General features: G+C 53.8%; 49 protein-coding genes (1 of these 49 running past the window's edge). 25 read left to right on the forward strand and 24 right to left on the reverse strand.

Translation table 11 applies throughout. The features are described 5' to 3' along the window. Nucleotides 1-161: 161 nt before the first annotated feature. Nucleotides 162-911 (reverse strand): 3-oxoacyl-ACP reductase family protein, encoded by a 750-nt coding sequence (locus ACMV5I_RS17915; RefSeq protein ID WP_261170148.1) that lies wholly within the window; start codon nucleotides 909-911, stop codon nucleotides 162-164. Nucleotides 912-1,117: 206 nt separating this feature from the next. Beyond that, entirely contained in the window at nucleotides 1,118-1,378 is a 261-nt protein-coding gene (gene bhsA / locus ACMV5I_RS17920) for a multiple stress resistance protein BhsA (protein WP_024483968.1), read from the reverse strand. Between the two features lie 363 nt (nucleotides 1,379-1,741). On the opposite strand from bhsA, the gene ACMV5I_RS17925 reads away from it, so the two are divergent. Beyond that, complete coding sequence (locus tag ACMV5I_RS17925) at nucleotides 1,742-2,665, forward strand: LysR family transcriptional regulator (RefSeq protein ID WP_024483967.1); 924 nt, start codon at nucleotides 1,742-1,744, stop codon at nucleotides 2,663-2,665. A 68-nt stretch (nucleotides 2,666-2,733) separates the two neighbouring features. Here the strand turns inward: ACMV5I_RS17925 and ACMV5I_RS17930 are convergent, their stop codons facing one another. Continuing rightward, entirely contained in the window at nucleotides 2,734-4,080 is a 1,347-nt protein-coding gene (locus ACMV5I_RS17930; RefSeq protein WP_121607989.1) for an adenylosuccinate lyase family protein, read from the reverse strand. 204 nt (nucleotides 4,081-4,284) lie between these two features. Between ACMV5I_RS17930 and dcuC the strand changes: the two genes are divergently transcribed. The 6 genes from dcuC (at nucleotide 4,285) to ACMV5I_RS17960 (ending at nucleotide 11,019) form a co-directional block, all read left to right on the forward strand. Beyond that, complete coding sequence (dcuC, locus tag ACMV5I_RS17935; RefSeq protein WP_121607988.1) at nucleotides 4,285-5,757, forward strand: C4-dicarboxylate transporter DcuC; 1,473 nt, start codon at nucleotides 4,285-4,287, stop codon at nucleotides 5,755-5,757. 104 nt (nucleotides 5,758-5,861) lie between these two features. Next, on the forward strand, nucleotides 5,862-6,338 hold the full coding sequence (locus tag ACMV5I_RS17940; RefSeq protein WP_121607987.1) for a lipocalin-like domain-containing protein: 477 nt from the start codon (nucleotides 5,862-5,864) through the stop codon (nucleotides 6,336-6,338). Next, nucleotides 6,313-6,981 (forward strand): glutathione S-transferase family protein, encoded by a 669-nt coding sequence (locus ACMV5I_RS17945; protein ID WP_202672003.1) that lies wholly within the window; start codon nucleotides 6,313-6,315, stop codon nucleotides 6,979-6,981. Before ACMV5I_RS17940 ends, ACMV5I_RS17945 begins: the two co-directional genes overlap by 26 nt. Nucleotides 6,982-7,027: 46 nt before the next feature. Continuing rightward, nucleotides 7,028-7,435: a VOC family protein gene (locus ACMV5I_RS17950; protein ID WP_202672002.1), complete on the forward strand. Its 408-nt coding sequence runs from the start codon at nucleotides 7,028-7,030 to the stop codon at nucleotides 7,433-7,435. Nucleotides 7,436-7,823: 388 nt separating this feature from the next. Next, nucleotides 7,824-9,185 (forward strand): NCS2 family permease, encoded by a 1,362-nt coding sequence (locus tag ACMV5I_RS17955; protein ID WP_039995975.1) that lies wholly within the window; start codon nucleotides 7,824-7,826, stop codon nucleotides 9,183-9,185. A gap of 184 nt (nucleotides 9,186-9,369) precedes the next feature. After that, nucleotides 9,370-11,019: a Na+/H+ antiporter gene (locus tag ACMV5I_RS17960; protein ID WP_024483960.1), complete on the forward strand. Its 1,650-nt coding sequence runs from the start codon at nucleotides 9,370-9,372 to the stop codon at nucleotides 11,017-11,019. A 36-nt stretch (nucleotides 11,020-11,055) separates the two neighbouring features. On the opposite strand, the gene ACMV5I_RS17965 is transcribed toward ACMV5I_RS17960, so the two are convergent. Then, nucleotides 11,056-12,783 carry a SulP family inorganic anion transporter gene (locus ACMV5I_RS17965; protein WP_414824977.1) on the reverse strand — a complete coding sequence of 576 codons (1,728 nt, stop codon included), beginning with the start codon at nucleotides 12,781-12,783 and terminating at the stop codon, nucleotides 11,056-11,058. Between the two features lie 252 nt (nucleotides 12,784-13,035). Further along, nucleotides 13,036-13,920, reverse strand: coding sequence for a LysR substrate-binding domain-containing protein (locus ACMV5I_RS17970; protein WP_202672000.1), 885 nt, complete (start codon nucleotides 13,918-13,920; stop codon nucleotides 13,036-13,038). A gap of 134 nt (nucleotides 13,921-14,054) precedes the next feature. Here ACMV5I_RS17970 and ACMV5I_RS17975 point away from each other — a divergent pair, with 134 nt between their 5' ends. Next, on the forward strand, nucleotides 14,055-14,477 hold the full coding sequence (locus ACMV5I_RS17975; protein ID WP_024483957.1) for a CidA/LrgA family protein: 423 nt from the start codon (nucleotides 14,055-14,057) through the stop codon (nucleotides 14,475-14,477). Further along, a complete protein-coding gene (locus tag ACMV5I_RS17980; RefSeq protein ID WP_414824978.1) occupies nucleotides 14,470-15,159 on the forward strand; it encodes an LrgB family protein in 690 nt (229 codons plus the stop codon). Before ACMV5I_RS17975 ends, ACMV5I_RS17980 begins: the two co-directional genes overlap by 8 nt. 22 nt (nucleotides 15,160-15,181) lie before the next feature. Here the strand turns inward: ACMV5I_RS17980 and ACMV5I_RS17985 are convergent, their stop codons facing one another. Both ACMV5I_RS17985 and lpxP read right to left on the reverse strand, forming a co-directional pair. Further along, nucleotides 15,182-15,871 (reverse strand): CTP synthase, encoded by a 690-nt coding sequence (locus ACMV5I_RS17985; RefSeq protein ID WP_414824979.1) that lies wholly within the window; start codon nucleotides 15,869-15,871, stop codon nucleotides 15,182-15,184. Nucleotides 15,872-16,265: 394 nt separating this feature from the next. Continuing rightward, nucleotides 16,266-17,186, reverse strand: coding sequence for a kdo(2)-lipid IV(A) palmitoleoyltransferase (gene lpxP / locus ACMV5I_RS17990; RefSeq protein ID WP_414824980.1), 921 nt, complete (start codon nucleotides 17,184-17,186; stop codon nucleotides 16,266-16,268). A 363-nt stretch (nucleotides 17,187-17,549) separates the two neighbouring features. Between lpxP and ACMV5I_RS17995 the strand changes: the two genes are divergently transcribed. Further along, on the forward strand, nucleotides 17,550-20,867 hold the full coding sequence (locus ACMV5I_RS17995; protein WP_414824981.1) for an autotransporter domain-containing protein: 3,318 nt from the start codon (nucleotides 17,550-17,552) through the stop codon (nucleotides 20,865-20,867). Between the two features lie 79 nt (nucleotides 20,868-20,946). Here the strand turns inward: ACMV5I_RS17995 and fis are convergent, their stop codons facing one another. From fis to ACMV5I_RS18035, 8 genes are all read right to left on the reverse strand, one after another. Further along, nucleotides 20,947-21,243 (reverse strand): DNA-binding transcriptional regulator Fis, encoded by a 297-nt coding sequence (gene fis / locus ACMV5I_RS18000; protein ID WP_000462905.1) that lies wholly within the window; start codon nucleotides 21,241-21,243, stop codon nucleotides 20,947-20,949. A 21-nt stretch (nucleotides 21,244-21,264) separates the two neighbouring features. Further along, on the reverse strand, nucleotides 21,265-22,230 hold the full coding sequence (dusB, locus tag ACMV5I_RS18005) for a tRNA dihydrouridine synthase DusB (RefSeq protein ID WP_037411678.1): 966 nt from the start codon (nucleotides 22,228-22,230) through the stop codon (nucleotides 21,265-21,267). A gap of 355 nt (nucleotides 22,231-22,585) precedes the next feature. Continuing rightward, nucleotides 22,586-23,320: a carbonic anhydrase gene (locus ACMV5I_RS18010; protein ID WP_024483951.1), complete on the reverse strand. Its 735-nt coding sequence runs from the start codon at nucleotides 23,318-23,320 to the stop codon at nucleotides 22,586-22,588. Nucleotides 23,321-23,511: 191 nt separating this feature from the next. Beyond that, complete coding sequence (gene prmA, locus ACMV5I_RS18015) at nucleotides 23,512-24,393, reverse strand: 50S ribosomal protein L11 methyltransferase (protein WP_021180783.1); 882 nt, start codon at nucleotides 24,391-24,393, stop codon at nucleotides 23,512-23,514. A 10-nt stretch (nucleotides 24,394-24,403) separates the two neighbouring features. Continuing rightward, the gene (gene panF, locus ACMV5I_RS18020) at nucleotides 24,404-25,849 is read right to left on the reverse strand and encodes a sodium/pantothenate symporter (protein ID WP_024486309.1); all 1,446 of its coding nucleotides are present in this window, start codon (nucleotides 25,847-25,849) and stop codon (nucleotides 24,404-24,406) included. Then, nucleotides 25,839-26,081 carry a YhdT family protein gene (locus tag ACMV5I_RS18025; RefSeq protein WP_024486310.1) on the reverse strand — a complete coding sequence of 81 codons (243 nt, stop codon included), beginning with the start codon at nucleotides 26,079-26,081 and terminating at the stop codon, nucleotides 25,839-25,841. Before ACMV5I_RS18025 ends, panF begins: the two co-directional genes overlap by 11 nt. A gap of 132 nt (nucleotides 26,082-26,213) precedes the next feature. Then, nucleotides 26,214-27,173, reverse strand: a complete 960-nt coding sequence (locus ACMV5I_RS18030; protein ID WP_414824982.1) for a sugar kinase — start codon at nucleotides 27,171-27,173, stop codon at nucleotides 26,214-26,216. A 10-nt stretch (nucleotides 27,174-27,183) separates the two neighbouring features. Beyond that, nucleotides 27,184-28,014 carry a DeoR/GlpR family DNA-binding transcription regulator gene (locus tag ACMV5I_RS18035; protein WP_024486312.1) on the reverse strand — a complete coding sequence of 277 codons (831 nt, stop codon included), beginning with the start codon at nucleotides 28,012-28,014 and terminating at the stop codon, nucleotides 27,184-27,186. 402 nt (nucleotides 28,015-28,416) lie between these two features. Between ACMV5I_RS18035 and ACMV5I_RS18040 the strand changes: the two genes are divergently transcribed. The 6 genes from ACMV5I_RS18040 (at nucleotide 28,417) to gatZ (ending at nucleotide 35,310) form a co-directional block, all read left to right on the forward strand. Continuing rightward, complete coding sequence (locus ACMV5I_RS18040; protein WP_121607977.1) at nucleotides 28,417-29,271, forward strand: tagatose bisphosphate family class II aldolase; 855 nt, start codon at nucleotides 28,417-28,419, stop codon at nucleotides 29,269-29,271. A 68-nt stretch (nucleotides 29,272-29,339) separates the two neighbouring features. Beyond that, nucleotides 29,340-30,230 (forward strand): substrate-binding domain-containing protein, encoded by an 891-nt coding sequence (locus ACMV5I_RS18045; RefSeq protein WP_414824983.1) that lies wholly within the window; start codon nucleotides 29,340-29,342, stop codon nucleotides 30,228-30,230. Between the two features lie 227 nt (nucleotides 30,231-30,457). Continuing rightward, nucleotides 30,458-31,951, forward strand: coding sequence for a sugar ABC transporter ATP-binding protein (locus ACMV5I_RS18050; protein ID WP_414824984.1), 1,494 nt, complete (start codon nucleotides 30,458-30,460; stop codon nucleotides 31,949-31,951). Then, nucleotides 31,951-32,940: an ABC transporter permease gene (locus tag ACMV5I_RS18055; protein ID WP_121607974.1), complete on the forward strand. Its 990-nt coding sequence runs from the start codon at nucleotides 31,951-31,953 to the stop codon at nucleotides 32,938-32,940. The genes ACMV5I_RS18050 and ACMV5I_RS18055 overlap by 1 nt, the downstream gene beginning before the upstream one ends. Before the next feature lie 34 nt (nucleotides 32,941-32,974). Then, the gene (locus ACMV5I_RS18060) at nucleotides 32,975-33,934 is read left to right on the forward strand and encodes a sugar kinase (protein ID WP_202671992.1); all 960 of its coding nucleotides are present in this window, start codon (nucleotides 32,975-32,977) and stop codon (nucleotides 33,932-33,934) included. 86 nt (nucleotides 33,935-34,020) lie between these two features. Continuing rightward, nucleotides 34,021-35,310 (forward strand): tagatose-bisphosphate aldolase subunit GatZ, encoded by a 1,290-nt coding sequence (gene gatZ, locus ACMV5I_RS18065; protein WP_414824985.1) that lies wholly within the window; start codon nucleotides 34,021-34,023, stop codon nucleotides 35,308-35,310. Nucleotides 35,311-35,396: 86 nt separating this feature from the next. Here gatZ and accC read toward each other — a convergent pair whose 3' ends face one another. The 6 genes from accC to ACMV5I_RS18095 all read right to left on the reverse strand — a co-directional run bounded on the left by accC (nucleotide 35,397) and on the right by ACMV5I_RS18095 (nucleotide 40,710). Next, a complete protein-coding gene (gene accC / locus ACMV5I_RS18070; RefSeq protein ID WP_024483779.1) occupies nucleotides 35,397-36,746 on the reverse strand; it encodes an acetyl-CoA carboxylase biotin carboxylase subunit in 1,350 nt (449 codons plus the stop codon). 11 nt (nucleotides 36,747-36,757) lie between these two features. After that, nucleotides 36,758-37,222, reverse strand: a complete 465-nt coding sequence (accB, locus tag ACMV5I_RS18075) for an acetyl-CoA carboxylase biotin carboxyl carrier protein (protein WP_024483778.1) — start codon at nucleotides 37,220-37,222, stop codon at nucleotides 36,758-36,760. Between the two features lie 32 nt (nucleotides 37,223-37,254). Then, nucleotides 37,255-37,707, reverse strand: coding sequence for a type II 3-dehydroquinate dehydratase (gene aroQ / locus ACMV5I_RS18080; protein ID WP_024483777.1), 453 nt, complete (start codon nucleotides 37,705-37,707; stop codon nucleotides 37,255-37,257). A gap of 276 nt (nucleotides 37,708-37,983) precedes the next feature. Further along, entirely contained in the window at nucleotides 37,984-38,592 is a 609-nt protein-coding gene (gene msrQ / locus ACMV5I_RS18085; RefSeq protein WP_174333702.1) for a protein-methionine-sulfoxide reductase heme-binding subunit MsrQ, read from the reverse strand. Continuing rightward, nucleotides 38,593-39,594: a protein-methionine-sulfoxide reductase catalytic subunit MsrP gene (gene msrP / locus ACMV5I_RS18090; RefSeq protein ID WP_414824986.1), complete on the reverse strand. Its 1,002-nt coding sequence runs from the start codon at nucleotides 39,592-39,594 to the stop codon at nucleotides 38,593-38,595. Nucleotides 39,595-39,729: 135 nt separating this feature from the next. Continuing rightward, entirely contained in the window at nucleotides 39,730-40,710 is a 981-nt protein-coding gene (locus ACMV5I_RS18095) for an MDR family oxidoreductase (RefSeq protein ID WP_121607970.1), read from the reverse strand. 295 nt (nucleotides 40,711-41,005) lie between these two features. Here ACMV5I_RS18095 and csrD point away from each other — a divergent pair, with 295 nt between their 5' ends. The 9 genes from csrD (at nucleotide 41,006) to tldD (ending at nucleotide 54,361) form a co-directional block, all read left to right on the forward strand. Next, nucleotides 41,006-42,937: an RNase E specificity factor CsrD gene (csrD, locus tag ACMV5I_RS18100; RefSeq protein ID WP_261289060.1), complete on the forward strand. Its 1,932-nt coding sequence runs from the start codon at nucleotides 41,006-41,008 to the stop codon at nucleotides 42,935-42,937. A gap of 322 nt (nucleotides 42,938-43,259) precedes the next feature. Continuing rightward, nucleotides 43,260-44,303, forward strand: a complete 1,044-nt coding sequence (gene mreB / locus ACMV5I_RS18105; protein ID WP_021180765.1) for a rod shape-determining protein MreB — start codon at nucleotides 43,260-43,262, stop codon at nucleotides 44,301-44,303. A 96-nt stretch (nucleotides 44,304-44,399) separates the two neighbouring features. Next, complete coding sequence (gene mreC / locus ACMV5I_RS18110) at nucleotides 44,400-45,392, forward strand: rod shape-determining protein MreC (RefSeq protein ID WP_024527964.1); 993 nt, start codon at nucleotides 44,400-44,402, stop codon at nucleotides 45,390-45,392. Further along, complete coding sequence (gene mreD / locus ACMV5I_RS18115; protein ID WP_024483772.1) at nucleotides 45,389-45,877, forward strand: rod shape-determining protein MreD; 489 nt, start codon at nucleotides 45,389-45,391, stop codon at nucleotides 45,875-45,877. The genes mreC and mreD overlap by 4 nt, the downstream gene beginning before the upstream one ends. A gap of 10 nt (nucleotides 45,878-45,887) precedes the next feature. Beyond that, nucleotides 45,888-46,472, forward strand: coding sequence for a Maf family protein (locus ACMV5I_RS18120; RefSeq protein WP_024483771.1), 585 nt, complete (start codon nucleotides 45,888-45,890; stop codon nucleotides 46,470-46,472). A gap of 86 nt (nucleotides 46,473-46,558) precedes the next feature. Next, nucleotides 46,559-48,028 (forward strand): ribonuclease G, encoded by a 1,470-nt coding sequence (gene rng / locus ACMV5I_RS18125; RefSeq protein ID WP_021180761.1) that lies wholly within the window; start codon nucleotides 46,559-46,561, stop codon nucleotides 48,026-48,028. Between the two features lie 213 nt (nucleotides 48,029-48,241). Next, complete coding sequence (gene yhdP, locus ACMV5I_RS18130; RefSeq protein WP_414824987.1) at nucleotides 48,242-52,054, forward strand: AsmA2 domain-containing protein YhdP; 3,813 nt, start codon at nucleotides 48,242-48,244, stop codon at nucleotides 52,052-52,054. Beyond that, nucleotides 52,051-52,908, forward strand: coding sequence for a deaminated glutathione amidase (gene nit1, locus ACMV5I_RS18135; protein ID WP_024483769.1), 858 nt, complete (start codon nucleotides 52,051-52,053; stop codon nucleotides 52,906-52,908). Before yhdP ends, nit1 begins: the two co-directional genes overlap by 4 nt. Nucleotides 52,909-52,915: 7 nt before the next feature. Beyond that, nucleotides 52,916-54,361: a metalloprotease TldD gene (gene tldD / locus ACMV5I_RS18140; RefSeq protein WP_021807011.1), complete on the forward strand. Its 1,446-nt coding sequence runs from the start codon at nucleotides 52,916-52,918 to the stop codon at nucleotides 54,359-54,361. 84 nt (nucleotides 54,362-54,445) lie between these two features. Here the strand turns inward: tldD and ACMV5I_RS18145 are convergent, their stop codons facing one another. From ACMV5I_RS18145 to ACMV5I_RS18155, 3 genes are all read right to left on the reverse strand, one after another. Further along, a complete protein-coding gene (locus ACMV5I_RS18145; RefSeq protein ID WP_414824988.1) occupies nucleotides 54,446-54,904 on the reverse strand; it encodes a GNAT family N-acetyltransferase in 459 nt (152 codons plus the stop codon). Between the two features lie 207 nt (nucleotides 54,905-55,111). Beyond that, nucleotides 55,112-56,272: a CdaR family transcriptional regulator gene (locus ACMV5I_RS18150; protein WP_414824989.1), complete on the reverse strand. Its 1,161-nt coding sequence runs from the start codon at nucleotides 56,270-56,272 to the stop codon at nucleotides 55,112-55,114. Nucleotides 56,273-56,490: 218 nt separating this feature from the next. Then, nucleotides 56,491-57,671 carry the 3' portion of a thiolase family protein gene (locus ACMV5I_RS18155; RefSeq protein ID WP_414824990.1) on the reverse strand. The gene runs 4 nt beyond the window's last position, so only the last 1,181 of its 1,185 coding nucleotides appear in the window; its start codon lies beyond the right edge, outside the window — the gene reads right to left on this strand; the stop codon is at nucleotides 56,491-56,493.

Raw genomic sequence — 57,671 nt, forward strand, 5'->3', positions numbered from 1 at the left:
AGGAGCCCCATAGAGGCCCTCAGAAAAAGCAAAAAGCAGTGTGGTGGGAAAATATCGCGATCGCGACCTACGGTCGCTAAAAACAACGAACCCCATCAAAATAATGGGGTTCGTCATCAGTCTGAAAGCCCCTTTTTGGGGCTTTTTTGCTTTAGAGCGCATTACGCCGAGAAGCCACCGTCAATCGTCAGGCTGGCGCCGGTAATATATCCTGCCTCTGGCCCCGCCAGATAAGCCACAAAGCTGGCGATCTCTTCATCCTTGCCATAGCGGCCAATGGCCATCATGGTTTTCATCAGTTCGGCAAAGTCGCCATCTGCCGGGTTCATATCGGTATCTACCGGGCCGGGCTGGACGTTATTGACGGTAATGCCGCGTGAGCCCAGATCGCGAGCCATACCCTTGGTTAAACCGACCAGCGCCGACTTGCTCATGGCGTAGATCGCTCCACCGGCAAACGGCATGCGCTCGGCGTTGGTGCTGCCGATATTGATAATACGACCATTATCGTTCATATGGCGTGCGGCTTCCTGGCTGGCGACAAATACGCTGCGGACGTTAACGGCCAGCGTGCGATCCAGATCTGCTAACGACAATTCCTCCAGGCTACCCATTGCCAGCACGCCCGCGTTATTCACCAGAATATCCAGCTTGCCGAAGCTGTTTACCGTCTGGCGTATCGCCAGTTGCAGAGCCTCAGCGTCGGCACTGTCTGCACGGATGGCAATGGCTTGACCGCCAGCCGCCGTAATGGCTTCAACCACCTCATCGGCTTTATCAGGGGAGGTGACGTAGGTGAAAGCGACGGTTGCGCCTTCACGTGCCAGGCGTTTAACGATGGCGGCACCGATACCGCGTGAACCACCCTGGACAAAAGCCACTCTACCTGACAGAAATTGCGTTACTGACATGATATTTCTCCAGAAGTCGTGAAGGTTATTGAATCGCAAAAGCAGTATCGGGAAAGAACGGGCTGGGAATTGCCAGAGTGTGCCGTGAGCAGGGCTCTGTCTGGAAAGTACCGGTTGGCTGGTAAATTATAGAGCAGTTTGGTGAGTCTGGGTTTTGCCGCCCGCTAAAACGCGAAAAGCCCCTTGCGGGGCTCGTAATCTGACGATTAGTTAAAGATTTCTGCTGTGCCGTACAGTTTGTTCTGGCCACCGGCGGAAACGATGCGGTAAGAGTTGGCACCGGATGCGGCAGCTTTGCTTGCCAGTTCGGCTTCCAGAGCGCTCAGGTTGCTGGCACCGCTTACGGAAACCACCCCGATTTTTTGTGAGTCGGCAGCTGGTTGGCTGGTGACCTGGTCAGCGGCAACGCTGGCGAAAGAAGCGGAAGTTAACAGTACAGCGGTAGCAAAAATTTTGATGCTTTTCATGATTCAATCCTCAGGGGTTTTGTTAGGTGAGAGGCTGTTTTCTCTCGATGTGTTGAATGATAGGCCACTTGGCGGGAATGGAAAATCGGAGAGTTTTGAGTATCTACATCAAATAAACTGAATTATTGAAAGGGAGGACGAAAGTTGAAAGGGCAGCTATCTACTAACTGGCCGCTTGAGAAGTGTCTTTCATGAAAGCAGCACGATTTATTGGGTATCTAAAGGGGAGGGGGCAACGCAATACCCTTTGGGCGAACAAGTGCTGGGGCTTGTTTCTTCTTCAGTTTTACTCATTTTCCTTGTTACAATGACCAACCAGTTAGGTCAGCCCACTAACGTTAAGCTATGTATCGGGAAGCAGGCATGAAGAATAATCTATCGATAAGATCGGCCTCTTTGAGAGATTTTGAAATTATCAAGGCTATTATTGAGAAAGGTTCTGCGACCCAGGCTGCCGAGTCCCTTGGAATAAGTCAACCTGCAGTCAGTAAGGCGGTTGCCAGTATTGAAGAAAAGTTGGGTAAGACACTATTTACCCGTGAGAAAGGGCGCCTGAACCCCACCAAAGATGCTCTGTTTTTTTATGAGGAAATCGTTAATATCTTTAACTCCCTCGAGAGAATCGATGATAACAATTGGGCCAGTAAGTCCAGCAAGACGTTAAAAGTGATCACAACCCCAACCATTGCGTATTCCTATCTCGCCCCCCTGACAGCTCGCTATGCTAAAGAAAGGAGTAATGTCAAAGTCTCATTTAGTGTGGTGAACTCTGTCGATATGATGAATTTGCTCAGAGAAGGGCGGGCCGATATTGCACTGGCTAACGCAGATATAAATAACAACCTGGCAGAGTTAACGATAGAGCCAATATTTAAATCCAAAATTGTGTGTATGATGCACAAAAATCATGAATTGGCAAAGAAAGAAAAACTGGTGCTTTCAGATTTTAATTTCAGAAATATTATTATGTATACCACAAGGAATATTTTGTTTTCCAAAGTTATGAAAGCATTTAGTGGTTCTGGTGTCGAAACCAACGTTATAGCAGAGGTGTCGGATTCGCTGGTGGCTCTGAATTTTGTCAATGAAAATCTGGGGTTATGTTTGGTGCCGAATTTCCCAGTCATCCATCAGTCCAACGATAACATCATTATCAAAGACATTGATGTGGAGATTTACGATGAAATGGCCTTTTTCTATCTGCCCAATATCTTAAACCCCTACTGCAGTGATTACGTAGAGTATGTGACTGATGATTTGCAGTCTGTACAACATTTTTCAAAATGAAGAAAGAGCTCATTGATGTATAAATGAGCCCTTCGGATATACCAGAGGCAGCATGGGTAAAGAGCTGTTTATCTTTTTACATTCTGCAAGACAAAATCAACACAGCTCTCGGCTTCCCCGATATAGCTTGCCTCATCAAGTAATTTATCGATATCTATTGTTGCAACGACATCTTCCTTGATGAGTTGAGCACGAATGCAATCGGAAAACGCTGCGCCAGTTAACACCGACTCCATGGCGGCTTCGTACAATATATGGTGTGCTTCGGCACGGCCGATGTCTTTGGCAAGAGCCATCATGATAGATTCTGAGAGAATAAGGCCTTTGGTCAGCTTGATGTTTTCCAGCATTTTTTCCGGATAAACCTGTAATCCGTCGATCAGTTTAAACAGATTTTCACTGATCGAGACTGCCAGAATAGCCACTTCGGGAAGAGTGACATCCATCACATTACTTTCCGCAGCGTCACCTTCATTCATTTTGAGCATCGCCATGTATGATAAGGGAACACGGGCGCGTAGCAATTGTGAAAGGCCAACCAGGTTTTGCGCATTTTGCGGATTACGCTTCTGGGCCATCGTGGAGCTGCCAACCTTGCCATGATGGAAACTTTCTTCCAGTTCGGCCAGTTCCGTTCTTTGCAAGAAAATGATTTCCTGAGCGACTTTTTCAGTAAAGCTCGCCAATTGCCCAAGAATGGCGACGTAATGTGTTTGTGAGTCGCTGGAGGTGCGTACCGGGATCGTGTTGGATGTCAGATTAAGTAAGGCAGCCATGCCCTCCTGAATCTCCCGGCCTTTGCCTTCCATGGCAGAGAAGGTTCCTACGGCCCCTCCCAGGCTGACAGTAAAAGCCTCTGACGTGGCATTGGAGAGCCTGTTTTTGATGCGCTGAAGTTCAGCAAACCATGACGCGACCTTAAAGCCAAAAGTGATTGGCAGGGCGTGCTGCCCATGAGTTCTTCCCGCCTGAGTGTAGCTCTTTGATTTTAAAGCCAGTGCGGAAAAAGAGAGCAATGCCTTTTCCAGATAACCGGTGATGAGGTTATGGCTGGCACGAAGCTGTAAAGACGCAGCCGTATCAAAGATGTTTTGAGTGGTGGCCCCCCAGTGAATATAGCCCGCAGCTTGTTTGCCGCAGACACGTTCAAACTCTCTTAAGACCGGTACGAACGGGTGACAAGTTTCCCGGATCCCTTGCTTGATAGCGTCAATGTTCAGCAAATCTGCGTTAGCGGATTGAGTTATTTTTTGCGCACACTCTTCGGGGATGACCCCCAATTTTGCCTGTGCTTGAGCAAGAGCCGCTTCGACGTCTAGCCATGCTTGTATAGTTTTAACATCAGACCAGAGTTCAACCGCTTGGGGATTGAACCAGTGGCCGGTAATGCATGATTCGAACATACCCGTATTCATAACATACCTCTCATTACATTTTGGTTATGTATGTATTCCTTTTTTGATTATTGGTGTGAAAAAGCAGCGTAGTCAACCGTGATCTGCCGTTTTATTGCGTTTTATTGCTTTTGAGATCGTTATCACATGTTTTATTGGTTATGTGATCATATCATAAAGGTAATGATAGTTGTCGGGTGCTACTTCATGCAAAGGTGAGTCATCATGCAAAGGGTAATGTTGAATCAAGCTAAAAAGATATTGTTTATTATCATGGGGTTAATGGCGCTTGGCGCGTTGAAGCACCTGTTTGGTGACAAACCCTTTATTCTTGCTATCACCTTTCTGGTGATTGTGTTGGTTTGCGCCGGCATCGCAAAGAAATACTATGCTCAAGCTGTGATTTTAACCGGGGGCATTATTCTCTTGATTGCAACGGTTATTGCCTTTCCTGATGTCAGTATTACCAAGGCAGCGTCTGGTTCCAAATTTATTGATATCTTCATTGAAATCAAAGTGCTTTTTTCCGATAGCATTTCCAAGCTTGGCTTGATTATTATGGTTATTGCCGGCTTTTCAAGATACATGAACGATATTGGTGCTTCGGCAAAACTGGTCGGGGTTTGTATTAAGCCCCTCAAGAGAATCAATGCGAAGTACGTACTTTTAGGCTGTTGTTATATCCTGATGCAGGTTTTAGCCTTGTTTATTTCAAGCCCTTCAGGGTTGGCTCTTTTGATGCTCACAACGCTATATCCGGTTTTACGTTCTATTGGATGTTCAAAAGCGGCTGTAGCCTCAGTGATTGCCTCTGGCATATGTATTGACTATGGGCCATCCGCTACCGGGAGTGTGCTGATTTCCGAACTCACTGGATATGACCTGTTTTCATTCTTTGTGGATAAGCAGGTCCCTATTGTTGCCATCCTCTTCGTTGTCATCGGGATATCTCATATGGTGATGCAGGCATACTGGGACAGGAAAGAAGCTGTAAATGAAGATGATAGCGAAAACCAGGCCAAGAACGCTGACATTTCGAGGGATGTTCCGACATATTATGCTCTGCTGCCTGTCGTTCCAATGATCATTCTCTTCGTTTTCTCCAGCCTGGTGGAGGAGTACCTCCCCTCTTATTTGCAAATTAAAATTGATGTGGTTTCGGCGATTATTTTATCGTTCTTTATTGCTTTCCTGATTGATTCAATCAGAACCTTCGACCTCAAGAAATCAACCGATAAGGTGCTTGGGCTATTCGATCAGATGGGGCAGTCTTTTATTACCGTGGTCTCTATTCTGCTTTGTGCTCAGGTTTTGGTGGCGGGGATTATAAAAATTGGCTTTATTGATACGTTGTTTGGCTTTATTCCTAATGAGGGTCACTATGCCACGGTCATCGTCGTTCTGTTTAGTTTACTGATTTTCTGTGGCTCAGTGATCATGGGGACCGGTACGGTGTTTAATGCCTTTGCACCTCTTAGTGCTGAAGTGGCGAAAGGTGCGGGCATTTCGGTGTTTAAGATGTTGGTACCGTTGCATTTTTCAGCCAGTTTAGGGCGGAGCTTTTCGCCAATTTCAGGTGTTATTATCGCCGTGTCTGGCTTTGTAGGGGTGACGCCGTTCCAGATAATCAAAAGAAACTGTGTGCAATTAACCATTGCCTATGTCCTGATGATGGTGCTTTCTCTGTCCTATTTGTGAGTGAATAAGGCCAAAGTCAGAGCATTAAACTCATTCATAGGCATCATTGGCGATAGTTGAAATCACAACTACCTTTTAACCAGGGCGTTTAAGGAGTGTATGTGATGATGGCAGACCGGTTCATTGGCAGTTGGGCGCTGGTTTCTTCCGTATTCAAAGGGGAGGATGGGGCAATACATCACCCTTTGGGCGAGCAGGTGTTGGGACGGCTCAACTATGAGGCCAACGGCACCATGGCAGCGCAGCTCTATAGCGCAACGCGGCCAAGGTTTGCCTCGGAGGATTTGGCGCAGGGCAGCGATCGAGAGATCCGCACCGCCTTTGTGAATATGCTCTGTTATTTTGGCCGCTATCGGATTGATGAAGATAAACAGTGCGTCATTCATCGGGTCGAGGGCTGTTCGTTCCCCAACTGGCTAGGTAGCCAGCAGATCCGCTTCTACAGTTTCACTGGCGAGACACTCACATTACGCACCGTACCGTTGCAGCTGGATAACAGCGTGCAGATTGGCGAATTGGTGTGGCAACGGCTCCAGGCCGTCGAGGGAGAAAACCATGATTATCGTGCATCATCTGAATAACTCGCGTTCGCAGCGCATCTTGTGGTTCTTGGAGGAGCTCGGTGTTCCTTATCAGGTTCTACGTTATCAACGCGATAAAACCACCATGTTGGCACCGCCCGAGTTGAAAAAGATCCACCCGTTGGGTAAATCGCCGGTAGTGGTAGACGGCGATCTGACGCTGGCCGAGTCGGGCGCCATTATTGAATATTTGCAGGAAGCCTATGACGCGCAAGGGTTATTCACGCCCACGGATTTCCACGCTCGCCAGGAGTATCGCTATTGGCTGCACTATGCAGAAGGGTCGTTGATGCCGCTGCTGGTAATGAAACTGGTGTTTAGCCGTTTAGGACACCCGCCAATCCCATGGGTGATACGCCCGGTTGCCGGGGCGATCGGTAAAGGGGTACAGAAAGAGTATCTGGATAAGCAGATTGCGACGCATCGCGATTATCTGGAGCAACATCTGAATAAAAGCACCTGGTTTGTAGGCAATGAATTCAGCGCTGCGGATATCCAGATGAGTTTCCCGGTGGAGGCGTTAGCTGGGCGAGGCGGGCTGGAGGGGTGCCCGAAACTGCAAAACTATCTGCAACGCATTCACGCGCGTCCTGCGTATCAGCGTGCTCTGGAACAGGGGGGGCCGTTTAGCGTGCTGGGTTGAAGGCTTGAACTATACTCGATAGGGTCACTTTCATAGGAGGTAGCCCATGGCTACGCAAATTTTTGTTAACCTGCCCGTCCGCAATTTGCCCGCTTCTATCGAGTTCTTCCGCCAACTGGGGTTTATCTTCAACCCGCAGTTTACCGATGACACTGCCGCCTGCATGGTCGTGAGTGAGAGTATTTACGTGATGTTGCTGACTCACGAGAAATTCCTACTGTTTACCCCCAATCCCATCAGCGATGCCAACAAAGCGACGGAAGTGCTGATTTGCCTGTCGCAACCCAGTCGTGCAGCGGTAGATGCGTTGGTACGCAAAGCCATTGCTGCCGGTGGCAATACTTATAATCAGCCGCAGGATTACGGCACTATGTATGGCCATGGCTTCCAGGATTTGGATGGTCATATCTGGGAATTGATGTACATGGATGAGCAGGCGATGCAATCGCAATAATCTTTTCCGCCCCAAGCTGTCGGGGCGATCTCCCCTCTTCAAGTCGTAATGTGATAAACCTCACATCTTCAACAATGAGCGTTGCCAATGCGTTTTCGCATAAATTGTCGCGATCTTTAGTTGATCAGACGGCATAGAAGGCTAGATAATCGTTTGCCTTGAAAATCCCTCCCAGTAGCGTTTGGGATTTTTGGGGATAAGACCACCATAAATCACCCGCTGCATGCGATGAGAGTTAAACGTTTGCCTTTTACACGGCGTCTGTTGCCGCGTTCCTGAAGGGTAAGGAAGCGAACGTGACGGAAACGGTTTCGTAATGACCATGCATCAGTGGGATAACAAGCCATTTCATCCAGGCTGGCAGCAATGAAAAACAGGGGACAGCAACATGTCGAATTCTCAAGCAAATAACGCCGTGACACCTAAAGGCGGGCTTGATGCGTATTTTAAACTTACAGCACGGGGTACCAACGTGCGTCAGGAAGTGGTGGCAGGATTAACCACCTTCCTGGCGATGGTCTACTCGGTGATCGTGGTTCCCAGCATGCTGGGTAAAGCCGGTTTCCCACCGACTGCGGTATTCGTTGCCACCTGCCTGGTTGCCGGTTTGGGGTCGTTGCTGATGGGCTTGTGGGCCAACCTGCCGATGGCGATTGGTTGTGCCATTTCACTGACGGCGTTCACCGCCTTTAGTCTGGTGCTGGGTCAGCAGATCAGCATTCCCGTGGCGTTGGGCGCCGTATTCCTGATGGGGATCCTGTTTACCATCATCTCGATTACCGGTATCCGTTCCTGGATCCTGCGTAACCTGCCAATGGGAGTGGCGCACGGCACCGGTATTGGTATCGGCCTGTTCCTGCTGTTGATCGCGGCTAACGGTGTCGGCCTGGTGGTGAAAAATCCGCTGGATGGCTTGCCGGTAGCGCTGGGAGCATTTACCTCGTTTCCAGTGGTGATGACGTTAATCGGCTTGGCGGTGATCTTCGGCCTGGAAAAACTGCGTGTACCTGGCGGCATCTTGCTGGTCATTATTGCCATCTCGGTTATCGGCCTGATTTTCGACCCGGCGGTGAAGTACCAAGGGTTGTTCGCCATGCCTAGCCTGGCGGGGCCGGATGGTAAATCGCTGATCTTCAGCCTGGATATCATGGGGGCGTTACAACCGGTGGTGTTGCCAAGCGTGTTGGCATTGGTAATGACTGCGGTGTTCGACGCCACGGGGACCATCCGTGCGGTCGCCGGGCAGGCCAATCTGCTGGATAAAGATGGCCAGATCATTAACGGTGGCAAAGCGCTGACTTCTGATTCCCTGAGCAGCATTTTCTCCGGGCTGGTTGGGGCTGCACCTGCCGCGGTTTATATCGAATCTGCCGCGGGTACGGCGGCGGGCGGTAAAACCGGCCTGACGGCCACCGTGGTCGGTCTGTTGTTCCTGCTGATCCTGTTCCTGTCGCCGCTGTCCTATCTGGTGCCAGTGTACGCCACCGCTCCTGCGCTGATGTACGTTGGCCTGCTGATGTTGAGCAACGTCACCAAGCTGGATTTCGACGACTTTGTCGACGCCATGGCCGGTTTGCTGTGCGCGGTGTTTATCGTGCTGACCTGTAACATCGTGACTGGCATCATGCTGGGCTTCAGCTCGCTGGTGATTGGCCGCGTGTTCTCTGGTGAATGGCGCAGGCTGAACATCGGTACCGTGTTAATCGCGGTGGCGCTGGTGGCATTCTATGCGGGTGGTTGGGCAATTTAAGCCTTTCTTCTACGGGGCCATCCTCCGGCCCCGTTGTTCATTTCCTTCAGACTATTCTCCCTCTTTGCTGCGACGTGTTTTGAAAGGCACAACAAGCTTTATAACTGAGAAAAAAAGTGATCTACTATTCGGACACTATTACCCGCGCGCTTTGGTGATCTGAACTTAAGAGTCTAAGGAAAGCATGGAAATATTTTTTACAATCCTCATTTTGATCCTGGTGGTCTCCCTGTCTGGGGTGGTAACACGCATGTTGCCGTTCCAGATCCCGTTACCCTTGATGCAAATTGCCATTGGGGCCCTGTTAGCTTGGCCGAATTTCGGGCTGCACGTTGATTTTGACCCCGAACTGTTTTTAGTGCTGTTTATTCCGCCATTGCTGTTTGCCGACGGTTGGAAAACACCGACACGCGAATTCCTGCACCACGGACGTGAAATCCTGGGGCTGGCATTGGTGCTGGTGTTGATCACCGTTGTTGGAGTTGGGTATCTCATTTACATGATGGTACCGGGTATTCCGTTGGTTGCTGCGTTTGCGCTGGCGGCGGTGCTGTCACCTACCGATGCCGTTGCTCTGGGTGGTATTGTTGGCAAAGGGCGCATCCCCAGAAGCATCATGAGTGTGCTGGAAGGCGAGGCGTTGATGAATGACGCTTCCGGCCTGGTATCGTTAAAATTTGCCATCGCGGTGGCGATGGGCACCATGGTGTTCACCGTCGGTGGTGCCTCCATGGAGTTTCTGAAGGTGGCGATCGGGGGTCTGCTCGCCGGTGTAGCGGTGACCTGGACCTACAGTAAATCGCTGCGCGTGATGAGCCGTTGGAGCGGAGACGATCCGGCCACGCAGATTGTGTTGCTGCTGCTGTTGCCTTTTGCCTCCTATCTGATTGCCGAACATATCGGCGTGTCCGGCATTCTGGCTGCCGTCGCGGCGGGGATGACCATCAGCCAGTCTGGCGTGATCCGTAACGCACCACTGGCTATGCGTTTGCGCGCTAACAGCGTCTGGGCGATGCTGGAGTTCGTGTTCAACGGCATGGTGTTCATCATGTTGGGGCTGCAGCTGCCGGGGATCCTGGAAACCTCGATTGTGCAGGCTGAACTGGATCCGACTATCGAGACCTGGTATCTGTTCACCGACGTGGCGATTATTTACGCCGCGCTGCTGGTGCTGCGTTTCAGTTGGCTGTGGGTGATGAAAAAGGCCAGTAATCGCTTTATGAAAAAGCGCCCTCTACAGTTTGGCGATTACAGCATACGTGAGCTGTGGGTCGCTTCTTTCGCTGGCGTGCGTGGGGCGATTACGCTGGCCGGTGTGCTCTCTATCCCGCTGTTACTTAGCGATGGTACTGCCTTCCCGGCGCGCTATCAACTGGTGTTTATCGCCGCCGGGGTGATCTTGCTGTCACTGATCGTTGGCGTACTGGCGTTGCCGTTATTGCTGCGCGGGGTGCATGTCGCAGACAAGAGCGCCAGCAAGACCGAAGAGCGCATGGCGATTGCCATGGCTGCCGAGGTGGCGATTGAGAGTATCAACAAGATGGAAGAGCGGCTGGTGGCAGACACCGAGGAAAACCTCGATCCGCAGGTGCTCAAAGAGGTCAGTTCCAGGGTGACCGGAATGTTGCGGCGGCGTATTGCCAGTAAAGACGATATCGAAAATGCGCTGGCGTTGGAAAATCTCGAGCGGCGTTTCCGTTTGACCGCCTTGCGGGCGGAGCGTGGTGAGCTTTATCACCTGCGCGCCACGCAAAAAATCAGCAACGAGACGCTGCAAAAACTGCTGCACGATCTCGATCTGCTGGAAGCCTTGCTGGTTGAGCGAGAAGGCTAGCCACATCTGTACGGGGGCCGCTATGCGGCCCCTATCTTACTCAGCCAAGGCTTCGGCATCTCGCTCCCCTTGCGCTTTACTCTCCTTGCTTTGGATCAGCTTCAACGCCAGATACAGGTCGGGAACCAGGATCAGTTTATTCTCCTTGCTGCCGGAGCGATCCAGGCGAAACCAGCGTGTCAATTCGGTACGGCGGCCTGCAAGTACCAGGCCGATCCCACGCAGTTGTAAATCCCGCTTCAATTCTTCGACAGCCGCGAGCACGCTGATATCCGCATGGGTGAAGCTGGCCACCGCGTCAATCACCACCCAACGTGGCTGGTCCTGCGATCCATCTACCAGAGTGGTGATCCGTCGCTTGAAATAGGCGACGTTAAAGTAGGTCAACGGCGAATTAAAGCGGTACATAATGACGCCATCGACCGGCTGGATGCCGTTGCTCTTACCTAGCGAATGGATCATACCGTCTGCATTGACCCCCAGCAGCTGCTCGGTAGGCCGGAAAACCGTCTGTAGAAACTGTAACAGGCCCAGCAGCACCGCCAGCCCAATACCGGGAATGATCCCTACCAGCAGCACGCTCAAGAATGTAAACAGCGCCAGATAGAACGCGGGGCGATTGCGTTTGCGCAGCCGGAAAATGCTGCGCATATCCAGCAGCGACCAAGAGGCGTAAATCAGCACCACGCCGAGTACCGGGATGGGGATAAACTGCAGCGGCTCGCTAAAAAATGCCACTACCAAAGCGATCGCCAGCGCGGCAATCACCGAGACCACCTGGCTTTTGCCGCCGTTGGCATCGTTAACGGCGGTACGGGAGTTGGCACCGCTGATGGCGAATCCCTGCGAAAGCCCGGAGACGATATTCACCAGCCCCAGTGCGCGAAACTCGCTGTCGGCGTCAACTTCGTAGCCATTTTTTGCCGCAAAGCTCCTGGTGGTCAGCATCATGCTGACAAAGCTGACGACGGCCAGGTTGAGCGCCGGGATCACCAGATCGCGCAGTAGCCCGGGTTTAAAATCCGGCCATGACACCATGGGCAAACCGCCACCGGTATAGCCCCCAACCGTTTCAATGCCAAAATGCGGCAAATTCGCCGCCCAGGTCAACGCCGTCGTCAGCACCACGGCGAACAGCGGGGCGGGCCAGTTAGGCCGGGCATAGTGGACGCCAAGCAGGATCAACAGCGTCAGTAGTGACATAAGCACCGTGGGCCAATGGCTGTTGAGTAAGTTAACCGGCAGTGCGTAAATGCGTTCAATCAGCTCGCTGGAGGGTGAGGAAAAACCGAATATCTTGCTGATCTGATTGACGATAATCGTCAGCGCCACGCCGTTGAGCAACCCATTGAGGATCGGGCGTGACAGCAGGTCAGCAATGGCTCCCAGCTTGAAGCGGCTGGCAATCAGGCACCAGGTTCCCATCATCAGGGTCATCACGATGGTCAATTGCCAGTGCAGCTCGGTATGGCCAGCCGCTAGCGGAGTGACTACTGCGGCGATGACCGCGCAGGTGGCTGCATCAGGTCCGACGATCAACTGACGCGATGAGCCAAAAATGGCGTAGGCGATCATCGGTAGAATACAGGAGTAAAGCCCGACGATGGCGCTCACGCCAGCCAGCTCGGCGTAGGCAATCGCCACCGGTAATGCCACTGCCGCCACCGAGAGGCCAGCTCGGATATCAGGTTTCAACCAGCTACGCTCGTAAGCGAGCAGGTTCATCAGGCCAGGAGCGATACTCTGGAGGGATTTCCGCTGCATATCTTTTCCATCCGGCTGAATAAAGGGGCATGCTGTCTCTTTCGTTGGCCGGAAGAGTAAATCAGCGGTTTTTTAGTGATTTTGGCGAGCATTAGCCGAAGTATAGCAGGGGATTATGACGTGAATTTGCTGCTGTTATGGAATGAGAGGGACTTTACGGGCCACAGATTGATCACGCTACTTGATAGGCGCTCTGAATCGGCTCCCTCGCCCTTTGGGGAGAGGGTTGGGGTGAGGGGAAAAAGAAGACTATTAAGGCTGAGGCCAATACTCGCGGCAGCAGGCAATCCAGGCCTGGGCGCTGTGCGAAAGGTAGCTGCCCTGGCGCCAGATCAGCCCCACTTGCCACTCCATTCGTGGCTCCAGCGGCAGCCAGATCAGGTTTTCTTTATCCAGCCATTGGCAGACTGGCTCCGGTAAGGTGGCAATTCCCACTCCGGCCTGCACCATCGCTGCCAGAAAATCCCACTGGCCGCTGCGTACGGCAATCTTGGGTTCGAAGCCCGCCTGCTGAAAAGCGGCCATCAGCATTTTATACAGTGTGAAGTCTTCGTTATAAATCAGGATTGGCCACTCGGCCAGCTCATTGATCGCGATGCTGGTGCGGTTGAGCCAGTGTGTCGTCTTTGGTACAACCACGCACATCGGGTGGCTTAGCAGGGGCAAAAAGGTCAACGGCTGGTCAGATACTGCGGGCAGTATCGTCATCGCCAGGTCCAACTCTCCGGTTAACACCGCCTGTTCAACCGAAAGGCCGCCCAGCTCGGAGATCTTCAATTCGATACCCGGATAGGTCTGGCGGAACTGACGGATCAAACCGGCAATCTGCCTGCCGACCATGGGGGGAATACCCAGCCGCAGCACACCCTTTTTCACCGAGCTGATGTCATCCAGTTCGGCCTCTAACTGACGGAACTCATCCAGGATCGCCAGGCCGCGCTGATAGACCGCTTGCCCGCTGTCGGTGAGATGCAGCTTGCGCCCTTCGCGTACCAGCAGTGTGCACTCCAACTCATCTTCCAGATGGCGCAACATTTTGCTAATGGTGGGTTGGGTAACAAACAGCTTCTCGGCCGCGCGGGTGAAACTTTGCTGGCGGACCACTTCCACAAAATAACGCAGGGTGCGGACATCCACTTTGGGCTCTCCTGAAGGCGGTGCCGCCGGGAAACTATTCCCTTATGGCATGATGTTGATGATTTTAATTCATTTCAGGCAGGGTTTCCCGGCTGCGTATACTGTAAGCCTTGATTTTTTCTGAGGTTGCTTTCATGTCTCTGGCTTTACGCCGTGCTGCGCCTGCTTTCCTGGTCCGCCTACAGGTGCCGATTCAAGTGGTGCTGTATGCCTTGTTATTCCTGCTTGCCGATCGGCTGGTGCAACAGTTTCATCTGCCTTTGCCCGCCAACATCGTGGGCATGTTGATGATGTTGGCGCTGATCCTGCTGCGCATTTTGCCGCTTAACTGGGTAAAAGCGGGGTCGCGTTGGCTACTGGCCGAAATGCTGCTGTTTTTTGTGCCAGCGGTGGTGGCGGTGGTGAACTATGCCCAACTGTTGATGGTGGAGGGCTGGAAGATTTTTCTGGTGATTGCCATCAGCACCATGCTGACGCTGGGAGCGACCGGGCTGGTGGTGGATCGCGTTTATCGTTTCGAGATCTGGCTGCAACGGCGGAAAATGCGTAATGAATGAAGTGATCCTCAGCATCACCTGCTTGGTGGTGACATTGGTACTCTACTTTGCCAATAAAAGGCTCTACCGCCGCCGCCGTAGCCTGCTGTTGATGCCGTTGGTGCTGACGCCGATGGTATTGGTGCTATTGCTGGTGGTGACGCATATCTCGTATCAGAGCTATATCGGCGAAACGCACTGGCTCCTGTGGTTGCTTGGCCCGGCAACTATCGCCTTTGCCGTGCCGGTATATGAAAACCTGCATATTATTCGCCGCCATTGGCTTTCTCTCAGCGCCGGGGTATTTACCGCGGTGGTGGTAGCCGTTTACAGCTCGGTGTGGTTGGCCCGTTGGTTGACGTTACCGGATGAGGTGCAGCGCAGCCTGGCGGTGCGTTCCATCACTACGCCGTTCGCGCTGGAAGCGGCGAAACAGATGGGCGGCCAACCCGACTTGGTGGCACTGTTTGTGGTGATCACCGGTGTGTTTGGCATGGCGGTAGGCGATATTCTGTTCCTGCGCTTGTCGGTGCGCAGCGGTCTGGCGAAAGGGGCGGGGTTTGGCGCCTCTTCCCACGGTGCCGGTACCGCCAGAGCCTATGAAATAGGCCAGCAGGAAGGCGTAGTGTCTAGCCTGGTGATGATGTTGGCGGGGATTATCACGGTGATCGGGGCGCCCTTGATCGGGCGCTTGATGTGGTAATCAGGGGGCTGGGGCTAAAGGCTTAACGAGCGGCCTGGATCAGGGCCACAATCAGTGGGGAAAGCTCCCCACGTAACGCCGCACGTTCTGACTGGAATAGGGTCGCGGCATAAAAACGGTGCCCTGGCAGTTCCACCGAGCGCACATCGCCTTCAATGTCATGCCCACTAATGATCAGTGGGTGTTGCTCCAAATCCGCCACAAATTCAGGGTTAACACCAAAGTTACAGTGATAGCCTTCGTGAGTCTCCAGCTTGTCATAGGCGCGGGCGATCAGCGTGTTTGGCTGAAACAGGATGGTGCCGGTTTTCTCAACCAGTGAACAGCTCAGCGGTGCGATCACCAAGCGGCCCGCGCTATCGGTCTCCGCGTGACCAGCATCGTGCCAACCCATCACATTGCGCGCATATTCCACCACCGCATATTGAAACCCACCGCAAGACCCTAGAAAAGGGATGTTCTGCTCGCGGGCATGGCGGATCGTCATAAAGACGCCGTCATCGTTGCGATAGGGGCTGCCAGGGACCACCCAGATAGCATCATAATTCTGCAGGACAGAGACATCGGTCAGGGTTTCTGTGGGGAGCCACTGGGATTGGATATCAATATCGAGGTGTGAGGCGGTAAGTTGGAGAGCGACGGGGATGGCTTGGTGGGCAACGGCTTCGCTGCGGTAATCACCAATCAGAGCAAGACGAACCTGCGTTTTCATCGTTTATTTTCCTGAGCGGGTAAAAAAGGATGTTACAGCAGAGTTAAAAACGGGTCTGTGAATTTTTCAAAGGAGAGCACAAAATGCGCGAGGGATTGATAGGGGGCTACAGATGGGTTGCCGTACCTGATTTCGGCTCCATACGGCTCCCTCTCCCTGTGGGCTGTCTCTTATACACATCTCAAATTGCGGTCAAATGGCCGTAATTTGAGAAACATAGCAGGCTGATTTTAAAGAGAATTTTTCCGAGTGCCCTATTGATTCGCTTGAAATAATTCCCATAAAAAACAGTAAGATGCCGAGTTGTGTATAAGAGACAGCCCTGTGGGAGAGGGTTGGGGTGAGGGGGGATTGCCGACCACGACTGATCAACATCACCTTCCAGAAAGCGAATTTAATACAGTGAAGGCGAACCTGTCGGGCGCGTTTTGAAACGGCGGTGCAGCCACAGATATTGCTCTGGAGCGCGCATGATCTCTTTTTCTACCACTTTATTCATGTAGGCGGCGGCGGCCACTTCATCGTCGATTGGGTAGTCTTCTAACGCCGGTTGGATCAGCAGATCGTAGCCACAGCCTTTCGGGCGGCGGATGAGCACGACCGGTACCAGCGCCGGTTTGGCCATGCGGGCCAGCATAAAGGTCCCACTGGTGGTGGCGGCCTGATCGACGGCAAACAGCGGGGCAAACACGCTGCCACGTGGGCCGTAATCCTGATCGGGAGCGAACCATACGGCTTCGCCGCGCTTCAGGGCTTGCACCATGCCGCGCAGATCTTTGCGATCCAGCATGGCTTTGTTGGAGCGCATGCGGCCTTTGGTCTGCGCCCATTCCATCGCCTTGTTATTGTGTGGGCGATACATGGCCATCATCGGCTGACACAGGCCCATCGCCCGGCCGCCCAACTCCAGCGACATGAAATGCACCCCAATCACCAGCACACCTCGGCCATTTTGCTGGGCCTGTTTCAGGTGGTTGATGCCGCTCACGTTGAACCAGCGCTTCACGCGTTTATCTGACCAGAACCAGGCCATGCCGGTTTCCAGCAGACCCATGCCGAGGGATTCGAAATTACCGATAATTTGACGTTCGCGCTGTGCTTCGTCCATCTCCGGGAAGCACAGTTCAAGATTGCGGCGGGTGATCGACACGCGGCGTTTCAGGAAGCGCATAGAGGTGCGGCCCATCCAGCCACCGAGCTTGTGCAGCACGGGATAGGGTAGTTGAACCAGCAGGAACAGGATCGCCAGGCCAAACCAGGTCAGCCAGTAGCGAGGGTGCAGTAACGCACGTTTAAAAGTTTGTGGACGCTTCATATCAACTCTGTATGCGAAATGGGGTAGAAACCTGTAGCGCATAAAGAAGCGACTCAATAGCGATACCATACTCTGACACCCAGTCATAACGATCGTTTAGCCATTGACTAAACCTTTACATTCGAAGGGCGGTTCGCATTGCTATTAGCCTTCGGAAGGACGGCTGCTCGCCAGCGAAGGGGGCTCTCGTATTCACGATTATACCACACAAAACGTGGGTGTGAGAGTGGGGGGGGGATACGTCCACAAAGGGGTATCCGAGGGCTATTGGGGTATTTCTTGTTAGTTATGTTGATTCTTTGTTTAAACGAGGTATGTCCTTCTATACTTGAAGGAAATTTTTCCTTTCATTTGTACACAAGGATGGTTGATTTGAAAAAGCTATTCATCACGGCGGCGTTAACCAGTTTTTTCCCCAGTTACAATAGTTACGCTGCAGACAGTTACCTGGTCTATAACACGAATAATATTGCTGTCTTCCAAGTCCGCTTTTTTGATGTGGGTGATGGCCCTTTTATACCGAATTCACCGCAGCCAGCTGAGTCGACCTGGGATCTGAATCAACAGCAGAAAGAAAAAATACTGGATGCCATGCGGTACTGGGCTGAAGTCATTACCCCCAGACCCGATCAACTGCCTGCCATCATCAACGTAGGCACTTTTGATGATGTGAACGCTGCAGGCTCCAGCGAATCGGTCACCGATGGTGTAATCACCATTACACAATTGCAGGGGGCTCTGAACGGTATTGATACCGGCGAGTTAACCTTCGGTTCTCATGGCCAATTTATCATGGGAAAAATGGATTTTGATCATATTCCCTATGTCCCAGCGCAATTACCCCGCTCCGGAAAAACGGATCTGGTCAGTGTTGCCGTTCATGAACTGGCTCATGGGCTGGGTATTTCTAATATGGCCACCGATTGGGCTGGGGAAGGGACATTTACCCCAGCTTTTGACACCGATATGCCTTTCGGCTCCTGGACTGCGCATCTGCGTGACGATAATGGAAACCCAGCTCGGCCAGGTCAGACAATATTATGCGAGGGATGTAATAACACTTGGGATCCGCAAGGCTTTGATGTGCGCCTCGATAAGGGGTATTTCACGGGCAAACACGTGGATGAAGTGCTGGCGGGGGCGATGCCCGGCGTTCCGGTAAGAATGTTGGCTGACGATGGCTCGGTTGACGATAACTATATGAGCCATATCGAGCTGAAAAACAGCATGATGAGCCATCAGGATTACCGCAACTACACCACGTTTATGGAAGCCGAGTTGGCGTTATTGCAGGACATGGATTATCAGATCGATCGGCGTAATTTCTTCGGCTTTTCGCTCTACGGTGATGGGCAGACGCTGGTTAATCGACATGGTTACTTTTTACGTAACAAGCAGGGCGATGGCTACATCGTGGGGCAGTATAATACCGCGACATTGGGCGTTGGCTTGCATGTTTACGGCAGCAATAACCACATCTTCCAGCAAGCGGATCTGTTAACACAGGGCGCCGGTGGGGCAGGTATTCGTATCGATGGGCAAAACAACACGCTGAACGTTGAGCCAGGCACTCGCGTATACGCCGACGGGGCCAATGGCCGCGGCGTGATGTTTGCTTATGGCAAGAACCATAATCTAATTCAGCGTGGCGATGTTCAAGCGCTAGGCGCTAATGGCGTTGCTCTCAGTTTTGATTTTGGCAATAACCTGCTGGGCAACGATGTGGATTACCGGGGATCCTGGATACATTATGTTGGTGGGCAGGCTGCAACATTATTGCCGGAACTACAGGGGGCGCTGGTCAATAATGCGGATATTAGCGGCCGGGTTGCCGCTAAAGGTGCGGCGATTTATATCTCGCCAAACGCGCTGGTCAACCATATCAATCTATTAAATGGTGCCCAGCTGGAAGGGAACATCTACTCGGATTATAACCAGTTGGATGAGCATGGCCAGCAGCGCCTGACCCAGTTTACCTTTGGGCGCCTGGCCAATTTGCAAGGGCAGGCCACCGATCAGGCAGACCCCAATTTCCGGTTCAACTATCGTGGAAATATTGAAGGTATCGACAATCTGGCGCTGAGCACTCGCGGGGGGATCACTTCGCTTAATGGCCACCACCAGATTTACAGCATGTCTATCGCACCAGGCTCCACGCTGGCTGGCAACAGCGATTATACCTTGAACCCGGCGGGCCGCTTTGTGAATGACGGTATCCTCGCGCCAGGTAATTCGTTGGGGCAAATCGAGGTCACCGGCCTCTATCAACAGGGCGAGAATGGGCAGTTGTTGTTGGAGGTTGATGGCCGTGGTGGACACGATACCTTGCAGGTCAATGGTCATGCTGAATTCAACGGTCAACTGACGTTCGCACCGCAGCCAGACTGGTATGCAACAGACTGGCGGCTGGATTCGGGCGAGATGCTGAAAGCTACCTCGCATAGCGGAGAATTCCGCACGGTGAACGGTTTACTCAGTTCGCCTACGCTGGCCTTGCAGGCAACGCCGCAGGGTGAGGATCGTTGGCAACTCGCGATGCTGCGTGCTGACAACGCCTACAGCCAGTATGCGCAGGACAACAATGCGCGGCAGGTCGGCCAGGCGCTGGACCACATTGTGTCGGTTGCAGGTGCAGACATCCAGCCGCTGTACCGCACGCTGGACTTTTCTGCCGCCGACGGTGGGAGTATCAGCAGTGCTTTGCCGCAGCTCTCCCCTGCTGCGTACAGTGCGATGTTCGCCAGCTCTCTCAATCGTGAACAGCAGATTACGCGGATTGTCAGCGGATCTCATCCCACCACGCCAGAGCAGCAGGTTGCAGGCGAATGGCATAGTTTTGCCATACCCTTTGGTGGCGGTTTTTGGCAGCAGCGCCAAGGCGATCGGGTTGGCTATGATGCCAGCAGCTACGGCATAATCTTTGGTGCTGAAAAGCGCAGCGAACAGAATAGCGACTGGGTTTATGGCTTCCATGGTGCGGTCAGTGGGCAATCGGTAACGGCAAAAGCACCAGAAAACGCCACCGGTAAAACCACGGCTTTCGATCTGGGCATCCAGGCTCGTTATGCCGCCGATCGGCAAGCAGGGATGTATTTATTCGGCAATGGCCGGTTTGGCATTGAAGATAGCCGCTTGGATCGCAGCATTAGCGTCGAGACCTATCAGGCGAACCAACACGCCAGTTGGACCGGATTGGCAGGTTCTGTTGCTGCTGGTGGCGGTTATCGCTGGGCGTTGAATGATCAATGGAGCGCTGGACCGGTGGCCGCATTGAATTACACTACCCTGCATCGCCCAAGCGTGACGGAAACGGGCAACGACAGTAGCCGCCTGGCGCTAGGTTCGAGCACTTTTGATTCTCTGCGCTCCAGTATTGGGGTCAACAGCAGTTGGGATCTTCCGCTCTCTTCGGGCGCTGCTATTGCTGCCGATCTGCAACTGACCTGGGATCATGAGTTGCTGGATAGCGACGTATCGCAAGAAGCCTCTTTCGCCAACTACCGCGCGGCGAGCTTCAGCAACAAGAATCAGGTGACTGGGCGTGACTCCATGGGGGTGAAAGCCGGGGTTCGTTACCAAATCAATAGGGATGTGGAGCTGGGCTTGGGGGTAGAGAGCGATCTGTTCCGTTCTGGTTATGACTCGGTAGCGGGCAACCTTTCGGCCACCTGGCGTTTCTGACAGGCCGGTATGATAAAAGAAAAAGGCGCTTATCAAATGAGATAAAAGCGCCTTTTTTCAACAGCTTGACTGACTAGTATCAGTTCATGCCGTATTTTTTCAATTTCTTACGCAGTGTACCGCGGTTGATCCCCATCATCAGGGCAGCACGGGTCTGGTTGCCACGGGTGTACTGCATCACCATGTCCAACAGTGGCTGTTCAACTTCAGCCAGTACCAGCTCATACAGATCGTTAACGTCTTGACCGTTCAGTTGAGCAAAATAGTTCTTCAGTGCTTGCTTAACCGAGTCACGCAGAGGCTTTTGAGTCACTTGGTCCTGTGAGTTCACGGTTGAAACGGTCAGTACGTCAGAATTTACGCGTTGTTCGAACATAGTTCTGTCAGCTCTTTTTTGTTACGCAAGATTTTCGAAATATGCCTCCAACGCCTCCAGCTGTTCGCTGGCATCCTCTATGGCGTTGAATGTGCGCCGAAACTGGTCATTAGGGGCATGCTCCTGTAAGTACCAAGAGACGTGCTTTCGAGCAATCCGGAATCCCTTGCCTTGGCCGTAAAAGCCGTGCAATTCCCGAATATGCCCTATTAACAAGCGCTTCACTTCGCCAAGTGGCATCGGTGGCAGCAGCTCCCCAGTGTCCAGATAATGCTGGATTTCCCGGAAGATCCAGGGTCTCCCCTGAGCAGCACGGCCTATCATCAGGGCATCAGCCCCAGTGTAGTCGAGCACTGCTCTGGCTTTATGCGGGTCAGTAATGTCGCCATTCGCGATGATCGGAATAGAGACATTCTGCTTAACTGCCCGAATGCTGTCGTACTCCGCGTTGCCGTTGAACAGGCAGGCACGGGTTCGGCCATGAATCGTCAGGGCCTGTATACCACAATCTTCGGCCAGTTGGGCAATTTCTACACAGTTACGGTTCTCTGGTTCCCAGCCGGTTCGGATCTTAAGTGTTACCGGCACATCCACCGCGTTAACCACCGCGAGGAGGATCTGTCTAACCAGATCCGGGTACTGCAGTAACGCAGACCCTGCAAGCTTCCGGTTCACTTTCTTGGCTGGGCACCCCATATTGATGTCGATGATCTGTGCACCGCTGGCCACATTAATGCGCGCCGCGGCGGCCATATCATCAGGATCACATCCGGCTATTTGCACGGAACGGATCCCTGGTTCATCGCTATGTACCATACGCAGACGTGACTTATCCGTGCGCCACACCTCCGGGTTGGAGGAGAGCATTTCGGATACAGCCATCCCAGCACCCATTGCATGACATAAGGTTCTGAATGGGCGATCTGTGATGCCGGCCATCGGGGCCGCAATCAGGCAATTTGTTAACTGGTGGTGTCCAATGCGCATAGACAAAGACTGACCATACTGTGTCCGCAAGGGCGCGTATATTACGCATTTTTTCATTCAGATGAAAGGCCAAACTTTGACCAATCGACAGTTATTGGGCAATAAAAGTGCGTTTATGCACCCTTGATGAAAATATTATGGTTATTTAACAATGTCTTGTATGATTGTGCTTAATTTGCGTACGCTAAAATATTCCATTAACGGCAGGATTTTATCTTTACGCGCCGGTAATAACAGATCGTAACATCAGGTTATTTGTAACATTCTCAGCTTAATACTTTGACAAATCGGCAAGAATGGTGCTGGGAATTACCGCCACCCCAGTGAGGGCAGCGGCAGATGTAGCAGGCAGAAATCAATCGACGATGACGCGGCCGTTGAGCGGCTGTACCGGACGATTGTTGTTATGGTGCACTACCGAGTGGAATTGACTGATTTGTTCGGCAGAAGCGCTTACAGGCTGATCTAGCACCAACCAACTGACCCCTTCAGAGCAGGGTGGCGTCGTCAGTGAACCGCTGAAGCGGTAGAAGTTAAACTGTTTCGGCAGCAGCGCTTTGATATCCAGCGGCTTGTTCAGCACGGCGGTCTGATCGACGGCGGCAGGCATTTGTTGCCAGGCCTGTGCCAGTTGCGGATTGGCTTTACCTGGTTGGAACATCAGGGCCAGCACCGCCAGGGCACCGTCTTTGTCCTTGTAGACAAAGTGCGCTTCCAGTGGGAACTGCTTGCCGTCGATCTCGTTTTCGCTCGGGGCGTGGAAATGGAACTGCTGCAGCGTGAAGGTGTCGTTATCCAACCGCAGGGTGTTACCTTCGCTGACGTTGACTTGAATGGTGTGCCCGTTGTTGACGATTTGCTGTTTGCCCGGCTGGAAAGCCAGCTCAAGCTTGCCGTGCTGGGTTTTCAGTGCGCCCTGGATGTTGACCGGGGACTGGTTTTTACCGGTTTCACACAGTGAAAAATCGGGTGAAAGCTTACCCCAATGTGCCGGGTCTTCCTGGCCTTCATAGCCCCAATGAGCATGTTCTGCGGCACCGATCGAGAAGCTGGCGGCCAACAGGGCGGCAAGCAACATTTTTCCTTTCATTTCCTAATCCTTGTCCAATGAAAACACCAATTATCCTGGGTGGGAGGCTCATATGCTGCGGGCTGCCTTCACTCCGAGCAGGAGAATACGCCCAGCAAGTGTCGGGATAAACTGGCGGATTCTTAGGAAAAGAAAAAACCATCGGAACTGTTTAAATTTCCGATGGTTTTTGGCAAGCGGGGAAAATGTAACTAGTTGCGTTGGCCGGTAATGCGGCACCACTCTTCGCGCTCGGCCACCGGGTCGAGGTTGAACTTATCCTGGTAGGCTTCGGCTACGCTGGCGGCTTGAGTCGCCAGTACACCTGACAGGCCCAGATAGCCGCCGGATTTTGGCAGGTCGCTGATTAACGGTGCCAGTTCACGCAGCGGGCCAGCGAGAATGTTCGCCACCACCACATCGGCCAACAGATCGGCGGGTTGGTCTTTTGGCAGATACAGCTCCAGACGCTCTGAAACACCGTTACGCTGCGCGTTATCGCGGCTGGCCTGAATGGCCTGGGGATCGATGTCGATGCCAATAGCGCGGGCAGCACCGAGTTTTAACGCGGCAATCGCCAGGATGCCGGAGCCACAGCCGAAGTCGATAACGGTTTTGCCAGCCAGATCCAATCCATCCAGCCATTGCAGGCAAAGCGCGGTGGTCGGGTGTGTGCCGGTGCCAAACGCCAGGCCTGGGTCGAGCATGACGTTTACCGCGTCCGGATCGGGCACGTCACGCCAGCTTGGGCAAATCCACAGGCGCTCGCCAAAACGCATCGGGTGGAAGTTATCCATCCACTCACGTTCCCAGTCTTTATCTTCCAACTGCTCGATTTTGTGGCGGAAACCGTTGCCCAGCAACGGGTGCTGTTCCAGTATGGCGACCACTTCGGCCATATCGGTTTCGGCATCATACAGGCCGATCACATCGGTATCGCCCCACAGCAGGGTTTCGCCCGGCAGCGGTTCAAACACCGGGTTGTCGTGGGTGTCCTGAAAGGTGACCGACACCGCGCCGCTTTCAACCAACGCATCGCTCAGGTCTTCTGCCTGGCTGCCGGTGGTGTTCAGTTTTAGTTGGATCCAAGGCATAACAATTCTCTCAAGAGGGTAAGGACGACGCCAACTGGCGCTTTTCGCCGTAGACGTTACCGAGATAAAACGCCAACAGGCTGAGTAACAGCGAAGGCACAATAGGGTGCAATCCGGCCAGTTGCAGGCCGAAGCTGGCTAATAGCGTATAGCATAACGCACCGGTGACCATTGAGCTAAGGGCTCCCTGCGCGTTGGCGCGTTCCCAATACAGGCCCAACACCAACGGCCACAGGAATACGGCCTCCAGCCCGCCGAACGCCAGCAGGTTCAGCCAGATGATCATTTCAGGCGGACGCCAGGCGGCCAGTAGCACCAGTAATCCGAGGATCAGCGTAGTCAGACTGGAGAAGCGTTTGATCATCTTCTCATTGTTCATCTGCAGTGGGCGTACGCCCAGATAGAGGTCTTTGATGATGGTGGCAGAGGATTGCAGCAGCTGCGCATTGATGGTCGACATGATCGCCGCCATCGGGGCGGCCAGGAAGATCCCTGCGGCGTAAGGGGGCAGCACGGTGATCATCAACGTTGGGATCACCTGATCGGGGATCTTCAGATCCGGCAGCACCGCACGGCCCAGGGCACCAGCCAGATGCATACCAAACATCAGAATAGCCACCACGATGGTGCCGAGGATAATGCCACGGTGCACGGCTTTGCTGTCTTTATACGAGATACAGCGCACGGCGGTGTGGGGCAGGCCAATCACGCCAAAGCACACCAGGATCCAGAACGAAGCCATAAACGGCAGGCTGAGGATCTGATCGCCACCTTGCGGTGAGACCAACGCTGGATCGATCTGTTGCAGCTTATCAACCGCGCTGTGCAAGCCGCCCGCCGCGTGGATCACCGCAACCAGCAGTAATATCGTGCCTATCAGCATCACCAGCCCCTGCATAGCATCGTTCAGCACGCTGGCACGGAAGCCGCCAAACGCGGTATACAACGCAATACTGATACCAAATATCAGCAGGCCGGTGTCGTAAGGAATGCCCGCCGCAGTCTCGAGCAGGCGTGCGCCACCGATAAACTGGACCGTCATCGCCCCAAGGAAGGCGACCAACAGACTTAGACTGGCTAGCCACACCAGCAAACGGCTCTTATAACGGGCGAACAGCATGTCGTTAAGGGTGATGGCATTGTAGCGCCTTGCCAGAATGGCAAACTTTTTCCCCAGCACGCCAAGTGAAAGCCACACGGCAGGCAGTTGGATCATCGCCAGCAGCACCCAGCCGAGGCCGTACTTATAGGCGGCACCAGGCCCACCAATAAACGAGCTGGCGCTGATATAGGTGGCGGTCAGCGTCATGGCCAGCACAAAGCCGCCCATCGAACGGTTGCCGAGGAAATATTCACTCAGGAAGTTACCGCTCTGGCGACGGGTATAGGCATACACCGACAGGCCAAATACCAGCAACAGATAGGCAATCAGCGGCAGAATGACCTCAGTTTGCATCGCTATCCTCCAGGGGGATATCGCGGAAGATGCCGCGTACCATCAGCCAGCACAGGCCAATAAACAGCAGCGGTACCAGCAGGCAGGCCATTTCGAACCAGTGTGGCAGCCCGGTGATCCCGGCGTTGCTGTCTGGCAGATAGGCCGCCAGCGACCAGGCCAGCAGGTAAAGCAGCGTCAGGCCCAGTGCCCAGCGTGCTTCGCGGTTAGCTTGAACAAAGCGTTGTTCCATCCGTGCCTCCAAGGGGTTTACGGTTATGGATTGGCAAAGGAGGGGATTTTACGACAAGGGACGGTTTTGCCAAGCCGTTATGTTGGCAATCGGGATAAAAAAACCGGCCAAAGGCTGGCCGGTTGATGGGCTTTACGCCTGTTGTGCAATAAAGTGCTCGATCTGCGCCAGGCTGGATAACCCTTCCATCGGCCCCTTATGGGAAACCGCCAGGGCACCGCTGGCATTGGCATACTGCAACGCTTTTTCTGCACTGAAGCCGGACAGGAACAGGCTGACAAAGGTAGCGCCAAAGCAGTCGCCCGCTCCGGTCGGATCGACCATCTTGCTGCTATAGCCTGGAGTGTGTAGCTCCTGCGTCTGGCCGTTTTGCTGCTGGTAATGGCTGGCCCCTTTCTGGCCGCGCTTGATCACGATATGGCTCACGCCGCTGGCCAACAGTTCCTGCACGACATCCGCTTCCTGCTGGTTTTTGCTGCTGGCAAAGTGGTGCACTTCTCCCTCGCTCGGCAGGAAGATATCGGTATATTCGAGGATATAATCGAAGGCCTGGCTCATCTCCGGGATATTGAGCATCTCTTTGCGAATATTGGGATCGAACGACACCGTCCCCTTATTGGCCTTGACGATCTGGATCGCCCGGCGCATGGCATCGATGATGCGGAATGAGAACAGCGAAGAACCCATGATGTGGAAATGTTGGCACTGGTTCAGCAAGCCTAGATCGATATGGTCGGCGGTAAAGAAGCCGCAGGCGCTGTTGGGGATATTGAAGATAAAATCACGTTCCAGCGGATTGCGATAGCTGACAAATGCCGTGCCGGTCGGGGCCTTGTCGATCACGCTGATGCCATCGGTGATCACGCCCTCCAGACGCAGGCGTTCGATATTCAGGCGGCCAAAATCATCATTGCCCACGCAGCCAAACAGCGTGGAGCCAAAGCCAAGCCGCGCCACTTGAGCGGCATAAATAGCCGGTGCCCCGCTGGGGAACGGCCCAAGAAACTCGCCTGGCTGAGTGAATCCCTGATTATAATTTTTTGAAAGGAATTCAACCAGTAACTCACCCATCGTGCAGATGCTAACTGACATAAGTGCCCCTTTATTCCCCGATCGTTTCCCGGTTGGCCCAGGTAAAACATTCGTTATTGGTGTAGCGGATGCTGAAGTCGGATTCGAATAATTGCTGCTGATAATGTTCATTCACGCCACGGTTGGTCACCAGATTATCTACTTGGCTGAGGTGGCCGATAGTCCCGATCGCACTGGCCTGAATAGGCAAGTGGGTAATGATGGCGGTTTTATTCTGCGCCTTGTCCAGGCAGCGTTGGTAATGGGACGCCAACAGCGGCTGGTCGATATTCAGGATGCCGGAGCTGTCCGTAATGCTGGCCTCGAGAATGCAGTGGTTGATGGTGAACTGTTGGATCACGCTATCCAGCGCTTTACCGCTCAGCGCGGTATGCGAGCGGATCAACTCCCCACCCGCGACGATAATCTCACCGTCCAAAAACTGATCGGCCAGGATCGCATGCTGTAGGTCGTTGACGATCAGCCGCAGCTTTTTCAGCCCGCTCAGGAACGGGATGACCTTGCGGCAGATATCGCCGTGGCCGAGAAATAGCGTATCGCGATCGGCAATCATCCTGGCGCAGTGGCGGGCGATTTCCAACTGGTTAGCCAGCGTGAGGGGGGCTACTGCGAGCCCTGGCTCGATCGGTGCCGCCAGCGGCTGTGTTGGGGTTGCAATGGCTCCGCCAAAGGATCGCTTGAGGTAGCCTTGCTGTTCCAGATAGCTGAGATCGCCACGGATCGTCACGCCGGAAACCCCCAACTGGGCAGAAAGATCTTCGACCTTGATCTCCCCCTGCTGGCCGACAATTTCAGCAATTTTCAATCTGCGTTTCAGCAGGTTAGATGACTTTCTGGGCACATTCGCCCCCATCGTTAAACGGTAATAAGGGCTACTATATCCTTCATACTTTCTAATTGAAAGTAATACCCACGCAGGCTTTCGTTATTTTGAAAGTCTGCGATGGGTGAAAGAAAAAGCATATATTTTTACTATTATTCATATTGTTAGATGCTATTTTCGGGTGGATGTATACCCGTGGCATGGCGATCTTAAGCGCGCTAACACCGGAACATGTCTTATGTTTCGTAATCAATATCTAGTTAAGTTACGTTTTGAAAGTTATTTGATAATCTTCGATCCCTGTCACGCTTTTTTGCGCGTTTTATCTCTATATTCGGTTTCACTTAGAAAGTTTTTCCGAATAAGTTTTCATTTTGTAACCACCGACTGCGGTATCAGGTGCGGGATCGAGGAGAATCGATGTACATCATTTCAAGCAAAAACATGCTGCAGAAAGCGCAGCAGCAAGGGTACGCGGTGCCGGCATTCAACATCCACAACCTGGAAACCTTGCAGGTGGTGGTCGAAACCGCTGCACAGTATCGTTCGCCGGTGATCCTGGCGGGAACGACCGGCACTTACCGTTACGGCGGGCTGGAAAACATCATCATGATCGTCAAGGCGCTGGCGCACGAGTATCAGATCCCGCTGGCGCTGCATTTGGATCATCACGAAGATCCCGCCGATATCTACCATAAGATTAACGCCGGGATCCGTTCCGTGATGATCGACGGCTCTCACTTTCCTTTTGAAGAAAACGTGGCGCTGGTCAAACAAATCGTAGAGTACAGCCACCGCTACGACGCTAGCGTTGAAGCAGAGTTAGGCCGCCTGGGAGGCCAGGAAGACGATCTGATCGTAGAGGGGAAAGACGCTATCTACACCTCGCCAGAGGCGGCGGTGGAGTTTGTTGCCCGTACCGGGATCGATTCGCTGGCGGTGGCTATCGGTACCGCGCATGGCCTGTACCAGTCCGAACCCAAGCTGGATTTTGCCCGCCTGGAACAGATCCGCGATCGCGTTGAAGTGCCGCTGGTGTTGCACGGGGCTTCCGGCCTGAGCGATAGCGATATCCGCCGCTGTATCAGTTTAGGCATCTGTAAGGTCAACGTGGCTACCGAGCTGAAAATCGCTTTCTCGGATGCTTTGAAAGCGTATTTCCACCAGCATCCTGATGCCAATGACCCGCGCCATTATATGCAACCAGCGAAAAGCGCCATGCAACGGGTGGTGGAAAAAGTGATTGGCGTATGTGGTTGTGAAGGTCAGCTGTAAATATTAATAAGTTCCCTACAAAACAGTAAGAAAAAACAAGCAGCAATAATAAAAACTGAGGATAGATCATGCATAAATTAAAGGTATTAGGCTCCGTGCTGGCCATCGGTCTGGCCGTATTTTCGCAGGCAACGTTAGCCAAGGAATATAAAATTGGCGCATCGCTGCTGACGCAACAGCATCCGTTCTATATTGATCTGGCCGACGCAATGAAAGCGGAAGCCAAGAAAGACGACGTGGTGCTGAATATTTCAATTGCCAATCAGGACCTGAATAAACAACTCTCAGACGTAGAAGACTTTATTACCAAGAAGGTCGACGCCATTATTATTTCCCCGGTGGATTCCAAAGGCGTACAGGCGGCGATTATCAAAGCGGAGAAAGCCGGTATTCCGGTGATTACCGTTGATGTGGCCGCCGAGGGCGTGCCGGTGGTCACTCACGTGGCTACCGACAACTACGCCGGTGGTGTCGCAGCGGGCAAGCTGATGGGCAAACTGCTCAATGGCAAAGGCAAGGTAGCGATTATCGATTATCCGGCGCTGCAATCGGTGGTGGCACGTGTGGACGGCTTCAAGAAAGGGCTGGCTGATACGCCAGACGTGAAGATTGTGGCGATCCAAACCGGCATCACCCGGGCGGAAGCGTTAACCGTGGCGCAGAATATGATGCAGGCGCACCCGGATCTGAACGGCCTGTTTGGTTTTGGTGATGATGCCGCGCTGGCTGCGGTGATCGCCGCCAAATCCGCGCGTAACGACAATATCAAGATCATCGGTTTCGACGGGATGAAAGAGGCTCGCGACGCCGTCGATAGCGACAAGACCTTCGTGGCAGTTATCCGCCAATACCCAGACCAAATGGGAGCCAAGGCTATAGATGCTGCCGTCGACCATCTGAATGGCAAGCCAGTTGCCAAGTTGATTCCAGTTGCGCCTGGCGTTTATACCGGTAAATAACACTGCTCGTTAACCCAAGCTTCAGTGGCTAACCATTACCCCTCACTCCAACCCTCTCCCATAGGGAGAGGGAGTTGTCCGAAGTATGTAGTTAGCCCATACAACTTCGGAAAGTGAGGGAGTAATAAGAAAGGCAGGGTATTACGCGGAGAAATCAACGAACTCGATCGGTCCCCTCTCCCTGTGGGAGAGGGTTAGGGTGAGGGGCCACGTGGGTGGAGGAAATAATGACGGATACGGTGCTGGCGGTAACGGAAATAGCCAAAAATTTCGGCCATGTTAACGCATTAAAAAATGTCAGCCTGAAAATACGCCAAGGTAAAGTCCATACGCTACTGGGCGAAAATGGTGCCGGTAAATCTACGCTGATGAAAATCCTGGCAGGAATTTATCCACCGACCAAAGGGGAAATAATTCTCAAAGGGCAAAGCGTCACTATTAACAACCCCCAGCATTCCAGAAAGTTGGGTATCGCGATTATTTTTCAGGAACTGAGCCTGAGCAATAATATGAGCGTAGCAGAGAATATCTACGCCAATAATGAGCCAACCCGTTTTGGTTTTATTAACGATGGCCAGATGGTGAATGATTGCCAACGCCTGCTGGCGGACTTGGCCATTCCGCTCGATCCGCAGCAAATTGTCGGCACCATGTCGATGGCCCAGCGCCAACTGGTAGAGATTGCCAAGGCGCTGAGCTACCCGGCAGATGTCGTGATCATGGACGAACCAACGTCGTCCCTGAGCGATAACGAGGCCGACATCCTGTTTGGCATTATCGACAAGCTGAAACAGCGCGGCTGCGCGGTGATTTATATCTCGCACCGCATGGATGAGATCATGCGGGTATCTGACGATATCTCGGTGCTGCGCGACGGCGAGTTCATCGCCACCCATGATAAACACCAGACCGACATTCACCGGTTGATTGCCCAGATGGTTGGCCGCGAAATGACCAATATCTACCCGCCACGCATCGGCGAACCTCCTTCAGCGGAGCAGGTGCCGGTGCTGGAAGTCAGGCAATTTTCGCAAGACAAACTGTTTCACGATATCCATTTCTCGCTGCGTGCAGGCGAAGTACTGGGCTTTTTTGGGCTGGTGGGATCGGGGCGTTCAGACGTGATGAAGGCCATTTTTGGACTGACCGGTTACCAGGGTGAAATTCTTATCGATGAGGCGGTAGTCACTATTCGCAATCCAAAGCAGGCGATAGCGCATGGCATCGCCTTCGTGACGGAAAACCGCAAGGAGGAGGGGTTGGTGCTGATGCATGACGTAAGCATGAACACCCATCACGTGGCCTTTCAGTATGCGGGCTCCAGCCTGATCAACCATAAGCACGAAGAGGCGAAAACTCAGCAGGCAATCCGGCGGATGAACATCAAGGTCAGTTCGCCACACCAGCTGGTTAGCACCCTGAGCGGGGGCAATCAGCAAAAGATCGTGCTGTCGAAATGGTTGGAAAAGGTGCCACGGATCTTAATCCTCGACGAGCCAACGCGCGGCGTGGATGTTGGCGCCAAGTTCGAGATTTATAACGTCATACGCCAGCTTGCTGCACAGGGCACCGCCATTATCTTGATATCTTCCGAACTGCCGGAAGTGATGGCGCTCAGCGATCGGCTGGTGGTGATGCGCGCCAAGCAGATCGCCGACGTTTTTGCCACCGATGGACTCACGCAAACCCAGGTCATGACCGCAGCAACAGGAGTGAAATAATGAGCGATAAAGTGCTGGCCGCCGAGGGCCATTCGGCGTTCAACGGGCCAGGGAAACTGGCAAAAGCCGCCAAACAGTACGGCGGCATACTGGCGGGCCTGGTGGCCTTGGTGATCCTGTTCAGCGTGATCAACGACAGCTTCCTGAGCGTGAATAATATTACCAATATTATTTTGCAGGTCTCGATCATTGCCATTACCGCCTATGGCATGACGTATGTGCTGCTGCTGGGGGATATCGATCTTTCGGTGGGGTCAACCATTGCACTGGTGGGGACCTTTGCTGCGCTTGGCCTGTCGTTTGGCATCCCGTTTATTCTGGTGATCCCGCTGTCGATTATGGCCGCGCTGGTGCTGGGCCTGGTTAACGGTAGCCTGACTGCGCTGGCCGGTATCCCGTCGTTTATCGTAACCGTCGCGACGATGGGCATCTTCCGGGGCATTGCCTATATCGTCACCGACGGCACGCCGATCATGATTAAAAGCGAGGCGTTTCTGGCGCTGGGCAACGGCGAGTTTCTCTATATCCCGATCCCCATCTGGATCCTGTTGGTGTTGCTGATCGTCAACCATTTCATCCTGTCGAAAACCACCTTTGGCCGCAAAATTTATATCACCGGCGGCAATAAAGAGGCCGCGATCTATTCGGGGATAAACGTTTCCGCGCTGAAAATAAAGGTCTTTATGATCACCGCCGTGATGGCGGGCATCAGCGGCATGATCCTGGCCTCGCGCCTGTATTCCGGTCAGCCTAACGCCGCGCTGAGCTATGAGCTGGATGCTATCGCTGCCGCAGTGTTGGGCGGCACCAGCCTCAATGGCGGTTACGGCACGGTGATTGGCACCATGATCGGCGCGCTGACCATCGGGGTCATCAACAACGGTATGAATTTAATGAACGTGCCTTATTTCTATCAAATGGTGGTGAAGGGACTGGTGATCCTTATCGCGGTGTATGTCGACGTCAGAAACAAGAAGAAACGTGGCTAACGATCACAGGCAGATTTGAATAAGGAACGGGACAATGAGAAAAATTTATACCATCGGCGAGATCCTGGTTGAGATCATGGCCGATAAAGTTGGCCAATCTTTTACCCATCCAGGCTTATGGAATGGTCCTTTCCCCAGCGGTGCCCCGGCGATTTTTATCGATCAGGTGACCAAGCTGGGCGGTCAGTGCGGCATTATCAGCTGCGTGGGTAATGACGGTTTCGGCACGCTGAATATCGAGCGCTTAAAGGCTGACGGAGTAGATACGCGTGGCATCCGCGTCCTACCGCATGAGACGACCGGCAGTGCCTTCGTCACTTACCACTCCAACGGCGATCGCGATTTTATTTTCAATATCAAGAACGCAGCCTGCGGGAAATTATCGGCCGAGCATGTGAACGCCGAACTGCTGCAAGACTGCCAGCACTTCCACATCATGGGTTCATCGCTGTTTTCCTTCCATATGGTGGACGCGGTGAAGAAGGCGGCGGGGATTGTCAAAGCGAACGGCGGCACCTTGTCTTTCGATCCGAATATCCGCAAGGAAATGCTCAATATCCCCGAGATGCGTGATGCGCTGCATTACGTGCTGGAGCTGACCGATATCTATATGCCGAGCGAAGGCGAAGTCATGCTGCTGTCCTCCCAAACCACATTGGATGAAGCGATTGCCCGCTACCTGAAGGACGGCATTAAAGAAGTGGTGGTGAAACGCGGCAGTAACGGGGCGAGCTATTATTCCGCGGATGAAACCCTGCATATCGACAGCTATGCCGTAGACGAGGTTGATCCGACCGGGGCGGGTGACTGCTTTGGCGGCGCTTACATTGCTTGCCGGTTGCAGGGGCACAGCGTTTCCCAGGCGCTGCGCTATGCCAATGCCTGCGGTGCGCTCGCGGTGACCCGGCGTGGGCCAATGGAGGGGACCTCCACCTTCGCTGAAATCGACGCTTTCTTGCAGCAGCAACGGGTCGTGCCGGTCGGCGCGCTGTAAATAACATTCCAACGTCTTGAATATTCAGTTCAGGACATTGCTTTACCCTGCGACTTGAAAGGTGACGGGTAAATGAGGCCATAAGTATGAAATCTATTATCCAGCAGCATAAAAGCGGCAAGCATATTGGTATCTGTTCGGTTTGCTCGGCACATCCGTTGGTGATCGAGGCCACGTTGCGTTTTGACCTGGCTAGCCAGCGTAAGGTATTGATTGAAGCCACCTCCAACCAGGTGAACCAATTTGGCGGCTACACCGGAATGAAACCGGCGGATTTCCGCGAGTTTGTGTATGCCATTGCCGCCAAGGTTGGCTTCCCGCAGTCACGGTTGATATTGGGGGGCGACCACCTTGGGCCGAACTGCTGGCAGGATGAACCCGCTGAGCAGGCGATGGAGAAAGCCGAACGCCTGATTGCCGATTACGTTCAGGCCGGGTTCAGTAAAATTCATCTGGATGCTTCCATGTCCTGCGCGGACGATCCGGTTCCTTTGCCACCAACGGTGGTGGCCGAGCGTGCGGCACGGCTATGTGCGGTGGCGGAAGAGGCAGCCACCCCAGAGCAGCGGCAGGCGCTGAGCTACGTGATAGGTACGGAAGTGCCGGTTCCAGGTGGGGAAAGCCACGCTATCGCTCAGGTACACGTCACGCGACCACAGGATGCCGCCGAGACCATCGAGACGCATCGGCAGGCATTTGCTCGCTTAGGTTTGGAGCAGGCCATGGAGCGGGTGGTGGGGCTGGTGGTTCAACCGGGAGTCGAGTTCGACCATTCCACGGTGATCCACTATCAGCCGGAGCAGGCGCGCCAGCTTTCCGCCATGATTGAATCAACACCGTTGGTGTTTGAGGCCCACTCTACGGATTATCAAACCCCGAAAGCGTTCCGCCAGTTGGTGCGCGATCACTTTGCGATCCTGAAAGTCGGCCCGGCGCTGACCTTTGCCCTGCGTGAGGCGATCTTCAGCCTGGCGCTGATCGAGAAGGAGCTGATCGCCGCAGAACAGCAGAGCCACGTGCTGGCGGTGATCGACAGCGTGATGCAGGATGAGCCCAAGTATTGGAAGAAGTATTACGATCCGCGCCATTCGAAGGCGATGATCGATTTGCACTACAGCTTGTCCGATCGGATCCGCTATTACTGGCCTGAGGCGCGCATCAGCGCGGCCATCGACAAGCTGGTGGCAAACCTGAGCGGAGTAACCATTCCGTTAGGTATGCTGAGCCAGTATTTCCCGCTGCAATTTCCGCGCCTGATGGCTGGCGAGTGTGCCGGTGACCCACATAGCCTGATTATCGACAAGATCCAGGAGGTCTTGCGGGCGTATGCCTATGGGTGTAATGAGCGGCAGGAAGAGGCGCTAAACGTGCTTTGAGGCTTCGAGACCCAAGCCCCAATAAAAAAACACCGCAGAAGTTCTCATGCGGTGTTTTTTATTAGCCCAATATCGTTAACCGATAATCAGGTTTCCTGCAGACCCAGCTTCTTCTCCAGATAGTGGATGTTGGTGCCACCATGCTGGAAGTTTTCGTCGGTCATGATCTTCTGCTGCAGTTCAATGTTGGTTTTGATGCCATCAATGATCAGCTCAGCCAGGGCGTTCTTCATGCGGGCAATCGCCACATCACGGTTTTCACCGTAGGTGATCAGTTTGCCAATCATGGAGTCATAGTACGGCGGCACGGTATAGCCAGCGTAGATATGAGATTCCCAACGCACGCCGAAACCACCAGGAGCGTGGAAGCGGGTGATCTTGCCTGGGCTTGGTAGGAAGGTGTTCGGGTCTTCGGCGTTGATACGGCATTCCACCGCATGGCCTTGTACCTTCACTTCGTCCTGTTTGATCGACAGCGGCTGACCGGCAGCGATACGCAGCTGCTCTTTGATCAGATCCACACCGGTGATCATTTCGGTAACCGGGTGTTCCACCTGGATACGGGTGTTCATTTCAATGAAATAGAACTCGCCGTTCTCATACAGGAACTCAAAGGTACCCGCACCGCGGTAGCCGATTTCCACACAGGCTTTTGAACAGCGTTCACCGATGTAGCGGCGCAGCTCTGGGGTGATCCCCGGAGCTGGTGCCTCTTCGACCACTTTCTGGTGGCGGCGCTGCATGGAGCAGTCACGTTCAGCCAGATAGATAGCATTGCCCTGGCCGTCTGCCAACACCTGAATTTCGATGTGGCGTGGGTTTTCCAGGTACTTCTCCATATACACCATGTCGTTGTTGAAAGCCGCTTTGGCTTCCGCTTTGGTCATGGAGATGGATTGCTCGAGATCTTTGTCGCCGCGCACAACGCGCATGCCGCGACCGCCGCCGCCGCCGGAAGCCTTGATGATCACCGGATAACCGATGCGCTTGGCGAAGGCACGGTTTTTGTCCATGTCATCGGTCAGCGGGCCGTCGGAGCCTGGTACGCAAGGTACGCCGGCTTTTTTCATCGCGCTGATGGCAGAAACCTTGTCACCCATCAGGCGAATGGTTTCGGCGCGTGGGCCGATGAAGATAAAGCCAGAGCGCTCTACCTGCTCGGCAAAGTCGGCGTTCTCGGACAAGAAGCCATAACCCGGGTGGATCGCCACGGCGCCGGTAATTTCGGCGGCGGAGATGATGGCCGGGATGTTCAGATAGCTTTTAACTGACGGTGCAGGGCCGATACAAACGGTCTCATCCGCCAGTAGAACGTGTTTCAGATCGCGGTCGGCACTTGAGTGAACGGCAACGGTTTTGATGCCCAGTTCTTTACAAGCGCGCAGTATACGTAACGCGATCTCGCCACGGTTGGCGATAACAATTTTATCTAGCATGGTGCGCCTCGTTATTCGATGACGACCAGTGGCTCGTCAAATTCAACCGGTTGGCCGTTTTCTACCAGGATCGCTTTAACCACACCGGATTTGTCCGCTTCAATCTGGTTCATCATTTTCATGGCTTCAACGATGCACAGAGTATCACCGGCGTTCACTTTCTGGCCCACTTCCACGAAGGCTTTCGCGTCCGGGCTTGGGGTGCGGTAGAAGGTCCCTACCATTGGTGAACGAACGATATGGCCACTCATGGCCGCTGGTGCTGCTGGGGTTTCTGCGGCAGCAGGGGCAACGGCGTTGGCCAGAGCAGGTTGCTGCTGCTGGGCTGGCATTGCGTACTGTTGCATCATTGGGTAAGCCTGCACCGGTGCGGCACGGCTGATGCGAACCGACTCTTCGCCTTCAGAGATTTCCAGTTCAGAAATGCCTGATTCTTCAACCAGTTCGATCAGTTTCTTGATTTTACGAATATCCATGAGTGTGATTCCGTACTCTTTTTGTGTAGCAATTAGTGGGTTTTTGACAAACGGCGAACCGCTGCCTGTAAAGCAAATGTGTAGCCATCCGCGCCGAGGCCACAGATCACGCCTACCGCGATATCAGACAGGTAGGAGTGATGACGGAAAGGCTCACGAGCGTACACGTTGGACAGGTGGATCTCGATAAACGGGATCTGTACTGCCAACAGTGCATCGCGCAACGCCACGCTGGTGTGCGTGAACGCGGCAGCGTTAATCAGGATAAAATCCGTATTGCCGCGTGCCTGATGAATGCGATCGATGAGCGCATGCTCGGCATTGGACTGCAGATGACTCAGGGTGATATCTAGCGCGAGCGCCTGGTTTTCCAATCCGTTAACAATCTCTGCCAGCGTAGCGCTGCCGTACTTTTCCGGCTCACGCGTCCCCAGCAGATTGAGATTGGGGCCGTTCAGAAGCAAAATGTGAAACTTATCCGCCATTGTGCTGGTATCTCCGGCAATAAAACCATCATCGTAGAAAATAACCCGATGTCACCGATTTGTCACCTGTTACGCGCAGATTTTGCTGCAGCGACAGGTTCAAGGTCGGGCATTATAACGATATCGTGGCAATTCGCAGCTAAATACTGGTCTTATCAGCGAAGATATTCAACCCTAAATCAGCAAACACCAAGTGCCGCTATTGGATTATGAGGGGTAGAACACAGAAAAGTTCCGCGCCCCTCCAGGGGATTTTTATCGCCAATCTTGCCGGATTTAGCGCGGTTTACGCCACCATGAGCGGAATTTCTTGTAACGCAGAGCTAACAACAGCAGCGCCAGCGACGCGTAAATAAAAGGCTGCGGTGACAACGTTTTTACCGACCAAAGGTAGTGGATCGGTGCCAGGATCGCCACCAGATAGACGAAGTTATGCAGCTTCTGCCAGCTGGCCCCCAATTTACGCTGTGCCCATAGCGTTGAGGTGGCCGCCAGAGCCAACAAAATCAACCAGCAGAGGATACCTAGCGTCAGATAGGGGCGAGTTACCAGTTCGCGCCCCAGCAGGCCAATGTTGCTCAGCCCCAGTTCCAGCGTCGAGTAGCTTACCAGATGCAAGGTTCCCCAGGCAAAACACCACAAACCGAGCAGGCGTCGGCAACGGATCAGCAGCGGCTGGCGCGCGTAGCGGGCCAATGGAGTGACGAGCAGGGTGGCCAGCAGCAACTTCAGCGTCATCCTGCCGGTAAAATGCTGGATATCCTTGGCCGGATCGGCGCTGAACCAGCCCTGATCGACAGACAACACCAGCCACAGAAAGGGCAGAAATGCCGCCAGGTAGATGGCCACTTTTAGCCAGGTGACCTGCTTGGGGGTTAAGCGCACTCAGAAGTTCTCCCGTAAATCGAGGCCGCGATATAGCGAAGCCACCTGGTCGGCATAACCGTTGAATAGCAGTGTCGGCTGACGTTTCACATCCAGAATGCCGCCGGAACCGATAAAGCGTTCGGTGGCCTGCGACCAGCGCGGATGATCGACATGGGGATTCACGTTGGCGTAAAAACCATATTCGTTGGGAGCGGACAGATTCCAGGTGGTTGGCGGTTGTTCGCGGGTCAGGGTGATCTGCACGATAGACTTGATGCCTTTGAAGCCGTACTTCCATGGAGTGATCAGGCGCACCGGAGCACCGTTTTGCGGTGGCAGCATCTTGCCATACACGCCCACGGTCAACAGAGCCAGTGGATGCATGGCTTCATCAAGGCGCAAACCTTCGACATAGGGATACTTGAGGCCACCGCCAATAAAGCGATCTTTCTGGCCGGGCATCTGTTCTGGATCGTACAGCGTTTGAAAAGCCACGTAGCGCGCGTTGCTGTTGGGCTCGGCCAGCTTAAGCAGTTTGCCCAGTTCAAAGCCGATCCACGGCACCACCATCGACCAGGCCTCGACGCAGCGCATGCGATAAATGCGTTGCTCCAGCGGGAATCGCTTGAGTAAATCGTCGATATCCAGCGTGATGGACTTGCCGACTTCACCGTCGATTTTCACCTTCCAGTCCGTCGTTTTCAGTGAGCCTGCGTTGGCCGCGGGATCGGCCTTATCCAGGCCAAACTCGTAGAAATTATTGTACCCCATGACTTTTTCTTCCGGCGTCAGCTCCAGCTTGGCTTGCCAGGCTTCTGGCTTGCTGAAGTCTAGCGGTTTGCCTGCTGGAGCCGGGGGCCGATCGTTACCTTTGAACCAGGAAAGCAAGTCGGCCTGTGCCTGGATGGGCAAAGCCAGCGAGGCTGCCGTGATCCCTAGCGCCTGGAGCACCTTGCGCCGCTGATAGAACACGCTTTCTGGCGTGACATCGGCTTCGGTCAGTTTTCGCTGTTGTTTCATTTTTTTTCTCCGCAAGTGATGGTGTAAGCATGGCGTGAAAGCCAACTTTCTGCGAGAGGGTGGATGTAAAGAGAGGTAAACAGGAGGTAATTTCTTGTGGGGAAAAAGCAGGCGCCGAATGCGGCGCCCCACAGATTATGAACGGATTTTTACCAGGGTGCGGCCAGTGATCTGATTGTTCATCAGCGCGGTAGCCGCGGCAGGCACGTCTTCCAGCTGAATTTCCTGGGTGGCTTGTTCATAGAAACTTTCTGGCAGAATACCGGCCAGACGTTCCCATGCGGTTTGGCGACGATGCAGCGGCGTGAGCACAGAATCAACGCCTTGCAGACGCACGTTACGCAAGATAAACGGCATCACGGTAGTCGGCAACTGGTAGCCTCCCGCCAAGCCGCAGGCGGCAACGGTGCCGTTGTAATTCATCTGCGCCAGCACGCGAGCCAGCAATTTGTCGCCGACGGTGTCGATGGCGCCGGCCCACAGCTGTTTCTCCAGCGGGCGCGGTGTTTCAATATACTCGCTGCGGGGCAGCACGGTTTTGGCACCGAGGGATTTCAGATAGTCGGTATTGCTGTCGCGCCCGCTGATGGCGGTGACGCTATAGCCAAGAGCGGACAGTAGGGCGACCGCCGTGCTCCCCACGCCGCCGCTGGCTCCGGTGACCAGAACGTCGCCGTCCTCCGGTTTCACTCCGCCTTCTTCCAGTGCCATCACGCACAGCATGGCGGTAAAACCGGCGGTGCCGAGGATCATCGCTTTGCGTTCACACAGCCCTTTTGGCAGTGGTACCAACCATTCGCCGCTAACGCGGGCTTGCTCGCCCAACCCGCCCCAGTGATTTTCGCCAACGCCCCAGCCGGTGAGCACTACGCTCTGGCCTGGTTTAAAACGCGGATCTTTGCTGCTGTGTACCAGGCCAGCAAAATCGATACCAGGCACCATTGGGAAGTGACGAATGATTTTCCCCGTGCCGGTGATCGCCAGGGCATCCTTATAGTTGAGGCTGGACCAGTTGACGTCGACCGTCACATCCCCCTCTGGCAACTGCTCACTATCAATATTCTTGACTTGTGCCAGGGTTTTTTCGCCAGCTTGCTCCAATAATAATACGCGCATGTCATTGTTCCCCGTTTTTTCATATATCATATGAATGTTTGGTTCAGTATTGTCTGACTATATGCATAATAAAAAAGCCTGTCCTGATAAAGGACAAAAAAAGAGTGCTTAATGGTTTTCTTCGTCGACCAGGCTTGATAGCTTTGTAAAGCTAACCTGATGCTTGGCAAAGAAATTGAAGTCGCTTCATGATTTTTAATATCAGGGTATTGCGTTGTTTTCAATCGAGCAGGAACGGGGCCTTGGCACATCAAAAGGTGGCTCTTCATTTTATCATCGCGCAGAAGGCACAGGGATGAGATTTACAACCAAACTCTCTGCTCTAATCACCCTGCTCGTCGCATTGGCTATGTTCTTGATGCTGATGGGGTGTTCATACAGTTTCTTTTACGTGACCCAGGAGCGCCTAGAGCGCCGTTTTGAAGCCCTGGCCACTTCCATCGATCAGGCAATGCTGCTTCAACCTCTGCAGGCTCAGGATAACTGGCTGCCCTTGGTGATGCGGCCGCTAGGCATCGTTGCGATTCATGTCGATACCGAAACCAGCAACCTTTTCTCCTACAGCCTGCCGACCATCAAAGCCCCTTGGGCATCGCTGGCTGGCTACCGCCAAACCTCGTTAACCATGATGCATCACCCCGGCACCCGGGTAAATGTCACCTACCTCGATCCGTTCGCCAGCGACGTGCGTTCCTTGCAGTCCACGGCGGCGGTCACGCTGTCGATCGTCATCATGGTGGTGATCCTGCTGTTCAGCTTACGCTGGCTGCGTGAACAGGCGGTAGGTGAAGATCGCCTGGAACGCCGAGCGCGGCGCATTCTCAACGGCGAGCGTGAACAGGTGCTGAAGGGAGACGTTCGCGAATGGCCCGCCAGCGTCAGCGGTGCGTTGGATCGCCTGCTGGCCGATTTGGCCGAAGCACGTGAGGAGCGTAGCCGGGTAGATACCCTGATCCGTGCTTTTGCCGCTCAGGATGCCAAAACCGGCCTCAATAACCGGCTGTTCTTTGATAACCAGCTCACTACTCAACTGGAAGATGTCGGGTCACACGGCATCGTCATGATGGTGCGCCTGCCAGATTTCGATACCCTGCGTGAAATTCACGGCAATGCAGCGGTGCAGGAGCTGATGTATTCGTTGGTCAACCTGCTGTCCACTTTTGTCATGCGCTATCCTGCCGCCTTACTGGCCCGTTACTTCCACAGTGATTTTACCGTTCTGCTACCACACCGCACGCTGAAAGAAGCGGACGGCATCGCGGCGCAGCTGGTCAACGCGATCGACTCCTTGCCCTCAACGGCGCTGATTGACCGTGAGGCGTTCCTGCATATCGGTATTGTGGCCTACCGCAGCGGGCAGACCACGGAAGAAATCATCGATTACGCCGAACAGGCGACCCGCCACGCCGTACTGCAAGGCGAAAACGGCTGGTATGTCTATGATAGCGATGTGCCAGAGAAAGGGCGCGGCAGCGTTAAATGGCGTACGCTGCTTGAACAGGTGCTGGCGCGCGGCGGCCCTCGTTTATATCAAAAGCCGGCGGTGACGGTGGAAGGTGATGTGCATCACCGCGAAATCATGAGCCGGATTTATGATGGTGCACAGGAACTGTTGCCTGCCGAGTATATGCCGCTGGTCAATCAACTTGGCTTGGCGGAAAGTTATGACCGCCAGCAGATGAATCGGATTATTCCTTTATTGGCACTGTGGCCGGAAGAGACGCTGGCGTTTCCACTATGCGTTGATTCATTATTGCAGCGCAGTTTTCAACGTTGGCTGCGCGATACCCTGTTACAGTGTGAAAAAAGTCACCGCAGGCGAATTCTGATTGAACTTGCAGAGGCAGATGTGTGTCAACATATCGACCGTTTGCGTCCGGTGCTGCGATTGCTGACCGGATTGGGCTGTCGTCTGGCGGTTTCTCAGGCCGGGTTGACGGTGGTGAGTACCTCTTATATCAAGTCGTTACCGGTGGAGATCGTCAAGCTTCACCCAGGGTTGGTACGGAGTATTGACCGGCGGGATGAGAATCAGCTGTTCGTTCAGAGCCTGACCGGTGCCTGCGAAGGCACTCAAGCGAAGGTTTTTGCCGCCAGCGTGCGTACGCGCAACGAATGGCAGACGCTGAAAGAGCGCGGGATCCTAGGTGGGCAGGGGGACTTTTTCGCTTCGCCAGAGCCGATCGATATAGCTCGCAAAAAATATTCGCGTCGATATCGTGTTTAACCTGATGACCGGGCAAAAATTAACGTAGAATGGCCCGTCTTTTCCTGTGGGCGTCAGTAGGTGCTTACCACCGGTGACAATCAGGAAAAATGTTAGATTTTATGAGCTGTGTTACTGCCGTTTGGTACGTTGATTTGGTGGCTAGCTGAGCCTTTGTTGAGGGATATCAGGCCCCATTCGCTTTCCGTGCATTCGGTCACAAATAACGCAGACTAATTTTCACCGAAGTAGGACGTTTTTGCGCCTTGTCGCTGCTTCGTGTGGTTGGTAAAGTAGGCGGATTTTATTTTCCGCCCCCAGCTTGCAGGATTATCCTTTCGTTATGTTTAAGAAATTTCGTGGCATGTTTTCTAATGACTTGTCCATCGACTTGGGTACCGCCAATACCCTGATTTATGTTAAAGGACAAGGCATTGTACTGAATGAACCGTCGGTGGTTGCCATTCGTCAGGATCGTGCCGGCTCACCCAAGAGCGTTGCGGCCGTAGGTCATGACGCCAAGCAAATGCTGGGGCGTACGCCTGGCAATATCGCTGCTATTCGCCCAATGAAAGACGGCGTGATCGCCGACTTCTTTGTCACCGAAAAAATGCTGCAGCATTTCATCAAGCAGGTTCACAGCAACAGCTTTATGCGCCCTAGCCCGCGCGTACTGGTTTGCGTACCTGTTGGTGCCACCCAGGTTGAACGCCGTGCGATCCGTGAGTCCGCTCAGGGTGCAGGCGCGCGTGAAGTCTTCCTGATTGAAGAGCCTATGGCTGCGGCGATCGGTGCGGGTCTGCCAGTATCGGAAGCCACTGGCTCCATGGTGGTTGATATCGGTGGTGGTACCACTGAAGTGGCGGTGATCTCGCTTAACGGCGTGGTGTACTCCTCTTCCGTGCGTATCGGCGGCGACCGCTTTGACGAAGCCATCATTAATTACGTGCGCCGTAACTACGGTTCACTGATCGGTGAAGCTACTGCAGAACGTATCAAGCACGGCATCGGCTCGGCCTATCCGGATGACGAAGTGCGTGAAATTGAAGTGCGTGGCCGTAACCTGGCAGAAGGTGTGCCGCGTGGTTTCACCATGAACTCCAATGAAATTCTCGAAGCTTTGCAGGAACCTCTGACCGGCATCGTCAGCGCGGTCATGGTTGCGCTGGAACAGTGCCCGCCGGAACTGGCTTCCGACATCTCCGAACGCGGTATGGTGCTGACCGGTGGTGGCGCATTGCTGCGTAACCTGGATCGCCTGCTGATGGAAGAGACCGGTATCCCGGTCGTGGTGGCTGAAGATCCTCTCACCTGTGTGGCTCGCGGTGGTGGCAAGGCGTTGGAAATGATCGACATGCATGGCGGCGATTTGTTCAGCGAAGAATAGTGAGCAGCCCCAGAATGGAGGGATCGTAGCGGATGACGGCATTAACCTGGCATCTGGTGCGTTCCTCTTTCTGTTGTCGAGGAACGTGCATAATTTATGAAGCCGATTTTTAGCAGGGGGCCTTCCCTGCAACTACGACTTTTCCTGGCAGTGATCGTGGCGATTGCACTGATCGTTGCCGACAGCCGGCTCGGTACGTTCGTTAAAATACGAAACTACATGGACACCGCCGTCAGCCCTTTTTACTTCTTGGCTAATGGGCCGCGTAAAGTTTTGGACAGCGTATCGGAAACGCTGGCTACCCGCCAACAGCTAGAGCTGGAAAACCGTGCTCTGCGGCAGGAACTGTTACTCAAAAACAGCGATAATCTTCTTCTTGGCCAATTCAAACAGGAAAATGCCCGTTTGCGTGAGCTGCTGGGCTCGCCGTTGCGCCAAGACGAACACAAAATGGTCACTCAGGTGATCTCCACCGGTTCAGACCCCTATAGCGATCAAGTAGTGATTGATAAAGGGTCGGACAACGGGGTTTATGAAGGCCAGCCGGTTATCAGTGATAAAGGCGTGGTCGGGCAGGTGGTGGCGGTGGCTAAAATGACCAGCCGCGTCCTGCTGATCTGTGATGCTTCCCATGCGTTGCCGATCCAGGTATTGCGCAATGATATCCGGGTGATTGCCGCAGGCAGTGGCTGTACGGATGACCTGCAGCTGGAACATTTGCCGGGCAATACCGATATCCGCGTCGGGGATGTGCTGGTCACCTCCGGTTTGGGTGGTCGCTTCCCTGAAGGGTATCCGGTAGCTGTGGTGTCCTCGGTAAAAGTGGATAACCAACGCGCCTATACCGTGATCCAGGCGCGGCCAACCGCTGGTCTGCAACGCTTGCGCTATCTGTTGTTACTATGGGGTGCCGATCGCAACGGCACCATGCCGCTGCCGCCGGAAGAAGTCCATCGCGTTGCCAATGAACGCCTGATGCAGATGATGCCGCAGGTATTGCCACCGGCTGATGCCATGGGCCCACCGGCTCCGCTGCCCGCTCCCGCTACCGGTACCGTTCAGCCGCCACCGGTGGGGACAACCCGATGAATCGCTATCGCAGCAACGGGCGCTGGATTATCTGGCTGTCATTCCTGGTGGCATTAGTGCTGCAAATCATGCCGTGGCCGGAGCAAATCTACATGTTTCGGCCATCCTGGCTGCTGCTGATCCTCACTTACTGGGTGATGGCGTTACCCCATCGGGTTAACGTCGGCACCGGCTTTATCCTGGGGCTGATCATGGATCTGATCCTGGGTTCCACGCTCGGCGTACGTGCGCTGGCCATGGGCATCATCGCCTATCTCGTCGCGTTCAAATTCCAATTATTCCGCAATATGGCACTGTGGCAGCAAGCGCTGATCGTTGTGCTGCTATCATTGGCCATGGACGTGGTGGTGTTCTGGGCGGAGTTTTTAGTGATCAACGTCTCTTTCCGCCCCGAGGTGTTCTGGAGTAGTGTGGTCAACGGCGTGCTTTGGCCGTGGTTATTCCTGCTGATGCGTAAGATCCGCCGTCAGTTTGCCGTACAATGAGGTTATAACGATGTTTTCGCTCTATCTTGCTTCCGGTTCCCCCCGTCGTCATGAACTGCTGACTCTGCTCGGCGTACCGTTCGAAGTCATTCTGACGCATACTGAAGAGCAGCGGCAGGAAGGGGAAGCGGCGGAAAATTACGTTCGCCGTCTGGCGCAGGATAAGGCCAGGGCGGGTGTATCCCTGGCGCAACAGGATTGGCCTGTGCTGGGGGCAGATACTATCGTGGTGTTGAACGGCCAGGTGTTGGAAAAACCACGGGATGAAGAGCATGCGGCGCAGATGCTGGCAGCCTTGTCCGGCAAACAGCATCAGGTGATGACCGCCGTGGCGATCGCCGATAAACAGGGCGTTTTATGCCAGTTGGTGGTCACCGACGTGACCTTCCGCAACCTGTCACCACAGGATATCTGCGACTATATCGCCACGGGCGAACCGATGGATAAAGCGGGCGCTTACGGAATTCAAGGCAAGGGTGGTTGTTTCGTCAGAACGATAACCGGAAGTTATCATGCGGTGATGGGGTTGCCGCTGGTCGAAACACATGAGCTGCTCAGTCATTTTGTCGCATTACGAGAGGTAAGAACCGGTTGATGCCACCACTAGATTTCCCGTCGCCGCCATAGCGTGAGCACAGGAAAGATAAGGGGCAGGCGCTACACCGGCTCTGAGGAGAAAGCATGACAGCTGAGCTACTGGTAAATATTACGCCGTCGGAAACGCGGGTTGCCTATATTGACGGCGGCATTCTGCAAGAGATCCATATTGAGCGCGAAGCCAAGCGTGGCATCGTGGGCAATATCTACAAAGGGCGTGTCAGCCGCGTGTTACCCGGCATGCAGGCGGCCTTTGTCGATATTGGCCTGGATAAAGCGGCCTTCCTGCACGCCTCCGATATCATGCCGCACACCGAGTGTGTTGCCGGTGATGAACAAAAGAATTTCTCCGTGCGTGATATCGCCGAACTGGTACGTCAGGGGCAGGACCTGATGGTTCAGGTGGTAAAAGATCCGCTTGGCACCAAGGGCGCACGCCTCACTACCGATATCACTCTACCTTCGCGCTACCTGGTCTTTATGCCGGGCGCAGCACACGTGGGGGTTTCCCAACGCATTGAAAGCGAAGCCGAACGCGAGCGTCTTAAGCGCGCCGTGGCGGGATATTGCGACGATCTGGGCGGCTTTATCATCCGCACCGCGGCGGAAGGGATCGGCGAAGAAGAGCTGGCGCAGGATGCCGCCTTCCTCAAGCGCTTGTGGACCAAGGTCATGGAGCGCAAAAAGCGTAACCAGACCAAGTACAAACTGTATGGCGAACTGGCGTTGGCGCACCGTATCCTGCGCGACTTTGCCGGGGCGGCGCTGGATCGTATCCGCGTCGATTCACGCCTGACGCATGACCAACTGGTGGAATTTACCGGCGAGTACATCCCGGATATCACCAATAAGCTGGAGCTGTATACCGGCAGCCAGCCGATCTTCGATCTGTACGACGTCGAGAACGAGATCCAGCGCGCGCTGGAGCGCAAGGTTGAATTGAAGTCCGGCGGTTACCTGATCATCGATCAAACCGAAGCCATGACCACCGTGGATATCAACACCGGGGCCTTTGTTGGCCACCGCAATCTTGATGAGACCATCTTCAATACCAACATCGAAGCGACGCAGGCCATTGCCCGCCAACTGCGGCTGCGCAACCTGGGCGGCATCATCATCATTGATTTTATCGATATGAACAATGATGAACACCGCCGCCGGGTATTGCACTCGTTGGAGCTGGCGCTGAGTAAAGATCGGGTAAAAACCACAATCAACGGTTTCTCTCAGCTAGGATTAGTGGAGATGACGCGTAAACGCACGCGTGAAAGTATTGAGCATGTGCTGTGTAACGACTGCCCGACCTGCCAAGGGCGCGGAACGGTGAAAACGGTGGAAACCGTCTGCTATGAGATTATGCGTGAGATCGTGCGCGTGCATCATGCTTACGATTCCGATCGTTTCCTGGTCTATGCATCTGCGGCCGTGGGTGAAGCGCTGAAAAGTGAAGAGTCACACGCGCTGGCGGAAGTGGAAATTTTCGTTGGTAAACAGGTCAAGGTGCAGATCGAACCTTTATACAGCCAGGAACAGTTTGACGTTGTGATGATGTAATACCCCTCACCCCAACCCTCTCCCATGGGGAGAGGGAGCTGGTACGGTGTCGTGGTTAAGTATGGTGTTCTTGATGTGGCTTAATAATCTGTGATGGTCAGGTAAATTTCTGCAACTGATAACGAACTCGATCGGTCCCCTCTCCCTGTGGGAGAGGGTTAGGGTGAGGGGCACAAGCGTTAGGTTATATATTTGGTCATTAAGGAGAAATGCGTGAGGCGACTGCCCGGGATCCTGTTAGCCACAGGCGCCATTTTGATAGTTGTTGTGGCGTTGCTGATCAGCGGGTTGCGTCTGGTGCTGCCTGAGCTTAACCACTATCGCCCGCAATTGCTGGAGAAGGTGCAGGCGATCGCCGGGGTGCCCGTCGAAGCCGACTATGTCCAGGGCAGTTGGGAAACCTTTGGCCCAACGCTGGAAGCCCGCAACATCCGTTTGGCCCTGCCAAAAAGCACGATCCAGATCGAGCGCGTCACGCTGGCGCTGGACGTGTGGCAATCCCTGCTGCATTGGCGCTGGCAGTTCCGCGATCTCACCTTCTATCAACTGCAGCTCGATCTTAACACGACGCTCGGGGGTGAAGGCAGTAATGGAAATGGCCTTACCCCGAACGGGGTCAGCGATCTGTTCCTGTATCAATTGGATCACTTTGATCTGCGCAACAGCCGCCTCTCGTTCCTTACCCCATCAGGCTCGCGTGCTGAATTCCACATCCCGCAAATGACCTGGCTCAACAGCCAAAACCGCCACCGCGCAGAAGGTCAAATCAGCCTGACCAGCCTGAATGGCCAGCACGGTGCGGTCCAGCTACGCCTGGATCTGCGGGATGAGCAGGGGTTGCTCAACACCGGCACCATTTATATGCAGGCCGATGAGATCGACATGAAGCCCTGGTTCAGCCGCTGGCTGCAAACCAATACCGGTCTCGAAAGCGCCGATTTCAGCCTGGCCGCCTGGCTCAATATCAAGAATGGTGCAATCTACAGCGGTAATGCCCTGCTTAATAAAGGCACCGCCAGTTGGTCGGCGGGTGGCGATCAACACCGGCTGGACGTCGATAATCTGGCGCTGGCACTGAGCCGTGAGGGCAACGGCTGGCAGGTGCATGTGCCAGCCCTGAACCTGAAAACCGATGGCCAAGCCTGGGCACCGGGAACCCTTACTGCGCTGTGGTTGCCGGAAAATACCCAATTTATCGGGCCAAACCAGAGTGAAGAACTGCGTATCCGCGCTACCGGCATCCAGCTGGAACGGTTGGAAGCGTTACTGCCTACTTTCTCGTTCCTCAGCCCGGAAGTGCTGGAGCACTGGAAAGACTTACAACCTCGCGGCATGCTCAGGGCGTTGGCGCTGGATATCCCGCTGCAACAGCCGGAAAAAACCCGTTTTCAGGCGTGGTGGCAGGATCTGAGCTGGCAACACTGGAAATTGTTGCCGGGCGTCGATCACTTTTCCGGCGCGTTAACCGGGGGCGTGGAAAACGGCCGTCTGACGCTGGGGCTGAACAACAGCACGCTGCCTTATGGCGATATGTTCCGGGCACCGTTGGAGATCGGCCGTGCGAGCGGGGCGTTGACCTGGCAAAACAACGCTCAAGGCTGGCAATTGGCAAGTCAAAGTCTGGATGTACAGGCCAAATCCCTGTGGATTAACGGTGATTTCCGCTATCAGCAACCGGCCAATGGCGAGCCTTGGCTGGATATTCTGGCTGGCATCCGTTTGTATGATGCCGGCGATGCCTGGCGTTATTTCCCTGAACCGCTGATGGGTAAACATTTGGTGGATTACCTCAGCGAAGCGATCCTGGGTGGGCAGGTTGATAATGCTTCCCTGATTTATGCGGGCGATCCACAGCACTTCCCGTATGAGAAGAACGAAGGGCAGTTTCAGGTGTTTGTCCCACTACGCCACGCTACCTTCCAGTTCCAGCCGGAATGGCCAGCGCTGGACGATCTGGCGATCGACCTCGACTTTGCCAACAATGGCCTGTGGATGAATGCGCCGCAAACCAAACTGGGCAATGCGACGGGCAGAAACATTAGCGCCGTCATTCCGGACTATAGCAAACAACGCCTGTTGATTGATGCCGACGTTGCGGGTACCGGGCAAGCTATCCACGACTATTTCATGCAGACCCCACTGGATGACTCTGTCGGGGCGGCATTAGATGAGCTGCAGGTGGGTGGCAATGTAAGTGGGCGCTTACATCTGAATATTCCGTTGGACGGTGAGCTTGTTAACGCCAGCGGTGAAGTGACGCTGAATAACAACTCGCTGTTGGTCAAGCCGCTGGAGAGCCAGCTAGAGAGAGTGAGCGGCAAGTTCCGTTTCGACAACGGCAACCTGCAGAGCGATACCCTGACGGCCAACTGGTTTGGGCAGCCGCTGACGGTCAACTTCGATACGCTGGAAGGCAAACAGGATTATAAGGTTAACGTTGGGCTGAAAGGCGATTGGCAACCGGCCAAGGTTGAAGGCCTGCCGCCAGAGTTTGCCAAAAAGCTGGCAGGCAGCGCGGCCTGGCAGGGTAAAGTGGCGATCAACCTGCCGCATAAAGGCGAGCCGAACTATGAGATAGGTGTGAATGCCGATCTGAAAAAAGTAAGCAGTCACTTACCTTCTCCCCTGAATAAAGCCGCAGGGGAAGCGTTACCGGTTAGCGTAAAAGTGAATGGCGGCCTGCAAGGATTTATGCTCAATGGCAGTGCGGGCAAGCAAAACCACTTCAACAGCGAATGGCTGCTGGCCAAACAGCAGGTGACGCTGGCACGTGCCGCCTGGAAAACCGGTGGTTTCGCTACCCCAACGTTACCCAAAGATAAATCCCTGGTGCTCAATCTGCCCGCGCTGGATGGCGAGCAATGGCTGGGGCTATTGGCACCGGCGATGAAGCAAAGCAGCGGTGCAGGCAAGGTGGGCAACTTTGTGTTCCCAACCAGCGTAACGCTCGAAACCCCACAGCTGACGCTGGGCGGACAGGCGTGGCATAACCTTCAGCTGGCGGTCGTGCAGCAGTTGGCGGGAACGACCGTTACCGCCAAGGGTAAAGAGATTGATGGTAGCCTGTCGATGCCGGATAAGGGCGTGTGGCGCGCGGATCTCGGCTATCTTTACTACAACCCGCAGTTTGCCAGCGGCGACGGTAGTGCTGGCGGAACCAACCCGTTGGACTCGAAGGAGCGGATCTCGTTCCAGGATTGGCCTTCGCTGATGTTGCGTTGTAAATCCTGCTGGATGATGGGGCAAAATCTTGGCACGGTTGAGGCCGATCTCAAACGTGAGGGTGACTCGCTGGTGCTAAGCCATGGCTTGGTGGACACCGGCTATGGCCGTATGAGTGCCACCGGCCTGTGGAAACAGAACGCTCAGGAAGAGCGCAGTGCGTTAAAGGGCAAACTGCTGGGCAGCAAAATCGATCGTACCGCCAGTTTCTTCGGCGTGATCATTCCATTAAAAGACGCACCCTACGATATCGATTTTGATCTGCACTGGCATGGGCAGCCATGGAAACCGCAGATCAACACGCTCAATGGCACCATGAAGGTCGATCTGGGCAAAGGCGAGATTGATAACGTCGGTGGTGGCCGGGCTGGGCAGTTGTTACGCCTGGTCAGCTTTGATGCCCTGCTGCGTAAATTACAGTTCGACTTCCGTGATACTTTCGGTAATGGATTTTACTTTGACTCCATACGCGGCACTATCTGGGCGAAAGATGGCATAATGCATACAGATAACTTTTTGGTGGATGGGCTGGCGGCGGATATCGCCATGAGCGGCCAGATCGACCTGGTGAAACGCCAGATTGATATGCAGGCCGTGATAGCGCCAGAGATCTCGGCGACAGTCGGCGTGGCGACCGCGTTTGTGATCAACCCGATTGTGGGGGCGGCGGTGTTTGCGGCCTCGAAAGTGCTGGGGCCGTTGTGGAGCAAGATCTCGTTTATCCGCTATGACATTACCGGTAGCCTGGACCACCCAAGTATTCATGAGGTGTTGCGTAAGCCAAAAGAGGATAAATCGCCATGAAAAATGCTAACGTTGCGTTATTACAGCTGTGTAGCGGTGAGCAGATACGGGACAACCTGGCCCAGATTGAGCAGCAGATCAAGCAGCTCAATCCCGGGATAAAACTGGTGATGACTCCGGAGAACGCCTTACTGTTTGCCAACTCGGCCGCCTACCGTGAACATGCGGAAACGGAGGGGCACGGGCCGCTGCAGCAGGCGGTACGTGATATGGCTCGCCGTTATGGGGTATGGTTGCTGGTTGGCTCTATGCCATTGATCAGCCGCGAAGATCCGACACGCATCACCACCAGCAGCCTACTGTTTGACGATCAGGGCGAAATCCGTGGCCGTTACGACAAACTGCACATGTTCGACGTGGATATCAATGATATCCATGCCCATTACCGCGAGTCGGATACCTATCAGCATGGCCAGCAATTAACGGTGGTCGATACGCCGGTTGGCCGCTTGGGCATGACGATATGCTACGACCTGCGCTTCCCTGGCCTGTATCAGGCGCTGCGTGCGCAAGGTGCGGAACTGATCTCGGTGCCCGCCGCATTTACCCGCGTGACCGGTGAGGCACACTGGGAGATTTTGCTGCGTGCCCGCGCTATCGAGAACCAGTGTGTGATCCTGGCTCCTGCGCAGGTAGGTCGTCACGGGGCCACCCGCCGCACCTGGGGACATTCCATGGTGGTAGACAGCTGGGGCAATGTGCTGGCAGAAAACCCCGACGCGGTCTCCGCGCTGAAAGTGCGCGTGGATACCGGCAAGTTGCATACCATCCGCAAACAGATGCCGGTGATGCAGCACAATCGATTCCAGCCGACGCTGATTGCGCCGGTTGAAAACTCCTCCAATAAAGAGTGAAAAAATTATGAGCCTGTCGTTTGTCAGTGAGCAGTTACTCGCTGTGAATAAGCTGAGTCATCAAGACCTGTTCTCCGTATTGGGTCAACTGGCCGAACGCCGCCTCGATTACGCCGACCTCTATTTTCAGTCCAGCTACCACGAAGCCTGGGTGATTGAGGACGGCATCATTAAAGATGGCTCGTACAATATCGACCAGGGCGTTGGCGTGCGCGCGGTCAGCGGTGAAAAGACCGGCTTTGCCTATGCGGACCAAATCACCCTGAACGCCCTGAACCAAAGTGCTCAGGCTGCTCGCAGCATTGTGCGTGACAGCGGCAATGGCAAAGTCCATACGCTGGGTGAGATCGGCTATCAGGCGCTGTATCCTTTACTCGATCCGCTGCAAAGCCTGCCGCGGGAAGAGAAGATCGCGCTGTTGCACCGGGTAGATAAGGTCGCGCGTGCTGAAGACAAGCGCGTACAGGAAGTAACGGCCAGCATCACCGGCGTGTATGAGCAGATACTGGTTGCGGCAACGGACGGCACTCTGGCGGCAGACGTTCGCCCACTGGTGCGTTTCTCCGTCAGCGTGCTGGTGGAAGAAGACGGCAAGCGTGAGCGCGGAGCCAGCGGTGGCGGTGGCCGTTTTGGCTATGACTACTTCCTGGAAGTGGTGGACGGTGAAGTACGTGCCGATGCTTTTGCCAAAGAAGCGGTGCGTATGGCGCTGGTCAACCTCTCTGCCGTGGCTGCCCCTGCGGGCACCATGCCTGTGGTACTAGGCGCGGGTTGGCCGGGAGTGTTGTTGCATGAAGCTGTCGGTCACGGGCTGGAAGGTGACTTCAACCGCCGTGGCACTTCAGTATTCAGTGGCCAGATGGGTCAACTGGTGGCTTCTGAGCTGTGCACCGTGGTGGATGATGGCACCTTGCAAGGCCGCCGTGGTTCACTGGCGATCGATGACGAAGGCGTGCCGGGCCAATACAACGTGCTGATCGAGAACGGCATCCTGAAAGGCTATATGCAAGATAAGCTCAACGCACGGCTGATGGGCGTAGCGCCTACCGGCAACGGCCGCCGCGAGTCTTATGCTCACCTGCCAATGCCGCGTATGACCAACACCTACATGCTGGCGGGCAAGTCGACGCCAGAAGATATTATCGCCAGCGTAGAATATGGCCTGTATGCGCCGAACTTTGGCGGTGGTCAGGTCGATATCACCTCCGGGAAATTTGTCTTCTCTACCTCTGAAGCCTATCTGATCGAAAATGGCCGCGTCACCAAACCGGTGAAGGGTGCCACGTTGATCGGTTCAGGTATTGAGGCGATGCAGCAGATTTCGATGGTGGGCAACGATCTGGCGCTGGATAAGGGCGTAGGCGTGTGCGGTAAAGAAGGGCAGAGCCTGCCTGTAGGGGTTGGCCAACCTACGCTGAAGCTGGATTCACTCACCGTGGGTGGCACGGCGTAATAAGCGCGGTTTAATGTATCAAGCCCTGACCCTCACGGGTTGGGGCCAAAGCTAATTTGTGAAACCGGATAAGACCAGCCTGGATTACGTGTCTGTATACTCCATATCCTGATGGGGTATGCCATCCTCAAGGTATTCGCCGGATACCGTTTTGAAACCGAATCCTTCATAGAATTTGACCAGGTGAGACTGTGCTGAGAGCTTTATCGCCTTGCCCGGTTCGTAACCGTGGATTAAGGACATCGTTTTTTCCATCAGCCTGACACCCAACTTCTGACCCCTGACGGAATCATCAACAATCACTCGCGTGATTTTGGCTGCATCCGGAGAATCATCCACATGCAGCACTCTCGCGTAGGCGACAAGCTTAGCGTCGCTGTATCCGGCAACGTGAAGGGTGCTATTAAGCAGATCCTGTCCATCAATATCCTGAAACGGGCACGTCTGCTCTACGACAAACACCGCCATGCGCAGCGCCAGAATATCATGCAACTGCTGCGCGCTGAGGCTGCTGCCCTTCAATGCCTGCCAGCTTATTTCCATCTTTAACCCTTACTTTGTTTGTTAACCATGAAATTACGGCCCTGGGCTGATGACGGCCGGAATGATGATAACAGCTAGTCATTCAGTCATAATATCACTCCATAACTTAATGAATATACTGAATTTTACTGTGCGATTAGCTGGATGAATCATGAAGTTTTCTGACAAAGAGGGTGAGTCTGGATCCTAGCAACCTCTCCAGACACATCATTGGGGATCGTTGGTGACAGCCGCTGCATTAGACAGCTGGGTCCCCTGATGATAGTAAAGTGCAATCATCAGTTGGCTAAGTTCCTTGAAATTAAATGGATCCAACGACGTCGCTTCTTTTATCTGGTTAAGCCGGTAGGTGAGCGTGTTGCGATGTACCCCAAGTTCCCTCGCAGCGTTTGCCAGTTCGGCATTGTGTGCGATATAGGTACTTAACGTGTTGAGCAGTATTTGACCCGTGCTCAGCATCAGTAATTTATCGATTCTCTGTTTGAAATAAAGGGTAAATGAGCTGCTTCTGGCTTCATTCAACAACCCGCTGAAGGCAAACTGTTGGCCGTTAATGACCCGCGGTTGTGGTAACGACTCCCGAGCATGTTCTATCATCTCTTTGATCATAAATACCGATTGGCGGAAAATCCCGGCAGAGCCAGACTCTACCCCAATGCCAATAGTGTAATGGCTCAGCTGAGTTTCCATAAAGGCGTTCATAGCTTTAACCGTGGCTTCGGTCTGTTCGATCGCGGTGATAATTAACAGGATCTCATCATTGCTGAGCAATATTACCCGTTGGGATTTTAAAATATGTGAGAGTTTATTGAGGATGTGATCGATGGTTTGCCCCAATAAATGCCCGCCGGTTTCAATATTGATCAATACCGGCAACAGGGGTTGTGACAGGTCGATCTCTTGCTGTACCAACTGGTGAAGTATTTCCTTACCTTTGTCAGTATCGCCCACTTCAAGATACTGTTTTAGCAACAGATCTCTGATGCGGTATTGCCAGTTCATTTCCCGGATAGCTAAAGACTGTTTGATCAACAGCTCTGCCGCCAGAATCGCCAGCTCGGCATAACGCGCAATCGCGGCAGGATTGCCACTGATACCTATCACCATAACGACCTGATCATCCACGATAATCGGATGATTGATACCGGGTTGCACATTTCTGTACCTGGCCGCCTGCTGAGCATTTTCTATCGTCATCCGCTGGCGGCTCTTTATCACCTCAAATGCCACTTCATGCCGTTCACCGATCCTATGTGGTTCGCCCGAAGCGATAATTACGCCCTGATGGTCAATAACATTAACATTATAATGGATAATACTCATCGCTCGTTTCACAATGGTATTAGCCAGCTCTAAGGTGATTAGCATACTCATACCTTTATGATATAAACCTCTATTGTAGTGAGGGAGGATAAATATAATATCGAATGTTTCTTGCCAATTTCACGGTAAGCTTATTGCCCCTTCAACAGATCTACCTATTAAACTTAATACAATTCAGGTAACTCAACGCGTAAGCCGATGTTTGCCATCCGACCCTCTCTTTGGCTGAGGGCCGGAAATATCTATTGCGCTAACTTAAGAGGCTACCTTTCCCGCTCAAACAGCATTGAGATCCCTTGCCCTCCACCGATACACATGGTGGCTAAACCGCTATTGACGCCACGGCGCTCCATCTCATACATCAGTTTTACAGCGATGATGGCACCGCTGGCCCCAACAGGATGCCCCAGCGCAATGGCTCCCCCGTTGACGTTCACTTTCGCCGGATCCAGCTCCAGATCGTTCATCACCGCCAATGATTGGGCGGCAAAGGCCTCATTAAGCTCAATAAGGTCGATATCGTGCACCGACATATTCAACTTTTGCATCAGTTTACGAGTTGCCGGAGCCGGGCCAAAGCCCATGATTTCTGCCTCACAACCTGCCACTGCCCAGCCTCGGATCACCATCCGGATGGGTAGCCCCAGTTTTTCAGCGTTGGCTCGGGTAGTGACAACCAACGCGGCGGCCCCATCATTGATACCTGATGACGTTGCTGCTGTGACCGTGCCGTCTTTTTTAAACGCCGGTTTCAACTGCGCATACTTTTCTTTCGGCGTATCCCTTGGGTGTTCATCGATGGCAAACAGACGGCTGCTCTTGCCTTCACGAACCTCCAGCGGCAGGATTTGCGAGGTAAAATGCCCCTCCTTGATGGCTGCCAAGGCTTTTTGCTGACTGCACCAGGCAAACTCGTCCATCGCCTCACGGCTGATGTTAAAACGCTCCGCGACGAACTCGGCGGTCATACCGTTGTGATAAGGTCCTTCCGGCCAGGTCAAGATAGAGACGATGCCGTCTTCCAGCTCTCCGTGCCCAAGGCGATAACCATAACGAGCCTTGCGAATATAGTGGGGCAGTTGGGTCATATTCTCTGTCCCACAGGCGACGGCGATTTCGGCGTTACCGGTTTGCAGTTCCAACATGCAATCGACAATCGCTTGCAGACCCGAACCGCATTGGCGGTTCACCGAATAGGACGTCGTTTCGTTCGGTAACCCCGCGCGCAGCTGGCAAATACGGGCGATAAAACCACTCTCCGCGATTTGCCCTACGTTACCTACCACCACCTCATCAATTTGTGCGGGTTGCAGCCCGGCACGGGCCACGGCCTCACGGATCACCGCTGCGCCCAAATCATGCTGGTGCGTATCTTTAAAGCTACCGCCCATGGTACCGATCGCCGTGCGTACGCCGCTGACGACGACAATGTCATTTGCATTTT

This window comes from Serratia sp. T13T92, from assembly GCF_047530105.1.
Taxonomy (GTDB): Bacteria; Pseudomonadota; Gammaproteobacteria; order Enterobacterales; family Enterobacteriaceae; genus Chania; species Chania fonticola.

Excerpts from the sequence above, each read along its gene's own strand:
- ACMV5I_RS17915 (WP_261170148.1), bottom strand. The coding sequence starts at position 911 with ATGTCAGTAACGCAATTTCTGTCAGGTAGAGTGGCTTTTGTCCAGGGT.
- bhsA (WP_024483968.1), bottom strand. The coding sequence starts at position 1,378 with ATGAAAAGCATCAAAATTTTTGCTACCGCTGTACTGTTAACTTCCGCT.
- ACMV5I_RS17925 (WP_024483967.1), top strand. The coding sequence starts at position 1,742 with ATGAAGAATAATCTATCGATAAGATCGGCCTCTTTGAGAGATTTTGAA.
- ACMV5I_RS17930 (WP_121607989.1), bottom strand. The coding sequence starts at position 4,080 with ATGAATACGGGTATGTTCGAATCATGCATTACCGGCCACTGGTTCAAT.
- dcuC (WP_121607988.1), top strand. The coding sequence starts at position 4,285 with ATGCAAAGGGTAATGTTGAATCAAGCTAAAAAGATATTGTTTATTATC.
- ACMV5I_RS17940 (WP_121607987.1), top strand. The coding sequence starts at position 5,862 with ATGATGGCAGACCGGTTCATTGGCAGTTGGGCGCTGGTTTCTTCCGTA.
- ACMV5I_RS17945 (WP_202672003.1), top strand. The coding sequence starts at position 6,313 with ATGATTATCGTGCATCATCTGAATAACTCGCGTTCGCAGCGCATCTTG.
- ACMV5I_RS17950 (WP_202672002.1), top strand. The coding sequence starts at position 7,028 with ATGGCTACGCAAATTTTTGTTAACCTGCCCGTCCGCAATTTGCCCGCT.
- ACMV5I_RS17955 (WP_039995975.1), top strand. The coding sequence starts at position 7,824 with ATGTCGAATTCTCAAGCAAATAACGCCGTGACACCTAAAGGCGGGCTT.
- ACMV5I_RS17960 (WP_024483960.1), top strand. The coding sequence starts at position 9,370 with ATGGAAATATTTTTTACAATCCTCATTTTGATCCTGGTGGTCTCCCTG.
- ACMV5I_RS17965 (WP_414824977.1), bottom strand. The coding sequence starts at position 12,783 with ATGCAGCGGAAATCCCTCCAGAGTATCGCTCCTGGCCTGATGAACCTG.
- ACMV5I_RS17975 (WP_024483957.1), top strand. The coding sequence starts at position 14,055 with ATGTCTCTGGCTTTACGCCGTGCTGCGCCTGCTTTCCTGGTCCGCCTA.
- ACMV5I_RS17980 (WP_414824978.1), top strand. The coding sequence starts at position 14,470 with ATGAATGAAGTGATCCTCAGCATCACCTGCTTGGTGGTGACATTGGTA.
- ACMV5I_RS17985 (WP_414824979.1), bottom strand. The coding sequence starts at position 15,871 with ATGAAAACGCAGGTTCGTCTTGCTCTGATTGGTGATTACCGCAGCGAA.
- lpxP (WP_414824980.1), bottom strand. The coding sequence starts at position 17,186 with ATGAAGCGTCCACAAACTTTTAAACGTGCGTTACTGCACCCTCGCTAC.
- ACMV5I_RS17995 (WP_414824981.1), top strand. The coding sequence starts at position 17,550 with ATGGTTGATTTGAAAAAGCTATTCATCACGGCGGCGTTAACCAGTTTT.
- fis (WP_000462905.1), bottom strand. The coding sequence starts at position 21,243 with ATGTTCGAACAACGCGTAAATTCTGACGTACTGACCGTTTCAACCGTG.
- dusB (WP_037411678.1), bottom strand. The coding sequence starts at position 22,230 with ATGCGCATTGGACACCACCAGTTAACAAATTGCCTGATTGCGGCCCCG.
- ACMV5I_RS18010 (WP_024483951.1), bottom strand. The coding sequence starts at position 23,320 with ATGAAAGGAAAAATGTTGCTTGCCGCCCTGTTGGCCGCCAGCTTCTCG.
- prmA (WP_021180783.1), bottom strand. The coding sequence starts at position 24,393 with ATGCCTTGGATCCAACTAAAACTGAACACCACCGGCAGCCAGGCAGAA.
- panF (WP_024486309.1), bottom strand. The coding sequence starts at position 25,849 with ATGCAAACTGAGGTCATTCTGCCGCTGATTGCCTATCTGTTGCTGGTA.
- ACMV5I_RS18025 (WP_024486310.1), bottom strand. The coding sequence starts at position 26,081 with ATGGAACAACGCTTTGTTCAAGCTAACCGCGAAGCACGCTGGGCACTG.
- ACMV5I_RS18030 (WP_414824982.1), bottom strand. The coding sequence starts at position 27,173 with ATGTCAGTTAGCATCTGCACGATGGGTGAGTTACTGGTTGAATTCCTT.
- ACMV5I_RS18040 (WP_121607977.1), top strand. The coding sequence starts at position 28,417 with ATGTACATCATTTCAAGCAAAAACATGCTGCAGAAAGCGCAGCAGCAA.
- ACMV5I_RS18045 (WP_414824983.1), top strand. The coding sequence starts at position 29,340 with ATGCATAAATTAAAGGTATTAGGCTCCGTGCTGGCCATCGGTCTGGCC.
- ACMV5I_RS18050 (WP_414824984.1), top strand. The coding sequence starts at position 30,458 with ATGACGGATACGGTGCTGGCGGTAACGGAAATAGCCAAAAATTTCGGC.
- ACMV5I_RS18055 (WP_121607974.1), top strand. The coding sequence starts at position 31,951 with ATGAGCGATAAAGTGCTGGCCGCCGAGGGCCATTCGGCGTTCAACGGG.
- ACMV5I_RS18060 (WP_202671992.1), top strand. The coding sequence starts at position 32,975 with ATGAGAAAAATTTATACCATCGGCGAGATCCTGGTTGAGATCATGGCC.
- gatZ (WP_414824985.1), top strand. The coding sequence starts at position 34,021 with ATGAAATCTATTATCCAGCAGCATAAAAGCGGCAAGCATATTGGTATC.
- accC (WP_024483779.1), bottom strand. The coding sequence starts at position 36,746 with ATGCTAGATAAAATTGTTATCGCCAACCGTGGCGAGATCGCGTTACGT.
- accB (WP_024483778.1), bottom strand. The coding sequence starts at position 37,222 with ATGGATATTCGTAAAATCAAGAAACTGATCGAACTGGTTGAAGAATCA.
- aroQ (WP_024483777.1), bottom strand. The coding sequence starts at position 37,707 with ATGGCGGATAAGTTTCACATTTTGCTTCTGAACGGCCCCAATCTCAAT.
- msrP (WP_414824986.1), bottom strand. The coding sequence starts at position 39,594 with ATGAAACAACAGCGAAAACTGACCGAAGCCGATGTCACGCCAGAAAGC.
- ACMV5I_RS18095 (WP_121607970.1), bottom strand. The coding sequence starts at position 40,710 with ATGCGCGTATTATTATTGGAGCAAGCTGGCGAAAAAACCCTGGCACAA.
- csrD (WP_261289060.1), top strand. The coding sequence starts at position 41,006 with ATGAGATTTACAACCAAACTCTCTGCTCTAATCACCCTGCTCGTCGCA.
- mreB (WP_021180765.1), top strand. The coding sequence starts at position 43,260 with ATGTTTAAGAAATTTCGTGGCATGTTTTCTAATGACTTGTCCATCGAC.
- mreC (WP_024527964.1), top strand. The coding sequence starts at position 44,400 with ATGAAGCCGATTTTTAGCAGGGGGCCTTCCCTGCAACTACGACTTTTC.
- mreD (WP_024483772.1), top strand. The coding sequence starts at position 45,389 with ATGAATCGCTATCGCAGCAACGGGCGCTGGATTATCTGGCTGTCATTC.
- ACMV5I_RS18120 (WP_024483771.1), top strand. The coding sequence starts at position 45,888 with ATGTTTTCGCTCTATCTTGCTTCCGGTTCCCCCCGTCGTCATGAACTG.
- rng (WP_021180761.1), top strand. The coding sequence starts at position 46,559 with ATGACAGCTGAGCTACTGGTAAATATTACGCCGTCGGAAACGCGGGTT.
- nit1 (WP_024483769.1), top strand. The coding sequence starts at position 52,051 with ATGAAAAATGCTAACGTTGCGTTATTACAGCTGTGTAGCGGTGAGCAG.
- tldD (WP_021807011.1), top strand. The coding sequence starts at position 52,916 with ATGAGCCTGTCGTTTGTCAGTGAGCAGTTACTCGCTGTGAATAAGCTG.
- ACMV5I_RS18145 (WP_414824988.1), bottom strand. The coding sequence starts at position 54,904 with ATGGAAATAAGCTGGCAGGCATTGAAGGGCAGCAGCCTCAGCGCGCAG.
- ACMV5I_RS18150 (WP_414824989.1), bottom strand. The coding sequence starts at position 56,272 with ATGCTAATCACCTTAGAGCTGGCTAATACCATTGTGAAACGAGCGATG.